This is a genomic window from Foetidibacter luteolus, assembly GCF_009650435.1.
In the GTDB taxonomy this organism is placed as follows: domain Bacteria; phylum Bacteroidota; class Bacteroidia; order Chitinophagales; family Chitinophagaceae; genus Foetidibacter; species Foetidibacter luteolus.
In genome coordinates, this window is sequence record NZ_VVIP01000043.1 from 115,344 (window position 1) to 173,014 (window position 57,671).

Below are 57,671 nucleotides of genomic sequence, written 5' to 3' on the forward strand. Positions count from 1 at the left end.
CCGGTTTTGCAAAATGGGCTTCCACCATTTTTGCAGCCCTGGCAATATGGGCATGCGGCGGTATATTAAAAAAGAAAGGTGTTATGCCTGCAATGGTTGCTTCCGCACTTAGTTTACCATCGTTTATTTTGTAGTCGTAATACCAGCCATCTGTATTGTTGTACAGGTATTTATTAATTGCTTTTTTACGCTTTTCCGCAAGCTGGTTATACAGGTTGGCCTGCAGCAGGTTGCCACCGGCCTTATAAGCTTTGGCCAAAGTAAGTTCAAGGTTATATAGCAGGCAGTTTAAATCAACAGGTATAAGATTGGTTACCTGTATGGTGCTGAGGCTTTTTCCATCGGCCAGCCATCGGCTGCTAAAGTCCCAGCCGGTTTCTGCACAGGAACGCAGGTTGCGGCAGATAAGTTGATACTTTACCAATGCTGCTCCATCCTTTTTGGTGCTTTCAGGTATATAGCCAGACCCTGCCGCTGCCGTTTCAACATCTTCATAATGGCTTTCCTGCCTGGGTGCAGTACTTTGGTCGTAGTACCTGTTAAGGGTACTGCCATCCGGCATTTTGACTACATGCTTTGTCTTACTGGTTTTATCCATCCAGTAATCGTACTCCAATTGTAGTGGCCGCTGGTATTGTGCAAATACGGCGGCGCCGTTTGTTTCAGCCAGCAGCCCAAGCATTAATGCAAAATAGGGTGGCTGGGAGCGGCTGAGGTAATAAGTACGGTTACCATTGGGTATATGCCCGTACTGGCTAATGAGGTAGGAGAAATTGTTTACCATGTTCTCCACCATTTCTGTTTGGCCACTTTCCTGTAAGCCCAGCATGGTAAAGTAAGAATCCCAGTAATAGATTTCCCTGAAGCGGCCGCCCGGCACGATGTAAGAGTTAGGCAACGGCAGTAAAGAACTTCCTGTTACAGCTTTATCGGGGTTACGCTTTAGCACCTGCCACAACTGGGTAATGTGCTCTTTAACATCAACATTTTTGTCACTCTTGTAATTGGAAGTCGTACCGGCCGGCAATTCAAAATTTTGCTCTACAAAAAGTTTTAGGGAAAAACGAACGGCAGGGTTGTTTTTTATTTTCAGGTAGTCCGCAACAATCTCTGCCGGTTTGCGCTTAGGCACACAGTCAACAAAAGTTTTGCCATCCGGAAAAATGCGGCTCATCTGCACATCTGCAAACAGTTCTCCATACAGCTTATCCGGCGTAGGTGGCGCCTGCGCCTTAACCGAATAAAAAGAAACCATACCGGCGATAAACAGCAGCGGAATTTTTTTCATGCAGGATATTTTCTTTGTTGACAGCTTAAAGGTAAAAAGAAAGAGAAAACATTAAAAGAGGGGCTGGTATGAGGCGAAATTCTCCATGTGCTCAATAAAATCGTATACCCTCCATATTCTGGAACCAATATAAAACGTACTGATAAAAATACCCGTGGTGATATTAAACAGCCAATTTTCATGATAAAAGCTAACGCTGTCAGGCTTTGCAATGAAAGCTATGCAATGGCTAATTCTTTCTTTGTATTCATTACACTTGCATTTCTCAAACGGGAGTTTTCAGGAACAATTAATTTGTAAGGCCGGTTAAACGCTTCCTGCGAAACTTTAAAGTAGGCAGCCAGCTTTCTGATCACTTCTTTGGAAAGTCCTTTTTTGTAATGCAGGATATCAGAAACATACCCCTTGCTGATTCCAAGTATTACTGCTACATCTTTAGCCTTCAGGTTATGTTCTTTAATAAACGAATGGATCAATTGTACAGGGTCTAAATCAGTAGATGAAATGTGCTCAGCATCCCACTTCTCAATCAGCAGGGTAAGCAATGCTATTTCGTCCTTAGTATTTCTGTCTTTAGAACCAGAAACTACAAGCTGCTCTAATAGATTGCAGTATTCTTTGTATTGACTTTTGCCCGTAATTACCTTGTATTTGAGTGTCTCCATGTTATAATATTTAATAATTGCTTACACTATATTGCTCACCTGCATTGCAAAGTTTGTTATACTCTGCATGTGTACCAATCCAGCAAACAAATAAGTGTACCTGTTTATCACCAAAAGCATATTTGCAAATCATTCTGTACTTATTTCCACCAATATCAAAGATTGCCCGGCCTGAACCCTTTCCAAACAAATCAGTAGGAGGGAAAGTAATCTTCATATCTGCGGGCACTTCCCAATCTGCATACTTCAATTTAATAAGCCATTCATCAAATGATACCCTGCTCTGCGCATTTTGTTCTGCAAATGCCTCAATAGTTTCTTTTCGGATTAAATGAACTTTCATGGCAAAGGTATATTTTTCAATTAAGTTCACAAAAAGTGAACTTGGTTCAGGGTTTAAAACCACCGCCTTATTGTAAAGCCGGATGCCGTACAATTATAAACTTAATTTCGTAAAAAAATACTGTGTTTTCCGGGATGCTAACACGCTGCCATTGCAAAGCTTGGCTGCCGCCTGCACCAACTAAACCACAGCCTGCCTGTAAAAACGCCGCTTGCAGCACCTGCGGGTGAGGGATTGAAGCGGTTACCCCGGTGAGGCCCATGCAGCAGGGCTTTGTGCCGGAGTAATAGCGGAAAGCCCGACCCCTTGCGCAGCTTGGGGGCACCCCCAAAAGCAAGTACGAAGTTTGAAGTACGAAGTGCCATTTTATGTAAGATGTTAGATGTGGGGTGTACGATGTAAATGTCTTGCCACTGCCTATTTGCGCTGATAATGTAAGATGCGGGGGTACTACTTCATCAACTCAGCCAGCCGCTTAAAAGTACGCTGGTTGTTACTGCTGTAAACAGCCGCCGCTATATCGGCTTTTTCGCTGGCCGTAAGGTGAAAACTAAGCGACGCCGCCGCGTCTTTTGTGGAAGGCACGTACTGAAAGCTGAGGCGGTGAAAGTTATTGCCAAAACTGGTTTGCATATATTCAAGCTGATCGCCCTGGTAATAATCCTGCAGCTTTTGCCAGTTATTCTGCAACAGCAAAAATGGTTTGGTAACAAAGCTGAGGATGCTGTTGCCATCATAAGGTTTTTCCCAATCTCCCAGGCGGCGGTCCCGTATTTGTATCAGCACAACTTTACGGGTGTTTTGCTTAAACCAATCTTCGAAAGCGCCGGTAAAACGCAGGGCTACTTCCTGGCCGTAATTATCCCGCAGGCCGGCATCCATCACGTCTATAACAGGCTCTGTGGGCAGCCAAACATTTGGCAATACGTAAGGGAAAGTGGCATTCATGCGCAAGGCAGACAGAACACTCAAGTTAGCTGCGTCCTGTTTGTCAAACAGGGAGGTAAAATCAACAGCGTCGGGGTCGTGGGGGTTTATGTTCAGGCTATCATGCGTAGGCCGCATTAAAAACCTGGCCGGGTGGGTGGCCACAATCATTTTACGTGCATCGCGGCTTATAACAGCGTTAAAGAACATAATAGGTATCAGTGCTTTTTGCTCCGCCGCGGCATAGTCAGCAATACGTTTGTTTAAAATGCCACCCGTATTTTCATTAAGGCGTTGCTCAAAAGCATAGGCCCGGTCTTTTACATATTCGTAACCGCCAAAGCTAAATTTTCGGGAAGGGCCCGTTAAATCCCTCGAAACAAAGGAACTGAAGAGCGGGTTAAGCAGGTCGCGGGAAATATTGTCAACATATTGCCGGTTGCGCAGGTTAATGTTACGGCCGTTTATTTTTTCGTTATACAGCTCTCTGAAGTAAGCGGCGCCAAACATACCGCCGGATGCCCCGCTTATTAATACTGTACGCTGCATAAGCGTGCCATTGGTAAGGCTATCAAGGTACTGCAAAACATTCATGGCAAATGCCGCGCTGCGGCTGCCGCCACCGCTTACGTTAATAATAAAGGCCACAGGTTTACCGGTATCCTGCCTGGCTTTCCAGTTTTCCAAAACCTGTAGATAATGCCCTCTGTCAGCAGCCACGTTACTGTCTGAAGCCAGTTGTAAAATATCATCCCTTTCGTATTTAGGCCGGTCTTTTTTGCCGGCATAGTTAAGCCCATAGGCTTTGTTGCGCAGGTCAATAACTTCGTTCTGGTACAGCCAGTTGAGCAGTACATACAATACAACCAGTACCGGAAAACTCCAGCTACGCAGGAATAGAGACACAGCACCAGCCACTGCTATCAGTATGGCAAAGAACACGGTAATGCTTGCCGCCGCAGGAAACTGGAAAAAAGGATTATCCCCAAAAAAGCCAATAGCTAAAAGTACCACAAAGGATAAAAAAATAGCTATTACCGCTGCCACATGGTGACGCTTAAAGATGGCCTCCAAAAAACCCTGGCTGTAGTGGCGCACATCCCTGGGTTTACGCAGGTTAAGCCTGGCGCTCAAAAACCAGTCAATGCGAACTTCATTATTATCCGTAGGCAGGGGGTTATCTTTAATGGCCAACGCATAATGTACATTGGCTGTATCAATTACACTTGCAAAACGGCGATAGATGGTTTTATCAGCTCCAAAAAAATAGCCGAATGCCACAAATATGCAGAGCAGGTAACCACCTAAGAAAGAAGCCGACAGCAAAATAATTTCTTTGGCGGAAAGCAGTTCCTGTGTATCCGCATATCCAACCGCTTTTGTAAAATAAAAAAGCAAAAAAGCTAAAGGTATAATGCCATTGTTAATGCAATACTTTAAAAATGGTTGTGAAGTAGTTGCCAGGAAAGTGATGTGCCGGCTATGCAAAATAAACGTGGTAATATTCCAGCTCATGATAAAAATACCTACCGTAAAGCCAACAATGGCAATGCTAAGCGGGCTTACCTTGCCAAGGTATTCGGGTGCCAGGTACAGGGAGTAAGCGCCGAATGTTTCCATAAAAGCACCCCCCACGGTAGCGAACAGTATATACCAGAAAACAAGCAATACCTGGTACCGCCTGAAATGCAGGAACAGCAACTGAATGGGCATAGAGTAAATAAATCCTACCAGGTATTTTCTCATATCTCTTGTTAATGAGCAGCATGTTTATCCAAACGCTGCATTATATCGTTCATAATGTCTATCTGTATCTGCTGTATTTCCAGTAAGCGCTCCTGCTGGTTTACAATCAAATGGTCTAGCTTTTCATGCAGCAGCCGTATTTCAAGTTCAGACTTAAGGTTAATCATATAATCATTCTTAGCTCTTTCCCTGTCTTTTTCTTCCTGCCTGTTCTGGCTCATCATAATAACCGGCGCCTGTAATGCCGCTATGCACGACAGAATAAGGTTCAGTAAAATAAAAGGGTAGGGGTCAAAACCTTTATTCATTAAAAACGCCACGTTCAGCAACATCCAGCAAAAAATAAAAACACTGAAGATGATGATGAACTTCCAGCTACCGCCAAATGTGGCAACTTTATCCGCCAGGCGCTGCCCGGCGGACAATGCTTCCGGTTTATTATCAACCAGTTTATCACTTAAAAGCTCATCGTTTTGCATGGCTTTCAGTACCTGCTGCTCCAGCTTGTTAAGCGTACCCAGCTCGCTAACCAGGCTGTTTTGTATATACCTGTTGCGAAAAATATTCAGCTCTGCTACAGATGCCTGGCTGTTATCATTAAACAGTGGGTATTCTTTCTTTATTTCATCCAGCACACATTGCCTTATATTTTTGCCGGTAATCCTTTCCCGCAGGGGAAAATGTTTTTGCGATATATCGCTCACAAAAGTTTGCATACAGCTTATTACAGGCAAAAGTTAGGTAAAATGAGCTTAGGAATATGCTAAAATAAAAACAGGCTGCAGGGGTGCCGCACAGCTACATCCGGTGTGGTTACCATATACCAGGTGTTTTGGGTAAAGCTGCTGAAGCTTGCAGATACTACCTCTTACATAAAAGAGTATTTCGCACCTTAATCTTCGTATTCGCTTTTTTTGGAGGCGCCCCAAGCTATTCCCAAGATATGGGCAGAACTACATTCGTAACCTTTTTCAAAACAACTTTTAGTTGCTTTCTCCCGCTTGTGCCTATACTCTGGTACAAGGCCCTGCTGCGATGGGCTCGCCGGGGTTACCATTGCAACCCCTTACCCAAAATGTAACACGCTGCTTTTTCTACAGGATTGTTGGAATGTACGTTCATAAAAATAGCCGCTGTGCAATACACAACGGCTATAAACTTGTAAAATTTAAGGCTTACTTGTTCATGGATTTCTCTCTTATCGCCCGGAATTCAGAGCCTTGCTTCCATTTTGGAAAAGCTTCTGCCGCATCCAGCCTGCGGGTTACTTTAAACAGCAACTGCAGATCATCAATAGCGCCTTCCAGGTTCCAGGTACTGGTATATTCGTCTGAGGGCTGGTGATAGTTTTTGTCGTTGTATTCTTCCTCCATTTTTTTACCATACGCCTTATCTTTTCCAATTACGTCAATTCCGCTATTAGCAAACATGGCTGGTACGCCTACCTTGGCAAAATTGAAGTGGTCGCTTCTGTAATAGTGGCCGGCTTCAGGGTGGGTTTCATAGGAAATATAGCGGCCTGTTTTTTCAGCCTCTTCTTTCAGTATATCTTCCAATTCACTCTGGCCTTCACCCACCACAATAACGTCTTTGGTTTTGCCATACCAGTTAAGCCCATCCATGTTAATATTCGCCAGTGTTTTATTTAAAGGGTACACCGGGTTTTCAGCATACCAGGCAGAGCCCCAAAGACCCTGTTCTTCTGCCGTTACGGAAAGAAATACGATGGTACGTTCCGGTTTTTCCGGCAGGCTTTTAAAGGCACGGGCCAATTCAAAAAGGCCGGCTGTGGCGCTGGCATTATCCAGGGCGCCGTTAAAGATTGAATCGCTGTTTTTATCCGGGCGGTCCACACCCAGATGATCCCAATGGGCGGTGTAAATAATGTATTCATCCGGGTGTTTGCTGCCGGTTATTTTGGCAAGCACATTGTGAGATTGATTGTATTCTGCTTTCACCTGCATGCTGGTAGTAAGTTTCAGGCCCAGCGGCATTGGTTTAAACCCAGGTTTATCAGCGGCGGCAAGCAAGCTGCTATCCTTACCGGCAGCAGCAAGTAGTTTTTTGGCCGCATCAGACGATACCCATCCAATCACATCGCTCAAATGTTCTGTTTTTCCGCGATTATCCAACCTTAGGCGAGAGGTATTCCAGTTATTCTGTACAACGCTAAAGGGATAGCTGGCCCCTTCTGTATTATGCACGATAAGGCAACCTGCGGCGCCCTGCCGGGCAGCTTCTTCAAACTTGTACGTCCAGCGGCCATAGTAGGTCATGGTGCGGCCTTTGAATAAGGCAGAGTCTCCTGCTGCAAAACCGGGGTCGTTTACCAGCACCAGCACCACTTTTCCTTTCACATCAAGGCCGGCATAATCATTCCAGTTGTATTCCGGCGCCACTACACCGTAACCAGCAAAAATCAATTCGGCATTGTTAAGTTTAATCAGCGAATCTGTTTTGTTGGTCCAGATAACATAATCATCAAAACCCTTTAGAGAAAAACCACCTTTTGCAGCGGTTACCTGCATGGCAGGTGCAGCATTGGTTGTAATGTTTACCATCGGCACATCCTGTGTATAGCTATTGCCATTGCCTGGTTCAAGCCCCATTTCTTTAAACTTGTTTTCCAAAAAATTAACAGTTCTTGTCTCTCCTTCCGTAAACGGTTTACGACCCAGAAAAGAGTCTGATGCCAGTATTTTTATATTGGCTGCCAGGCTATCTGCATTAAAAGCTGTAAGGCCATCCCCGTTGGTTGTACTGCCTTTGCAGGCAGCCAGTACAACCGGCAAGGCCCAGGCAAAACGTAGCAATTTATTCATGTGCTTTAAAATTAAGGTGCAAAAGTTAACGCAAATTGGAAAGAGGTGGAAAAGATTTTGGCGGGCCTTTTCCATAATAAAGCATGGAAAATGCTCAACTGCAATAGACGGTTAAAGGGTAATGCCAACCGGCACATAAGCGGCCTGCATAAAACAACAAAGCCACTGCAAAAACGCAATGGCTTTGTTGATTGTTAATCCTTTTACCAGGTATATTATTGCTGGGCCTCTTTAGCCGCGTCTGTTTTCATTTTTTCGTTGGCAGTAATCAGGAATTCCACACGCCTGTTGTTAGCGCGGCCTTCTTCAGTATTATTGTCATATTTAGGAGTTGATTCGCCAAAACCTTTTGTAGTTACCCTGCTTGGGGCAATATTGTGGCTTTTCAGGTAGGCAGCAACAGAACCGGCTCTTTTTTCACTCAATGTCATATTGTAAGCGTCTGCGCCGGTATTATCTGTATGGCCCTGTACTTCAATATTTGTATCAGGATACTTGTTCAGAATAGTTACAAGATCATTTAGAGATGCCTCTGAAGCAGAAGTTAAGGCAAAGCTGTTCAATGCGAATAATACCTTACTGTTAAACTCTACCACAATGCCTTCTTCCACTCTTTCTACCTTAGCGCCGGGAATTTCATTTTTAATTTCAGCGGCCTGCTTGTCCATTTTCTTACCAATCACAGCACCAGCAGCGCCACCCACGGTAGCACCAATGATTGCGCCAAGTGCAGTATTACCAGTCATTTTACCAATAACACCACCTACAACGGCGCCGCCGCCTGCACCAACTGCCGCTCCTTTCTGAGATTTGTTCCATGTGCTGCAGCTACTTATCATGAAAGCTATTGCGGTAATGCCTACTAAAAATCCTTTTTTCATAACGGTATTTTTTAAATTTTTTAAGTTCACCTGCTCTGTAAGCCAAAAGATATGCCAAATAAAATGGGTAACCGGGCAGGGTAACGCTGTTAAGTTTTAGGCTGCAAATCTCATGATTCTTACAATACAAACAAAATAGGAGTTTAGACAGCGGGCGGTAAATGCCGGGTGCAAAAGAAATGTAACTTCAAGTAAGAGTTATTAAGTACAAAGTACTTTATGCTACAGCCAGATACGCAATAAACGTGCGTTTTGGGCGCCCTACACACCTGTATTGAATAAAACTATTTTACTTTTTTGCCCCCGGAACAAGCCCGGGACAGGCTTGACACAAAAAAAGGAAAAAACGATATACAGCACGTTTCTTCCGTTCGCCCTGATTAAGCTTTTGTACTACTATGATTTAAGCAGCAGGATTTTCATAAACAAAAAGTTACTTCGCTTTTAAATACAGCCTTACTGCTAAGACAACTGCCTGTTAAACCTTTGGGTGAGGGATTGAAGCGGTTACCCCGGTGAAGGCCATTGCAGCAGGGCTTTTGTGCCGGAGTAATAGCGAAAAGCCCGACCCCTTGCGCAGCTCGGGGGCACCCCCAAGTACGAAAGTAGAAGTACGAAGTACTTTTATTTGCCTGCACCATGTTATATGCAAATGTGAGAAGTAGTGAAAATGCCTCTGGCGAAGGAAAGGCCTGTCAATTATCGTACTTAGTATAGCGTACCTAAATTGTTACTGAATGTAAGATGTAGTTACTGCTGTAAGGAAGCAATGTATTCCATTACTTCCTGCAAAGAAGTTTTGAGCTTTATACCGGCAGGTATGGAACTTTTTAGGGTTTTGGTTAACCTGCCGGAAACAATAATGGTGCTGGCCGGCAAACGGCTGGCAATACTTTGGGCAAACTTTTCGAAATTAAAGTTGCCCGAAACGGAGGTAAGGTGGGTATATAAATAGTCCGGCTGTTTTAAACGCGTTACGTATTCAATATCTTTTAACGGCGTATTGGCCCCGATGTACAAAACTTTGATGCCACGGGTTTTAAGCAGGTAATACATGTACAGCAAACCAATTTCATGATGCTCGCCTTCGGGCAGAAAAAGCAGTACGGTTTTGTTTACCTGCACCAGGCTTACGGTTTCTTCTATGCCAACAATAAGCTTTTGACGTATCAGGTTGCTTACCAGGTGTTCCTGTGCCGGGTTGATATTGTTGGTAAGCCAGAGTATGCCAATACGCTCCAGGAAAGGAAAGATTAGCTGGTTAATGGCTTTTTCTATGCCGTGTGCATAAATGTAATCGTCTATCCTGCTTTCAAATTCATCCATCTGCAGGTCTATCATTAACTGAATGAGTTCATTTATCACCCGCTCCTGCAGGGCTTGTGCATGGGATAATGTGCGGATTTTTTCTTTTATCTCCAGTTCCGTCATACGGTTGATATGCGATACTTTATAGCCGTAGCGGTTGAGCAGTGATATGTTGAGGATGGTTTTAAGCTCGTCGTTACTGTACAGCCTTATATTGGTATCTGTACGTTTTGGACGTAAGAAAGCATAGCGTTGCTCCCATATACGAAGGGTATGCGCTTTAATGCCCGAAAGGTTTTCTAAATCTCTTATGGTAAACGCATTCATAACAGTAATACAAACGGTTGCCGCAAAAAGTTCGTAGAAAATAAAATAAAAAGCCTGACCTTTTGCAGGGTCAGGCTTTTAAACAAAATTAAAGGTAATATCAGGCTTTTAGCCTTCTTAAATATTCTCCATAACCGCTTTTGGAATATAAATCTGCCAGTTTAAGTAATTGGCCATGATCAATAAACCCCATGCGATAAGCCACTTCTTCTATGCAGCCCACTTTTTGGGCCTGGCGTTTTTCTATAACCCTCACAAATTCGCAGGCATCGCTTAGCGAATCAAATGTACCGGTATCCAGCCAGGCAACGCCGCGGTTCATAACCCCAACTTTTAGTTTGCCTTGCTTAAGGTAAACAGCATTTACATCAGTTATTTCGTACTCGCCCCGCGGTGACGGGGGAATATTCCTGGCTATTTCCACCACGCTGTTGTCGTAAAAATAAAGGCCGGGAACAGCATAGTTTGATTTAGGTTGTTTTGGCTTTTCCTCTACGGAAAGTGCGTTGAAATCTTTATCAAATTCAACCACACCGTAACGCTCAGGATCGTTTACTTCGTAGGCAAAAATGGCAGCGCCATCCACATCGTTAAACGATTGAACAAGTTTGCTAAAGCCAGAACCATAGAAAATGTTGTCGCCAAGTATTAATGCCACTTTATCGTTGCCAATAAATTCTTCGCCAATTACAAATGCCTGGGCAAGGCCGTTGGGCTTTTCCTGCACAGCATATTGAAAAGTACAGCCTACGGCGGTACCATCGCCCAGCAGCCGTTGAAACTGTACGGAATCCTCGGGTGTGGTAATGATCAAAATATCTTTAATGCCCGCCAGCATAAGTATAGAAAGCGGGTAATAGATCATGGGTTTATCATATACCGGCATTAATTGCTTACTAACGCCCTTGGTAATGGGGTAAAGCCTTGTGCCGGAGCCGCCGGCTAAAATTATTCCTTTCATACTGCCAGGTTTGCTTTAAGGCCCATGCTAAAAGCAGGGTTGATGTTTTTCAATAATGGATTTTGTTTGTCTTTATCAGAAAGTATTAAAGTTTCTTCAGGTAACTGCCAGTTAATGCCCAATTCGGGGTCGTTATACATTAAGCCTCCTTCAGACGCCTTGTTATAATAGTTGTCGCATTTGTAAAAAAAAGTGGCTTTTTCACTCAGCACTACAAAACCGTGGGCAAACCCCCTGGGAATATACAACTGAGTACGAGATGTGGCTGACAATTCCAATGCAAAATGCTGGCCGTATGTAGGTGAGGCCTGCCGTATATCCACAGCTACATCCAGTACGCTGCCTTGTAAAACCCTTACCAGCTTGGCCTGGGCAAATTCGCCGGTTTGAAAATGAAGCCCACGCAATACGCCTTTTACAGAGGCTGATTGATTGTCTTGCACAAAATCGGCAGTAATACCGGTTTCTTTATAAAATTTCTCTTTGTTGAAGCTTTCAAAAAAATAGCCCCTGCTGTCTTCAAAAACTGTATCGTGAATAATGTAGCAGCCGCTAAGGGGTGTTTGTTCCAGTTTCATAAATTGTAATAATGCCACAAAAGTAGTGGCTTTGTTTTAGGTTAATGTTTAGGGTTATGCTTTGGTGGCCGGCGCCAGGAATGCTTATTGAGCATCGTTGCGTCGCACTACGTTTATCGTCCGGTTTTTTATGGCGGCAGAGAAACAGGGCTGATTGATCAGTAGTTTCATATTCAAAGTTTGCCAGCCGCCGGTTACAACCAGTAACACCAGGCTGCATAGCGGACAAGGCGTACAAGTGAGTGACACAAGTAAAGCCCAATAGTAGCAATACAGCTAAGTGCCAAAAAAATTACAGCTACCTTTCCGCGTACTGCTGCTCATAATATTTCTGGTAATCGCCGCTGGTTACATGCTCCAGCCATTGACTGTTTGCCAGGTACCAGTCTATTGTTTTGGCAAGGCCTTCTTCAAACGTTACGGAAGGAGACCAGCCCAATTCTTTGTTGATTTTAGTGGCGTCTATTGCATAGCGCAAATCGTGCCCGGGACGGTCTTTTACATACGAAATCAGTTGCTCGCTTGTACCGGGTTGGCGGCCCAATTTTTCGTCCATCAATTTGCAGAGTAGCTTAACCAGGTCAATGTTTTTCCATTCGTTAAAGCCGCCGATATTATAGGTTTCGTTGTTTTTACCATGGTGAAAAACGGTATCAATAGCGCGGGCATGGTCTATTACAAACAGCCAGTCACGGGTGTTTTCTCCCTTGCCGTAAACGGGCAATGGCTTGTTATTGATGATATTATTGATAAAAAGCGGTATCAGTTTTTCGGGAAAATGATTGGGGCCATAGTTATTGGAGCAGTTGGTAATTACGTACTGCATGTGGTAGGTTTCGCCATAGGCCCTCACAAAATGATCTGATGAAGCTTTGCTGGCGGAGTAGGGTGAATTTGGTGAATAGGCGGTTGTTTCGGTAAAGAAGCCGGTATCGCCAAGGGTGCCATACACTTCATCGGTAGAAACATGGTAAAACCTGTGGCCGGAAAGATTGGCTTTCCATTGTTCCTTGGCTACATTCAGCAAGTTTACCGTGCCAACAATATTGGTGTAAATAAAATCAAGCGGCGAAAGTATAGAACGGTCAACATGCGATTCCGCGGCAAGGTGAATAACATCGGTAATGCCGTACCTGCTGAAAACTTCGCTTAATTGATCAGGTTGCAGGATATTGGCTTTTTCGAAGAAATAGTTAGGTTCGTTTTCTATGTCTTCCAGGTTTTCGAGGTTGCCGGCGTAAGTAAGCGCATCAAGATTGATTATTTTATAGTGCGGGTACTTTTTTACAAAAAGCCGTACCACATGCGAGCCTATAAAGCCGGCGCCGCCGGTGATGAGAATGTTCCTGCTCATGATAGTGTTTTAGATTTAGCTGAGTTAAGGGTTAATGAATATGATAATAGGTTTTATACCAGTTCACAAATTGCTTTACCCCGTATTGTATACTGGTGGATGGTTTATAACCAATATCGTTAACAAGGTCAGAGATATCCGCATAGGTTTCGGGAACATCTCCGGCCTGAAGGGGCAGCATTTCTTTTATAGCGGTTAAATTTAACTCCTTTTCAATTGCCAGCACAAAATCCAGCAGGTTAACAGGGGCGTTATTGCCAATGTTATAGATTTTATATGGTGCGCTTGAAGCGGAAATATCTAACCCTTCGGTCTTCCATGCGGGGTTTTGTTGGGGAATATGGCTTAGAACCCTTACCACACCTTCAACAATATCATCCACATAAGTAAAATCACGCAGCATTTTACCGTGGTTATACAATTGAATGGGCTTGCCTTCTATTATGGCTTGCGTAAAAAGGAAAAGCGCCATATCAGGACGGCCCCAGGGGCCATAGGCTGTAAAAAACCTTAAGCCTGTGGTTGGAAGGTTAAAAAGATGACTATACGTATGCGCCATTAATTCATTGCTTTTTTTAGTGGCGCCGTAGAGTGAAATAGAATGGTCGGTATTATCGGTAGTTTTAAAAGGGTATTGCTCGTTAAGGCCGTAAACGCTGGAACTGCTGGCATATACCAGGTGTTGTATGCTGTGCTGCCGGCAGCATTCCAGTATATTGACAAAAGAAATTATGTTGCTTTCTATATAAGCATCAGGATTTATAAGGCTATACCTTACGCCTGCCTGGGCAGCGAGATGCACCACATAATCGAACTTTTCATCGGCAAAAAGCTTTTGCAACTGGTTTTTATCAGCGATGTGAAGTTGCTGGAAAGTGTAATTTTTATTTGTTTCACTTGTTATTTTAGCGTTTTGTACCAGTTTACGGGGCATAATACCCTGGTTGTTCAGCCTGTCGCATTTTAGCTGAACGTCGTAATAGTTGTTGAGGTTATCAATACCAACAACCTTGTGGCCATCCTGCAACAGCCTGTTAACTGTGTGAAAACCAATAAATCCGGCTGCGCCGGTTACGAGTACGTTCATATCAAAGGGCGCCTTTTTGCTTCAGGCAGTCATAATACAGTTGTTTGGTTTGCTCCACTTCCCGCTGCCGTGAAAATTTTTGCGTGGCAAAAATACGGCCTTTTTGGCCCATGGATTGCCTGAGTGAAGGGCTCTGTATTAATAAATTGAGTTTTTCAGCGAAATCTTCCGGGCTGAAGCTGTTAACCAGCAACCCGGTTTCTCCTTCGCTGATGGTATCTCTAACACCGCCAACATTGGTAGCCACGATGGGTTTGCTGCAAAGCTGGGCTTCAATGAGTGAAAGCGGGGTACCTTCGTTGAGTGAAGTAAGTGCCACAATATCAAGGCCATGAAGCACTTGAGTGATATCATCCACCCAGGAAGTAAAGATAACCGGGGCTGCGGGATTGTTACCTTGTTCTGCCCAGACAATGCCTGCCTGGCTAAGTTGTCGCTGTAGAACAGGCTTTAATTCGCCATCGCCAACCAAGAAGAAGCGAAGGTTTGGGCTACCATTTTTCATCATTAAAGCCACCACTTCAACAAACAATGCCTGGTTTTTTACAGGCACCATGCGACCAATGATGCCGATGGCAATCTCATTCTCTGAGAGATTGTACTGTTTTCGGAAAGAAGCCCGGTGGATCTCTGAATCCTGGATATAGTTAGCCGGATCGGAGCCAAGCGGGATTACATGAATTTTTTGCGGAGGCGCTATTTTGTATACTCCGGTCAGCTCATTTTTTTGAAAAGGGCTAATTGCGACAATCGCCGTACTGATACTGCCGAGAAATTGCTCAGCTTTTTTTACCAGTAAAGAGACAAAGGAGTTATAGTACGAGTGAAAAATATGCCCGTGAAAAGTATGCGCAATTACTTTTACCCCGGCCATCCGCGCCGCTAACCGGCCTATTAAGCCTGATTTGGCGCCGTGGGTATGCACAATATCTGGCTTTATTTTTTTGATCAGGCGATAAATTTCAATAAAGGCAAGCACGTCTTTTAAAGGGTTAACTGTACGTTTTAAATGCTTTATTTTCTGAACGTTATGGATTGGAAACTTCTTAAGAAGAAAAAGGGCATCTTCTTCATCGGGTTGCTTATCGCCATATACGACGTTAACGGTAAAGTTTTTTTTAGCCAGATAATGCGCCAGTGGTATGGTGTCTAAGGATTGGCCGCCGATAACGAGCCGGTTAAGGAGGAAGAGGAGTGTCAAAGAGAATAAAAAGTTGGTAAATTTATGAAGTGACTATAGACGGCGGAATTGTCATTTTTCGTCTTTAAGAATTAGTTGGTACAGCTGATGCCAGGACTGAACGAATGGCTGATTGGGTTCCTTAAACATCGGCTTATGAAAATCCAAGTTGCCTTTTATAGCTTTTAACATAAGGGCAGAGAGTGAGTTTACATCTGTAGTGTCGAAAAAGCAGGCTTTTTCGTAAGTATTAACTGTTTCATAGGCATAGCGGCAATCGGCTACAAGAATAGGTAAATCAAAAAATTTGGCTTCTGTTATGGGAAGTCCCCAGGTTTCCATTTTAGATGGAAACACCAGGCAATTACTTTTTCGATATAAAGCCCAAACGTTTTCTCTTTCCTGCACACCTATAAAGCAGATACACGGAAGGTCGCTATATTCTTGTTTCAATCGGGTTGCATACAAATTTTCAGTACCGTCAAAAGTTACAATCAGCTCAAATTTGTAGCTCTTCCGGTACAATATTCTTGCTGCATCAAATAATAACTCAAAATTTTTTGAAGTGCGTGGTAAAGCGGGATATAAAAAACGGAAAGGTTGAACTGCCTCCTTTGTTTCTTCCTTAAAATCTGGAACAATAACATTGGGATATGCTACCACAACATTGGACAACTTGAAAGCTTTTTCAAATTCAGTTCGCATCCATTGTTGCTGTACAAAAACATACCTGTTTGAATGAATGTTTATCCTGTAAAAGAGTTTATAAAGAAAGTGAAAGAAAAACAACTTCTTGCGCCAGGTAACATCTTTTTCCAACTTATAAAATGGCGCGGGATTGTGGCAGTAAACAACTTTCTTTTTTGCTCTTGCATTTGGTGTGAGATCGTTTATAGAAATCCATACATCCGTATGCAGTTTTATTGAAATGAACCAGCAGTGTACATACTCAAACCATATACGTAGTAACCACGATTTTTTGGGATAGGCAAATTGCCTTATTTCCACGTTCTTTAAATGAGCAATCTCTGTAAACTGAATTTTATTGTTAACAAACAGTATCAGCCTGTAATCTTCAATGTAATCTCTCACAAACGCATTTACAGCATCTTTCAAAATACTTAACGGGCCTCCGATAGTAAGATTTACAGCAGAGATGAGAACAATTGGCTTTTGCAAGTTGAGCATCTTAACAAATTGATAATGCCTTAAAGAAAAATTATCGGATACGCTAAAGGATAATTCGTAGTAAAAAATAACCGCATGCTGTTGGGGGAATCAAGAATCGGACAATTCACTCTGCCGGATCAGTTATCAGTTAATGATAATCTCGTCGCAACGCATAGCAGGCTGCCTGTTTGTATTTGAATAGTTCGACTTGCCAATCATTTTAATTGCAACTTTAATGTAGCGGGCTTTTAAGGCATTTACAGCATTAAAGGTAAATGGCTTTACTTCCTTTTTAACACCGAGACCCTGATAAATATTCTTAGCCACACCTATGTTATTGAAATGCTTATTATCATCGGAAATATCGAATGTAATTGTTTCGGGAAGCAGCGATTGAAAGGATGGATCGTGAAGAAAATTTATTTTTATTGAACTAAAATTGATTTCCTTTTTTAAATCTATGATCAATTCAACATACGGTTGCTCAAAAGCAACCCATTTTTTGTCAGTTGCCTTACTGGCAAGCATGCCATCAAAAAGTACAGCAAGACTGTTTTTCGGTATGTAACCCTGTGGCTTTGTAATTATGGCAGTGGCATTTAGCGCCAGGCTATTGACGAACTTTTGCCTCAGGTAAACGCTTTGTTCCGTATAATACTCATTGAAGTTCATCGTTCCTTCATTTATGAGCGTAGCGTTCTCTTCTGCTGCAACATTTTTGAAAGTATCCAACAATTGCATATAGTAAGCTGTATTCCCCCTGTCTGTTTTTCCTTTTACTTCAAGTATTGCATATCGTAGGGCCTGCGCGGCGTTCATGATTCTTTTACGATACACCAGGGCCGCTTTTTTAAGCGCATCTGAAGCCAAGCTAAACTGACGCTGATAAATGCTGATTTGCTTGGGCGACAGAAAATCATTTACATGATCCAGGGGCGCATCATTATTAAAAAGCGTAACGCCCTTATTCTCCCGGACGCTTTTGTTCAAAGCATTGATATAATTATTGACATACACGCCCCCTGCACCATAAAAATAGTCTGTGAACTCCTTAATGGCTTCGGAAACATTAATGTCGGGGTTCCATAAAAGTTTGGCTATAATATAGCACCTTAATTCACTGAATTCGCCCTCGGAAAAGGCCCATCCCTGCTGAAACGTATAGGATACATTGTTGCGTGAAAGAAATTGGATATTTGGTTGCAGGATTCCAAGGTTAGGAAAAGGCATATAGAGATGCTGAAAATTTATCACATAATCCCAAAAGAAAATATTATCAGTTTTTTGTTTCCATTCTTTCAAATCCGAATAAACAGATCCCGGGCTTCTATCTTGTTCAAAAGAAATTGCTCTGTTTACACCTGTGGCGCAAAAATATACCGCTACATTTTTAATGGCTTTAAGCGTTGCAGGCGCCTTTCTACTATAATTGTATGCAAGGGTAACTATGGTTTTATCTGGAAACTGTGCGGCCACTTTATTCACAAAATCTATGATTGGCCCACTTTGACTGTTTTGCTCCTTTACCAATCTTTCACAATTTTCACATTGGCAAAAGCCATCATTATCCATTTGACTCACAGAAAAATAAGTATCATCTGCGTGTAATTTTATAATGTCTGCCAGGGTAGAAGTTGCAATCTCTACTACCTCCGGGTTGGTGAGATCAAGTTGTGTTTTTACTCTTTTTCCATCCCGTAATGCGAAATACTCCGGATGATTTGCATAATATTTTTCAGGAGGCACCAGCTTAAACAGCGAATGTACCGGCAGCCCCCACCCGGGCATTTTAACCGTGTTAGGATTACCTGAAATATTGGCAAGCTTGTTCCATGCAGCATAACTTCCCTTAAAGGCTTCGCTATAATTTATATATCTGTACTTGATACGTGGTGTATATGTGTAATTCAGGGAAAAGGGTATGCTCAGTTTTTCCCTCCTGGGAAGTAGCACTGCATCACTTGCAAAATACCTGCAGCCCAAAAACTTTTCCAGAAATTCATAAACAACATTTTGCACGCCAGTCCCTCCCCCACCTGCCAGTAAAAGTTCGTTTTTATAAACACGCATGTATACACCATCTAGCCCAAGCGTAGATGGAGCATCGGAAAAAATCTTCCTGGCATTTTCAAGACTTAATACAAGAATCTGTCTATCTGCTTTTTGGCTTGTAATTTCAAACTTAGTACCGCATATCTTTTGGAGATAGCTTTGTAAAATTTCTGCAGCATTCGTTTCCTGCTCGTTGCCCGCAGTAACGAAGATAGAATAGTTGGTTTTACCTGAGTTACTTAATACCAGGGATTGCTGCGCATCAGAATGGGCGGAATAAATCAGCAGTAGCGGCATAAGCCAAATAAAAATATGTATACGTGCTAACATTCGCTGCAAGATTTTCTGATTGTTTGCATTTCTAAAGATGCGTCAGGACACACTTAATTATCCATCCCTTCTATTTGACGAAGAACCTTTTTATTAAGCTCATCACGCTCCTTATCAACGAACCATCCCCATTTATTAAAATATTTTATAGCAGATGCAACGTGATATCTTAACAGTTTAAAGCTCGCATAAGAACCTTTAGCAAATCCGTGAACTACAACTACCTCTGGATAAAAAACAGTTCTTGAAATCTGGTTAATTCTTCTTGTAAGATCAACATCTTCCAAATACATAAAAAATTGCGGATCGAAGCCATTTACAGCCTTGAATATTGATGTCTTTATAAACATAAAACAACCGGAAAGGTTCGGCGTATCTAATATTTTGTCATAACCAAAATGACTCAATTCATATAAGCTGTTTTTTCTTTTTATATTGTCAAGAAATAAAAGGAACCGCCTGCCAATGAGGTCCGTAGGCGTTGGAAGCAATTTACATAGGCGTTGTATTGTGCCGTCATTGTAAAACACTTTGGGCATAAGTTGTCCAATTTTTTCATTCTTTTCCATAAAAGAAAATATATGCTCAACCACATCTTCTGAAAAACTGATGTCCGGGTTTACAATCAGGTGGTACTTGCTTTTTCCCTGAGAAAGCCGCAAAGAAATGTTATGCGCTTTGCCGTAACCTATGTTTCCGTTATTGAAAACATACTCCACAGATGGATATAAGGTCTTAAGTTCTTTTAGCCTGTCCGTGGGCGAATTATCAATCAAATACATTTTGTATTTCAGCCTTATTTTATTAACACATGCCAATAAATTCCGAATTTGATCCGGAGGATTTTTATACAAAACAAGAGAAATCGTTAAGTCTAAATCGGTCACGGTCACTTAGTAAATAAAATTATGTTCATAGTAAAAATTATCTCTTGCATCCCACAAAATGCTAGCGAAAATTATATGGGGCTGTCGCCTGTAGTAGCTTAATGTCGCTGGAGTTCCGGCTTTTCACTGCAACTCGGCCACAGGCAGCGCTACATCTCCCTTTCAGGAAAGCCAAAGAGGTGGCGGGGTTTCCGTTTCAATCCGGCAGCCAGTCAGGCAGTAAACCGTTACCGAGCTTGTGCATAAGGTATTTATAAAGCAGTGTGCGGTTTCAAATAAACCCTAGCTTTAAGCATTTTTGCACCACCCCAAAATCTATATCAATTCAGCCACATCTGTAAAACTATTCAAAAAGCTGTTGAACGCGTTCTGAATTTCTTTTTTATCAAAAGAATTTCTTATGCAATGGTTGATCTGGGTTACAAATTCGTTTGGAACATTCGCGAAAAGCATGGCGTTGTGAGAACAAACTGTAATCCCCTCAAAAGATATAGGCGTACCTATCACTCTACAGCCATTCGACAAAGCATCCAACACTTTAAATTTTATTCCTGCGCCAAGAAACAAGGGAGAAATAAGTGCGGATGCACATTGCAGGTATGGCGCAAAATCATCAACGAAACCAAGGTATTTAAAAGATGCTGGTAACGCGTTTTGCGTTTCTGCCGACATGTTGCCGCCAATAATAATGAATTCGACATCCTCCCCAAGCAATGGATGTACATTTTCGATAAACCATAAGAGCCCCTGAATGTTCTCCTGCCTGTTCCATGACCCTAAAAAAGCGAATAACTTTAAATCTCTTCTACCGTCATAGTCTCTTACACTATTGAACCGGCTTTTGGGTATTATTGCCACTCCGTTTACTCCATAAATTTTTTTAGCTATACACTTGTCCTTGTGTGATGGAAAAAAGATGTTTCCTGATCGTTTAAAGAAGAACTTTTCGGAATAAAAGATGTAAGCCTGCACATACCGCTTATACCACTGTCCTTCTGTAGCGCGGGAAAATCTCTGAAGTATAAGATCATGACACATGATAAATAGCTTTCGCTTATTGCATATAAACAAGCTATAAATGAACATCTGGCTATAATCCAGGTAGATAACATCGTATTGTGATTGTTTGGAAATTAAGTAGCCACATACCCTTGATGAAAACCTTATGGTATAAAATGGAAAAAGAGGTATAAAAACTGCGGCATAGAAATATTTAATCAATCTATTGTTTTCTATCAGCCTGATATTACGGCAACGCTCTGGCCTGTCTACACTATGCCCTGGATAAGTGAATGCAATTACATCAACAATATAATGCTTTTTAGATAAGTCATCAATAACTGTGTTGGTGATACTTTGCCCTGCCGTAATTTTGTTTGGCGGAAAAGGAGTGATAATCAGGACTTTTTTAATATCCAATGATGAGATGCGTTTTTTGGGTATTATGATTTAATGATTTGATTCGGACAACAGCGGTCTCTGCTTTTAGCATATCTCTATCCATTTTCAATTTGCAAAGTTTGGTCCGGTAGCGTCGCTCTCAGAGATTCTCCTAATTTAAAGCTGAGTTAATAAACTATTTGAAAAACTACCCGGTTTTGCTACTACATAACTGTGCGACATTTCCGCTCTGCAAAACTGCCTGCTTCTGAATTTACCGGGGGAGAAAAGCAAAAGCTAAAAAGAATAGTAAGAAAGAAAAAATCGGTAAAGCCTTTTACGTTTAGTATAAGACAACAAATGAAACTTAGTAAGAGAAATTTTTTAAGTGGCTTATTACCTGGATTTTTTGAGATAGCAGATTCTATCCCAGCGAATTGCAGTATAAAATAGCAAACCATACCGAAGATACCGAAGTAATAAGTAAGCCGTAAATAACCTACGTCTGTACCCATGTAATACGAGCTGCCCGGGTCACCAGCAACCTGGTAATACCGGCCGTCTCCGATAAGGTAGGTTTTCATGTTATCTGGAAAAATAAACATCGTTTGCAAAACAGAAGTTGATTTAGAGGAAAACTCGCCTTGTTCCGAATAATTGATAAACATTTCAAACCCAAAAGCAGCTGCACTACTCAGTGTGTCTTGTAATTTTGGAGATACTAAAAACAAAAGATATAAGCCTGCTATAGGCAAAAGGATAAGATTTAATAAAAATAAGAGTTTGTTTTTAATTATTCGCCTGTTGGCTTTCAATGATGGAGTAAGAAGATATATCGCTGCCATTCCCAAACCTATAATTGTTGTCCGAGCCATCATCATTCCGAGCACAAAAACCATTATAAAGGAAAGCGTGAGAAAAAAAATTCTTCTGTTGGAGTTTCCGGGATTACTTAATAAAACCGCCACTATTAACAGCGCATAACTATTAACAATTCCGGCACCGAAAAAAGTTGCGCCGAAACCCGTTAGCCTAAACTCTGCTGTTTCCTCAAGCTTTGAAATGTCAAACTCAGAAATCGACTGTATTCTGTTTAAAATGTCTGCAAAAGGTGGAAATAGAAAAGATAGCAGAGCCAACATTACCTGAATAAGAACAGCAACCAGTATATATTTCATTATTGTTTCATAAGAAATATTTCGGTACGTTTTTTTAGCTATAAAATGTATAAAGTAGGCCGCCAGGATAATAAGCACCAAAGACACCGGATACTTAACAAACTCATAATCCCTTGTATTGTTTAATATTAGGCTTAAAACAGACACAAGGATTATTAAACCAAATAGAAAAAAATAAGTCAGAAGCTCTTTTTTTATCAATATTTGCTTAAACGTCTTCACCTGCTTGTCAATTGTAAACACTAGTATGGCAAATCCACTCATTGCCAATAATATTCTTGACCCAAACGGAATGCCCGTTAACTGCACCGAGTAGATGTAAAAAAAAATGCATAGTTGCAGAAAGCCTTTTTTGAATAATCTAATAAATCCTTCTACTTTCATAAAACTCCTCATGCTGGACAATCATAGACGCTAAGCTATATTGCTGCACTTCATTAAAAATTTTGCTACCTAAGCTTTCTCTCAACGCGGCATCTTCCATAAGTGTAATTAATCTTTCCGAGAGGGCATCATGATCTTTCGGTTTAAACAAAAGTCCCGAATAGCCATCTTTTATTATGGTTGTTACGATTGGAATCTCAGAGGCTATTATAGGAGTTCTCATAAAGGCCTTCTCAAGCAGCGCTACCGGAAATCCCTCAAACAAAGATGCAAAGACGCCGATATCTGTAATTGCAAGTATTTTCTGAACCTCCCGGATATTTCCTAAAAAACGTACAGAATCCAACATCTTGTTTTCGGCAACAAACAACTCAAGCTCTGCCCGTAGTTCGCCATCGCCTACAAGACATAATTTAACGTTAGAGCGTTTTTGCACTTTTTGCCATGCTTTCAACAACGTAATATGATTTTTGCCTTTATCCATTCTCGCCACATAGGTAACAATTAACTCACCCTGCTTAAAGCCAAAAGCAGATTTGCTTATACTTTGCCGAAGCTGGTAGTCGAAAATTTTTTCATCAACACCGTTGCAAATGCATCTTATGCTTGCGGCGTTATTATTAAAATACTTTATGCACTTATGATATACTGGTTCAGAAATGGCAATTATATAGGGATTCGTTAGCCTGGTGGCTACTTTTTCAACAAGCAGCCGGAACGCATTAACTATTCCCTTTTCGGAGTAGTATAAGCCCTGTGTATGTACCGTATGGAAATGTTGAATACCTGCCCGTTGAAGCTTTATGGCCGATGATACAAAGAGAAGCTGTTGAAAAAAGGTATGGGAATGAACAATATCGGGGTTAATCTTTTTTAGGATAGCTTTTATTGCCCGAAGCCCCTTGAACCAAAAATAAATTGCTTTAAAACCCTCAAGGCAATTGTAGTTAATGGGTAGTGTAAACACCTTAACATTGTCTTTTAGCTGTTCTAACTGTTTATTGTGATCCTTTGAAAACAGTACAATAAAAACTTCATATTTTTTTGGGGATAAACCATTAGCGAGTTCCACAACTATTTTTTCGCGACCACCAAAAGAAAGGCTCCCAATTACAAGGACTATTCTGATTCGCCGGCTGTCTGCCATCTATATCCTTTCTTTGATAGTTTCCAGGGTTAATCTCCAGTCTATTCCTAACAAGGCTCTGAAAGATTGTAGCTTTACTTTAAAAGAATTCTCCCTGCTTTTGATTATGGAAAACAATGCTAAGGCCATATTTTTATCAAAAACCTTTTCTAGTATTTTTGCATTGAATAACTGCAGTTTATCATTCTTCGCCAACAGCTCGTTTTTCCAAAGCGAAAAAGCGCTTATTTCCCTGATCGTTGATTGTCTATCCCATTTTCCCTCTAAAAACCGCAAATGCCACCCCAAAAATGATTCTGCAAAAAGGTAAGGTTTCGCATACATGTCAATGATTTTCTTAAACGCATCTGCTTTTTTGTCCTTTTGCTTTATACTTATATTATCGCCATGCCATCTGTATTTAAGAAGGACAGTTGGCAGGTTGGCTACAGCATATTTCTGTGCTATTGCCAGCCAAAGCTCGTAATCTTCCGCAGGCACTAATCCTTCTTTGTATTGAGGTAAAACGCTTTTCCGAATCATTACCGCCGGGTGGGCAAAGGGGTTACTGAATAATAATTGTATTTTCAACTCCTCGTTGCCGGTTGGGAAATGTACTTTTTTAATCGGCTTATTTCGATCGTCAATTACTATGTAATTTGTACCACATAATGCAGTTTGAGGATTCTTTTCCAAGAAAGCTACCTGAGACTCAATTCTGTCCGGCATTGAAATATCATCTGCATCCATTCTCGCAATGTATTTTCCCTTTGCTATTGATAGGCCAAGGTTTAAATTTTGGACGAGTTGTAAATTATACTCATTATTCACAATCTTAATCCTTTCATCTGCTTTCGCAAGGATGGTTAGAATTGACAAAGTATTGTCTTTAGACGCATCGTTTATAGTGATTATTTCCAGCGATTTATATGTTTGTATCATAATAGACCTTACAGCGGCTTCAACAAACTTTTCCGCATTATAGCAAGGCATTACTACCGATACCAACGGTTTAATTTTCATTTTGTAAACTATACACTCAACAGCATTAAATTAAGCTATCGCTTGCTTTATAAATTTTATGGTAACGTCAAAATCTGATGTTGTATTCAGGTAATCATCCAGGCAACTTGCATCGCCTTCGGCAACAACATTATTTTCGCTAAGGAGATCCAGCAGTTGATGGAAATCATAGGCAATCATGCTTCCCTTGGTTATTTCGTCATAACTAAAATAAAATTCTCTGCTGGCATCAAGGTATTCATTAAGATCGTAAGGATAAAAAATTATGCGGCGCTTTAACAGTGCGTAGTCAAAAAAGATGGAAGAATAATCGGTTATTAATATTTGCGTAAAAGGTAAAAGAGGATACATGTCTATATTTCGGTCAACAAGTTCTATGTTGGAATACATACTTACATCCTCATTAAATACGGTGTTTATATGAGTTTTTAAAAGAAATAGCATGTTGTTTTGCGCACAAACCTTATTCAATAGTTCAAAACGCGGTAACGCTTGCGCCAAAAATTCAGGATTCGAATCTCGCCAGGTTGGCATATAAACACAAACTTTGTCATAAGATCTGAAACGAACAAGCAAATTTTCCAGAGCCTTGGTTTCAAACTCATGAATATGTTTGATCAAATCGTTCCTGTTCCAATAAAATGGCATTAGCCTTGGATGCTGGCCTATAACAACATTTTCTCTTTTAAGACGAAACGCACTGCAAAAAATCGGTTTTAGCTTTTCTGACGCTGCTATAGCGGCGTGATGCTTTTTTGTTAGCGGTGGGGAGTAAATAAAACGCTTAACTTTTTCACAAAAACTGGTTGGATAGTACAAATAGCGAATAGGCCCTTTAGTAATGTCATATTCTATTTTTTTTAATGGAGTACCATGCCACAAATTAAAACGAAAAACACCGCCAGAATATGCGGGATTACAAATATCAACGCTATAGGAGCTATATACTTGAACAGAAGCCCGAAGCGACAAAAAAATGGCTTTCGCGGATTTTTTATGATAACACTCGTATCCACGTTCTCTTAAGTAATTAATTACCTCATCACTTTCACAAATCCATACATGCCTTATTTCCGGGTTACTTTTATTGGCATAAATAAACAAGTATTTTGCATTATCAACAAACTTTCCGGCCAGGCTGCTATAAAGCCACAAGCGCTTACTCCTCGGAATAAGGCAGGAAATATAATGGCAGCAATAAATAATACACCATTTAATTATGTTGAGAAAAGTTTTCATGAAGTAACCCTCTGTGCCGGTGTTGTAAAATGATTCTCGAGATTAAACAACTTATATTTGCGAACGGCATAAACGCGGAGGAGAAAAACAACAGATTCGGTTATCAATACCATATAGGAAACAGTCACCAAACTCAAAGATCCCGATACAACCAAAAAACCTAACCCCAACAAATGCAAAACCGAAGACATAATTACGGATCTATTTGCAGCTTTTGTATAACCCAACGTACCCAGTAATGGATATCCAAGCAAAATACTGGGAACAATAATAATGCACGCTACTAACAAGATCCTCAGCGCGTCAGCAGACGGGGTTTCGGTTGTTTTATATATAAGGCGCAATACCTCTTCTGTTTGAAACAAGAGTATAAGAATCCCTGCTGAGTTTAGAACAGTAATCCCCCAAAATATTTTCTTAAAAAGAGTAACGTTTTTGGTTTTGGCCATATACGGATAAATTGAATTATTTACTGGCACATAGGCACTTTGCAATGCAGTAAACAATTTTTCCGCGGCGGCATAGTAACCAACAATTGTATTGGATCCGAATAATCCTAATGTAAATGAATTACTAATGGTATATAATGATACTGATACCCTGGAAACAAAATATTGCGAACTGTCTTTCAAAGACTCTGTTATTTCTTTGAAAGATGGCAAATAGAAGGAGATTTTAAATATTCTTTTCGCAATAACCAGGCCGGCTATACCGGAAATTACGGCTCCTGTTGAATTAATGACGGGAACAAGGAGATAATCATTTGACGTTGTCACGAATAAAAAGATGGGAGCGACTGAAAGCACCCTTGTAACTATGGTTATCGCAGTTATAAACTTCATTTTTTCCATTCCCATGAAAAACCATACGGGAAATAACGTGTTACCTACCACCATCCCAAAAGAAAAGATATACACCAGCTTATCTGAGCCAAACTTATCTGAAACAGTTATAATGATTAACAAAAAAATGATTCCTACCAGTAACAGCAGTAATTTAGAAGCCATTATCCGGCTGAATATCCGTGATCGCATCGCTTCGTCATCCTTTGCTTCAGCAATTAATTTTGTTGCAGAAAGGTTATAACCGAAGTCTGTAAACACAATAAAATATTGAATGAAGGCTGCTGAAAAATTTATAAGACCATACTTTTCAACATTAAGGGTTCTAAACAAATATGGCACGGTAACCAACGGTAAAACATAGTTAACCCCCTGCAATAACAGCAACGATATAAAGTTACCAACAAGGGGGTGGTTTATTTTTTTAAGCATCAACGCCGACTTAAGAAGAAAGTAATGTTTTGATTAGCGTCGTGGATATCTCATCTGTCCGTGGCAGGTATATTACTTCACAATACGGTTTCAAAAAATCAAATTTTCCGCCCCAATCATTTCCCATTACAAAGAAATCAGCCTTATATCGTTTTACATCGCTTATTTTTTGTTCCCAGCTATACTCTTCAAATATTTCGTCTACATATCTTATACTACTCAGTAATTCTTTTCTTTTATCGAAAGAAAACACGCATCGCTTTCCTTTAACTTCATTAAACTTATCTGTTGATAAACCAACAACCAATCTACCCCCGTAGGTTTTGGCACGCCTTAATAATTCAATATGTCCATAGTGAAACAAATCAAAAGTACCGTAAGTAAGTACCACCTTCATATATTAGCCATTTTAAAAATTCGTGAACTCAAGCTTTAATTTTAAGCGATCATATCTTAAATACAGACAGCTGCAGATTTATTTTGCTTCCTTGATATCTAGGTTGGACAAAATTTTTCTGATGATCAAAAACCCACAAATTAAGAACCCACCTAAAAATCCTCCCGCGATTAAACTAAGCAGTTTACCTGGTTTTTTTACAAGCAACGGAAGGGTTGGTTCATCTATAATCTGGTATAAAGGAGTTTCTTTTTGCAGTGTTATTTTAGCCAGCTCCAGGTTTTTTATTACTTCTCCGTATGCTAACCCCAATGCCTGTGTATGCAATTGTCCTTCCGCAACTCCTGACCGGCGTACCTGGTATGCAGGGTTAAGGTTAAATGTTTTATCGGTTTCCGCAGCAGCAGAAGCAATAGTACCGCCAAGCAGTACTCTTATACTGTCTGCTTCGTGTTGTATCAATGATAGATTTCTTTTGGCGTTACTCGTCTTTGTATCAATATAAAATTGTGAAGTCTCATCAACCAGGTACCGTGTAAAATAATAAGAAAAAGTTTCGTTTTTTGAAGTTGTTACCACCTTGTATACGGAAAGCTTATTATCAGGTCTTGAAACGTCAAGCATATTTTCTGCAACCTTAAAATAGATGTCCCGGAATAAGCTATCCTGCACCATACTCATTTTTGATGCAATCTCTGGAAAGGGATAAGCATTTGCTAATCGCGGAAGCTCTTTCCAGTCTTTATCAAGCTTAAAATCCTCCACGTAAATGTTTACAAGCGTTTTTGTTTGGCCATCCGGTTTTCTAAGCAAGGCCTTTTGTATCATGCGCCTCGACTTCATGAGCGAAATAATATTGTTACCCGCAAAGACGTCATCACTGCCGCCACTTAGATCGATCCCGAATTGGCTTGCTAGGCCAAGAACCCCTTTATAGGAAGAGGAACTGTTGGACAACACAAAATTTATGGAGGCGGCATAAGTTGGCTTTGATTTATAAGCGTACAGCAGTCCCAAACCCGCGGTTATGATAGCAACAACAATAATTGTTACCCATTTTGATAAAAGGTATCGTGTCCACTCAACCAGCTGTGCAATAATGTCCTTCAACGAAATCTCATCTTGTTTCAACTCTGGCATCTTCAATCTTTTTACTTCGATAAATTCAATATCGCTATCACTACCCCCGCCAGCGATGCCAGCGCACTGGCCAGGCCTATCGCTTCACCGGGCCGTATACCCTGCCGCTCGGCTTTTTTGGGTACAATTATTTCTGAGCCGGGCATTACCCTGGGGTAGGTTTTAAAGAATAAGAAGTTTCTTACCGAAGCAGCTTTGCCATTGGCATATAAAATATAAGACTTTCGTTTCCGCCCATTATCAGCCACACCTCCGGCAGAAGAAAGGTAATCCTTAAAACTGTATTTTTCATTGTAGGGTATCTGTGTAGGAAACAGCACACTGCCGTTGATTCTTACCTGTGCATTAAACTTTGGCACGTGAAACTCATCTCCAGCCTGTAATACTACATCTTCAAGAGAGCCCGGGTTGGCCATAATTTTAGCTATATCCAGGGGTATCTGGTCAAATTCCCTTACCAGGTCTTCCTCCACATCGTCAGTAGAATCTTTCAGTCCTTCCTGTATTTTTTCTGCCTGTAACCTTTTTAGCTTTTTTCGCTCCTCGTCCCTGTCATATCTTTTCAGGTAAGCCCCTTCTTTAAAGGCTTCAGGCGAAAAACCTCCTGCCCGGGCAATCAGGTCGCTTACACGTTCTTCCCGTTTGGCCAATACGTATGGCCCGGGATATTGCAATTCGCCGGTTACCCTAACAGATTGCAAAGTAAGATACCCTGGTTTTCGTCTTACACTAACAACATCAAACGGCTGCAATTGCAAATTTTTCTGTGGGGATGATAAATCCTCCATTCCACTAATCTCAATAATATCGCTGGCACGTATATCCTGCCTTGTAAGAGAGTCTCTCCTTATCAGCCTGGCTACTTCTATCCGTTGCGGGTATGCAGCATCGGTAAGCCCGCCAGCCTGCACAAGCGCATCCTTAAGGCTAAGGTTTTGAGAATATTCGTAAGTGCCCGGACTTCTAATCTCGCCCTGCACAGATACAAAATATTCGTCCTTTAAATCAAAAATTGATTTAATAATAATAGAATCTTCCCGCCTTAACGGAATAACATTTGCACCTGTAACAGTTGTACGGGCATCAAAAGAAACAATCTCTTTTGACAGGTCGTCCCGCAATCTTATAATCTGCCCCCTTGCGGTATAAGCATCTTCCTTAAGTCCGTCCGCTTTTCTAATCAGCTCTCCCACGGTAAGCCCCTGGGTAAGCTCGTAAGTTCCCGGCCTGAAAACCGCGCCGGTAATGTTTACCCTGTTGGCAAACCGGTTTAATATCTTATCTACCTCGTACTGGTCGCCGGCCTGGGGCTGGTAACCGGCAAAATCGTTGCTGCTGATATCTTTTACCTTCAATTCCCTGTCTGTAAACTGTGTAACTTTTACTGATGCACGGTATGCGCTATCCGCAAAACCTGATGAATACTCCAGCAGGTTTTTAAAAGTTTCCCCGTGCAATATTTCAAAAATACCCGGCCTTTTTACATAACCCTTAATTTCCACCCTGGTTTTGTAAGAAGGTATCCTTATCACATCGTTATCCCTTAAGCCTACATTATCCGTTTGGTCTCCGTTTACCAAAAAACGGTAAAGGTCAATTTTTTTGTAGAGTTTGTTGTTCCTTATCAGTTCAATTTCCCTGAAAGAGCCAACCGGGGAAGGCCCGCCACAAACAAACAAAGCGTTAAATACTGTGGAGAGAGAAGAAATAGTATAATTACCAGGCTTATTGCTACCGATTACTGTTATCCTTATGCTTCTTATGCCGGCAAGATTTACTGAAGCCTTTGAGCCGCCGCTTCTTAAAGATGGGTAAACAGTATTACCCATCCTGTTTTTTATTACCTGCGTGGCAGCCTCAATGGTTAAACCGGCCACTCTAACCTGTCCTACGTTAGGCACATAAATAAATCCTTCGTTGCTTACCCTTAAATTATGGTTTACTTCCTGTATGCCGTAAACCGCAACCTCCAGTTCATCGCCAGGGCCCACTTCGTAATTAAGGGGTGTAGCTATTTTAAGGTTGGGCTCAAATGTAAGAGATGCGTTGTTAAACAGTTCCGATCCAAAAATCCTTGGGTCAATCAATGGATTACGCGGTAGGTCTGCCTTTACAGAATCCGTAGAATCAGTATCCAGCCCCATACCGGCTGTATCACCACTTTGCCTGCTGCTTCCGGTTCTCGCAGCAGTTCCGCCCATCATGCTCAAGCGCTGCCTCAGTTTTTCCGCCTCTCTTGCCGGCAATCCTCTTGATACAGCCAGTTGAATAGCCTGCTCTGCGGTTAAACCGGAAGATTTAAGCCTTTGCTGATACTTTAAAAAATCAGCGTCGCTTATCTGGTCTATTTTAATCTGGCTAAGGTTTGCATTCCTCATCAGGTCCTGCCCAAACCCGCACTGGCAAACAACAAAAAATGCGGAAAATACAAACGCAACTTTTAAAAAGCTATGCATTCTGGTAGGTTAATTTGTGGGATGTTGGTATGAAAATAATTGTTTTAATTAAGACTTTGCACAGCTCCGCCACCTGAATCACAGCCCCGAAAAAAAAAGTACCGGCAAATCAATACCGATACCATCATATTTTATACGTTAAAACAAGTATTCCGGGACAACAGGATTCATACAAAATCTACTCACTGCAAATCTTTTTCAATACGGCGGCAAATATAGGGATATAGCTTTAAGTTTCATACTGCTTACATGGGCGTTAACACTTTAACCTGTTATTTACACTATCTTCATCCCTACCAATTTGTATGAACCAACGTTACTACTCCCTTGATGTTTTTCGTGGCGCCACTGTGGCTTTCATGATACTGGTAAATAACCAGGCCGGCGCATCTTATGCCCCGCTGGATCATGCTGTATGGCATGGCTGCACCCCAACTGATCTTGTTTTTCCTTTCTTTCTTTTTGCCGTGGGCAATGCCATGGCCTTTGTAATGCCACGATTACAGCAGGGTTCAACCGGCGTGTTTCTGCAAAAAGTATTTAAACGTGCGGCCCTTATTTTTTTAATAGGCCTGTTTCTTAACTGGAGCCCCTTTTTTCGGTGGAATGGCGATTCGTTGGTAGTAAAAGGTTGGACATGGGTTAACCCCGTCAGTGGAGCCGTTACCGGCATACGCATACTGGGCGTGCTGCAGCGCATAGCGCTATGCTACCTGTTCGCTTCCTTATTGCTGTATTTTTTTAAGCCACGTATGGCCTACGTTATAAGTGCGGTTATTTTATTGCTTTACTGGGTTTTATGTTTTACGCTTGGTTCGTCCGCGGACCCCTACAGTATTACCGGTTATTTTGGAACGGCCATAGACATAAAAATTCTTGGAGAACCGCACATGTACCACGGAGAAGGTATGGCTTTTGACCCTGAAGGAATAACCAGTACGCTTCCAGCCATTGTACAGGTTGTTGCCGGATATTTTGCCGGCAGGTATATACAGCAAAACGGTAAAAGCTGGCAAATGGTTTCGCATCTTTTTATAGCAGGTTGCATATTAGTTTTCGCAGGTTTCTGCTGGGATTTGTCTTTTCCCATTAACAAAAAAATATGGACAAGCAGTTACGTACTTTATACTTCCGGGCTCGGTATTTTAACTCTTGCCATGTGTATTTATTGTATTGAGTTTAAAGAATGGCGTGGCGCCTGGAGCAGGTTTTTTGATGTATTTGGCAAAAACCCGCTTTTTATATTTGTGCTAAGCGGCTTTTTACCCCGTGTATTAGCTTTACTGCGCATACCTAACGGGTTAAACAGTACAGGTAATGCCGTTTATACTTCACCTTTCGGGTGGTTTTACCTGCACATTTGTAAGCCGGCCTTCAATAATCCCAAAAACGCATCATTGCTGTATGCGATAAGCCTTGTGCTTTTATATTGGTCTATCGGGTATATTATGCACAAAAGAAAAATATATATAAGGGTATAAAGAAAACATGCAGGGGGTGCCCCCAAGCTATCGCAAGGGGTCGGGCAGAACTGCGTTCGCAACCTTCGTCAAAGCAACATTTAGTTGCTTTTCCTTGGTTGTGCTATTACTCCGGCACAAGGCCCCGCTGCGATGGCCTCACCGGGGTAACCGCTTCAATCCCTCACCCGAAAGCCGGTTACCGGATACAAGTTGCCGGTCTGTTTACGTAATTGGTTGAGATTTTTTAAGGCGATAAAGCGCAAGTCCGCATAGCGGCAGAGCCGCTAACATTAAACGTTGAACAAAAGAACATTGAACAGCCAAAGCCTCGCAGAGGCGGGATGTTTAGTAGCTAACGAAAGAAAGATTACCCGGAAAGCGCCGTAGGTGCGATATGTTAAGCTGGATAATATGTAGCGGCATGACTGATGAGCACCTGGCCCTGAAAAGGTGTTGTCATCCTGAGTTCCGAAGCTTCGGAATCGAAGGCGGATGCTCAAAAAGCAACGGACATAAAACGGTTTCGACAAGCTCAACCTGGCATTGTTTTCTTAACTAAACAACACTGATTCATTATTCCTTGTTCCTTGCTCAATATTCATTCCGTGAATCGGGACCAGCCATAACATTTAAACGCTTATCACATACCGCTCCTGCGAAGCTTTACAAATACGGCCCACTCCTCCTTTTCAATTGTAAAACCTGCCTGCAAAAGCAGCGGCGTGTTGCACCTGAGGGTGAGGGATTGCAGCGGATACCCCGCTGAAGCCTTCGCAGCTCAGGCGCTGTGGCGGAGTAATAGCGAAAAGCCCGGCCCGAGGCACGAGGGACACCCCAAAAAAAATTTTATCACAGAATGGCCAAACAGAAAAGAGAAAATTATTTTGCGTATTTATTACGCAAAATTTGGTAGTTTAAATTTTGCTATTAATATTTGCGTACAAATTACGCAAAATGAAAACAACTGCTGTTATTGTAGCCCGCTTTCAAAGCCCTTACCTGCATGCCGGCCACAAATACCTGGTAAACGAAATTTCCGCAAAACACCATAAAGTTATTATTGTACTGGGCACCAGCCCCGTAAAAGGAAGCACCCGCAACCCTTTTGATTTTTATACAAGGGAACGCATGCTTAAACAATTTCAACCCTCCCTTATTATACTGCCCCTGAAAGATGAACGCTCTGATGAATTGTGGAGCCGTAACCTTGACGGCTTGCTCCGCACTACTTTTCCGATGGAATCTTTTACCCTTTATGGCAGCAGGGATTGCTTCAAGCCTTATTACAGCGGGGCTTTTGAAGTAAAAGAACTGCCGGATGCGGGCAATTACTCCGCAACGGCCATCCGTGAAGACAATGCTGATAAAGTAATGGATTCAGAAGACTTCAGGATGGGCATTAATTATGCTTATCATAACACGTATGCCAAAGTTTACCCAACTGTAGATATTGCCTTGCTTAACAGCAGCGGCACGCAGGTGTTGCTTGGCCGCAAACATGGGGCAGCGGAATGGCGATTTCCCGGCGGGTTTGCCGATGTTACCGACGACAGCTACGAAATGGCTGCCGCACGGGAATTAAGGGAAGAATGTGGCAATGTTGAAGTAACCAACTTAACGTACATTGGCTCAGCTAAAATTGATGACTGGCGTTACCGCAAAGAAAAAGATAAGATAGTTACCATGCTCTTTAAAACAACACTGGTTTTCGGGCAACCAAAAGCAGCCGATGACCTTGCAGAAGTGAAATGGTTTGCCATAAATAACCTGCAGCAAATGGCCGATGATGGAATGTTAACTACCGAACATACTGTACTGGCCGCTATGCTGCTAAAAAACTTACAATAACCTTATAATATAACCCACTACTAAATTTTTCAAAAAAATGAAAGCACAGCAACACAATCTTGTATTACTGGCAGACGCGTACAAATACTCACACCACAAGCTATATTATCCCGGTACCAACCTTATTTATTCTTACCTGGAAAGCCGTGGCGGCGAGTTTAATGAAACCGTATTCTTTGGCTTACAATACCTGCTTAAAAAATACCTGGAAGGAACGGTGATAACCAAAGAAAAAATTGACGAAGCTGAAACCCAATTGATGCAGGTGTTTGGCCGCAACGATGTTTTTGATAGAAAAAGGTTTGATTATATAGTCGAAAAGCACCATGGCAGGCTGCCCGTACGCATTAAAGCGGTTAAGGAAGGCACCGCCGTTCCTGTAAGTAATGTGCTGATGACCATAGAAAGCACAGACCCAGAATGTTTCTGGCTCTCCAATTTCCTGGAAACACTGCTGATGCAGGTGTGGTACCCCAACACCGTAGCCACAGTATCCAGGGAAATACGCAAAATAGTAACACGCTATTTTAAAGAAACTGCTGACGAATCTTCACAGGGCAGCATTGATTTTATACTGAACGATTTTGGTTTTCGTGGCGCCAGTTCTGTAGAAACAGCCGCATTGGGCGGCGCCGCACACCTGGTAAACTTTAATGGCAGCGATACCATTGCCGGCAGCCTGTTGGCACAGCAATACTATGCGGCTGGCAAAATGTATGGAATGTCAGTACCTGCCACTGAACATTCCGTCTGTACACTATTGGGCGAAGAAGGCGAGCTGGAAATTTTTAAGCATGTGCTCAACACTTTCCCTACAGGCATCGTGGCCTGCGTATCTGACTCATTTGACATTTTCAGGGCATGCAGCGACTACTGGGGCGGGGAACTGAGGGAGGTTATTTTAAACAGGCAGGGCACACTGGTTATCAGGCCAGACAGTGGCGACCCCGTACTCACCCTGCTACGGGTGTTCGACATACTTTTTCAAAAATTCGGTTATACCATTAATCAAAAAGGTTGCAAGGTATTACCGCCGCAGGTAAGGGTATTGCAGGGCGATGGCATTAACATCAGCAGCATACGCACCATTTACGCTGCAATGAAAGTAAACGGCATCGGGGCGGAAAACCTGCTGCTGGGCATGGGTGGCGCATTGCTGCAAAAGGTTGACAGGGATACACAAAAATTCGCTTTTAAATGTTCTTATGCAGAAATTAATGGCGAAGGGGTTGATGTGCAAAAAAGCCCGCTTGAGATAGATGCCCACGGCCGGTTGGTCAGGTCATTTAAGCGCTCTAAAGCAGGCAGGCTAAAACTTATCAAAACACCGGAAGGCTATGCTACGGTAAACCAGCACGAACACCCTGAGCTGCCTGATGAGTTGGTTACCGTTTTTGAAAACGGTACGGTACTGAATGAAACCAGCTTTGAAGAAGTAAGGGAAAGGGCGGCCATTGAAGAAAAGGCCTTTAGCATTTGAGAAATGAATGAAAATGAGGTAGGGCTTAACGCAAGCTATCGGAAGAGGCCGGACGGAACTTCGTTCGCTTCAATCCCTCACGCAATATCCAAATACGATAATCTTAAAATCCAATTTATGCAAATCAATCACAAACTAATAGCAGAAGATACCCTGAAAATAATAGACACCGGGTATTACATAAACCATAAGAATGAAAAGGTCGAAATAAAACAACTGACGGATAATGCCGTAAATGGCACCCAGCTCTATACCCCGGCGCAACTGGAGGAACTGACAGAAAAGTGGCATCCCGCAAAAACATTCACTACACAATTTGAAGTTACGGCAGAAACAACGTTGAATGCGGTTAGAAAGTTGGCAACAGAAACCAAAGATATCCTGTGCCTTAATTTTGCTTCAGCCAAAAACCCGGGAGGGGGTTTTCTTGGTGGCGCCGTAGCGCAGGAAGAGAGCATTGCCAGGGCTTCAGCTCTATACCCATGCCTGCTAACTGCCCCAGGTTATTATCAATTCCACAGGTCACAACGCACCTGCCTGTATTCTGACCACATGATTTACTCACCTGCAGTGCCCGTTTTTAAACATGAGAATGGCAGTTTGATGCATGAAGCTGTACTAACTTCCATTATAACTTCACCGGCTGTAAATGCAGGCGTTGTAAGAAGAAATGAGCCAGGCAACTCCGATAAAATTTTGCCTGCAATGAAAAATCGAATGGAAAAGATGCTTAGCCTCTGTGCATCGCGTAAGCATACTAACCTGGTGTTGGGTGCCTGGGGCTGTGGTGTATTTCAGAATGAACCGGAAGAAATTGCGGAACTTTTTGAATATTTCCTGAAGGGCAAATTCGCAGGTGCATTTCAACGGGTAACATTCGCAGTTAAATCTAACAACGAAAAATTCATAAACCCGTTCAGAAAAAGGTTTCTTTAAAACCAAACCCATCAACTCAAAAGCAGCAATATGAACCTCGTTAAACTATACAGGCCTGTTGGTGAAAAAGAACTTGGGCTTATCAGGAAATCCGGCTTTGCCAAATTTCCCCCAAGGCTTGAATGGCAGCCCATTTTTTACCCTGTTTTAAATGAAGCATACGCCAGCCAGATAGCATTGGAATGGAATACCAGGGATGCATTTTCCGGTTTTGCAGGCCATGTACTTTGCTTTCAGGTACCTGAAGATTATTTCCTGCAATTTCCCATACAAAATGTGGGTGGCAATATTCACGAAGAATTATGGATACCGGTTGAAGAACTGGAAAATTTTAATAACCATATCGTTGGAAAAATAGAAATTATTACGTCTTATTATGGAGAGGAATATGAGAAGTAACATTTCTGTTTACGACAGGGTTAGGGGAGCTTTATTTGGATTAGCTATTGGTGATGCATTGGGTGTTCCTGCAGAATTTCAAACAAGGCAATTTTTAAAGAGTAATCCTATTAAAGATTTGGAAGGATACAAAAGTCATAATCAGCCGCCGGGAACTTTTTCAGATGATACATCTTTAGCTTTCTGTCTTGCAGAATCTATTTGCAATGGATATAACATTAATGATGTAGCTCAACGCTTCACCTGGTGGTACCGTGAGGCATACTGGACTGCTAATGGAGATGTATTTGATATAGGCATCACAACAAGCAACTCTATCCGAAAACTTGAACAAGGTTATAAACCCCACGAATCGGGAGAATGCAGGGAAGGAAGTAACGGAAATGGTTCATTAATGCGCATATTACCCCTTGTATTTTATGTGCAAAATATGCCTGCTATAAACCGCTATAATCTTGTTAAGGAAGTATCCTCAATAACACATGCACACATACGGTCTGTTATTGCCTGTTTTTACTATGTTGAGTTTGCCCTGCTATTACTCAACGAACAAAATAAGGAAGCAGCTTTAGAGCAAGCGGCAACCCGCGTACGAGAATTTTTACATGCTCAAAGTATAGAAAATGCGGAAACAGATCTTTATAGTCCTTTATTTCATAACGAAATCCCTGTTTGGCCAGAAGATAAAATCCACTCATCAGGTTATGTGTTGCATACGCTTACTGCGGCTGTCTGGTGCTTTATGAATAACAACTCGTACCGGGATACTGTTATCAACGCTGTAAATTTGGGCAACGATTCTGATACAACAGCTTGTGTAGCGGGAGGATTAGCAGGTCTATATTACGGTTATAACGCAATTCCTCAAACCTGGGTAACCGCAATAAAAAGAACTAACGATATTGAAGATTTGTGCCAAAGGTTTTATCAAGCAACAAACTGAAAGTTTAAGCTTGCATTTCCCAGATAAGACAGGGCTGTCTCAATACTTTTGAGACAGCCCCCTTTAAACTATCCTATCCCTTACAAAAAAATTAAACTTATCTCAAAACAGGCTGCACCTTGCTGAGTAGAATTACCGAACGTACAAGTGAGTGACACAACCAAAGCCTCATAGCAGCAATGCAGCTAAGGCCAAAAAAAATCGGGACCACAATTGAAAATGAGTGTAACATGCCTCAAGTCATTTATTTACTCCAATTTACCTTGCCCGACTTTACATCCCTTGAATTAGTACCAATATGAACAATAAACTCACCGGCCTCCCAATCGTATTTCAAATTGCTGTTGTAAAATTTTAGCTGCTCCGGCGTTATGCTGAAGCTCACTTCTTTGCTTTCACCAGGCTGCAACATGATTTTCTGAAAGCCCTTTAAATCCTTTACCGCCCTGGTAACACTCGCAACAGGATCTGTAATGTATAGCTGCACCACTTCCTGGCCTGCGTACTGCCCGCTGTTGGTAAGGGTAACAGAAGCTGTGAGTGTTTCATTTCCTTTCAAATTTTGCTTGCTTAGTTTTAAATCACTGTAACTAAATGCAGTATAGCTTAAGCCATAACCGAAGGGATATAACGGCGAGTTGGGCACATCCAGGTAATCGCTGCGAAATTTTTGAAATGCTTCACCTTCCAGGGGCCTGCCCGTATTTTTGTGGTTGTAATAAATGGGTACCTGGCCTACGTTGCGTGGAAAAGTAGCTGTAATCTTTCCTGCGGGGTTGTAGTTGCCAAACAGCACATCTGCTATGGCGTTGCCAGCTTCAGAACCCGGAAACCAAACATCCAGTATGGCGGAAGCATTGGCATCTTCCCAACTGATGGTAAGCGGCCTTCCGTTAAACAATACCAGCACCAGCGGCTTGCCGGTTTTTACCAACGCCTTCAGCAGGTTTTGCTGGCTCTCCGGTAAGTCCAGGTTGCTGCGGCTGGCGGCTTCCCCACTCATTTCAGAGGCTTCGCCTACTACCGCCACCACTACATCAGCTTTACCGGCAGCTTCTACAGCTTCTTTTATCATTTCTTCGGGGGAACGGCCATCAAACTCTGCCCGGGGGCCAAATACATTTACATTCTTAGCCATGCTGCTGTCATCAGTAAGGTTGGCCCCTTTGGCGTAGATGATGTTAACGGCATTACCGGTTACATTCTTTATACCATCCAGTACCGGTACAGATAGTTGCGGGTCGCCCGATACCGCCCATGTGCCCAGCATATTGTTCTTATTGTTGGCCAGCGGACCCACCAGGGCGATAGTACCAGACTTTTTCAGCGGTAATACCTGGCCGGCATTTTTCAGCAGCACAAATGAATGTGCGGCTATCTCTCTTGCAGCAGCCCTGTTTTCGGCAGACAGTAATTCTTTGGCTGCCCTGTCTTCATTAATGTAACGGTAGGGATCCTCAAACAAGCCCAGTTGATATTTCGCTTCCAGGATGCGGCGGCAGGCAGCATCAATTTGCTTTTGCGTAACCTTACCTTGCTGCAAAGATTTTTTAAGTGTAGTTAAGAAACCCTCGCCCACCATGTCCATATCAAGGCCAGCATTTAAAGCCAATGCCGAAACTGCCTGCAGGTCGCCCATGCCATGGGCTGTCATCTCGTTTACAGAAGTATAATCACTTACCACCAATCCCTTAAAGCCCCATTGCTTCCGCAGCAAATCTGTAAGCAGCCATTTGTTGCCCGTAGCCGGCACTCCATCTATTTCATTGAAAGAACTCATCACACTGCCCACGCCTGCATCAACAGCAGCTTTGTAAGGAGGCAAATAATATTCATACATCTTTATCCTGCTCATGTCAACCGTGTTGTAATCACGGCCGGCTTCAGCGGCTCCATACAGTGCAAAATGTTTTACGCAGGCCATTAAGTTTTTGCCGGAGCTATAACCTGCTCCCTGGTAGCCCTTAACCATTGCTTTCGCAATTTGTGAGCCCAGAAACTGGTCTTCACCTGAGCCTTCCGAAATACGGCCCCAGCGTGGGTCGCGGGCAATATCCACCATTGGCGAAAAAGCCCAGCTTAAACCATCGGCCGTTGCTTCTGATGCCGCTATGCGGGCACTGCGCTCAATAAGGTTCATATCCCAACAGGTGGATAATCCCAACGGTATCGGAAAAATGGTACGGTGCCCATGTATCACATCCAGCCCGAAAATAATGGGTATGTGCAGCCGGGAGTTTTTAACGGCAATGTCCTGTATCTTCCTTATTTTATCCGGGCCGGTAATGCCAAAAAGCCCTCCCACGTTTCCTTTGCGGATATTATCATCAACGCCCTGGCTAACCACGCTGCCGGTAACTGAGCCACCGCCGGGCACTACCAGGTTAAGCTGCCCAATCTTTTCTTCCAGCGTCATCTTGCTCATCAGGTTGTTTATGTAGGCATTCATTTTAGCATTGGCCTGTTGCGCATGCAGGTTTGTGCAGAATACGGCATAGAGTAAAGCCACGCAGATAATCTTTTTCATGACAAACAATTTTGGTCTTTAAAATTAGTACGGTAAAATGTAATTAGTGCTAAAGGTGAGTGAGTAATCTTGATTTTTTGCCTGATGTTTAAATTATTTTTCAGGGTACCAGCGACAGTATTTCATGGTATCGTCCCTTGCGTCGCAATCCGTTCATCTGCAAATCATTGGGCGGCTTTTAAGCGGGTATTTGCATTGGGCTTTGTATTAAGCAATAGTGCCAGCTATTCAGCAAAGGACTATCCAGGTTTTTCCGGGTGGGGTTCCTGGTTAACAATGAATCATCGGCCGTTCGCAAAGGGCATCCGTTATTCGGAATATTAATGAACAACTATATAACCACTGCACAATAATGGTGCACAATGGGAAATAGGCGGTAAGTTATTTGCCTGAGCCGATTAACTTCTGTAATCGGCTCATTTTCTTTCTATATTTGAGCCGAATATAAGATGTAATCGGCTCATGAAGATTTACAACTGGCAACAGGCGGACTGGCCGCATTTTTCTTTTTCGCCCAAAAATGTGGAAGGCGATCTGCTTTTGTTTGCCGAGAAAGCGGGCCGGGTTTCCGGCATCTTGCAGGCATTGCCAAAAGATACCAGGCAAGAAGCCATTATTGATATTATCCTTTCCGAAGCAATCAAAACATCAGAAATCGAAGGCGAATACCCTAGCAGAAAAGATGTCTTGTCGTCCATCAAGAGAAACTTAGGCCTCATAGAGAGCCTGCCGCCTGTGAAAGACAAGTCTGCTATCGGACTCGGCGAACTCATGATTGACATACGGAAAACATATAATGACCCACTCACGGCAGACAAACTTTTTGCCTGGCACAGGATGCTGCTGCAAGAAAACAAAAGAGTAAATAGTGGCGCCTGGAGAACGCACGAAGAACCCATGCAGGTTATCTCCGGCGCGATGGGAAAAGAAAAAGTACATTATGAAGCACCGCCTTCATCACATGTTCCGGACGAAATGAACAGGTTTATTGCCTGGTTCAATGAAACAGCGCCTGGTGGCAAAAATGAGATCAAAAGCGCACCTATCCGTTCCGCCATCGCCCATCTTTATTTTGAAAGTATTCACCCTTTTGAAGACGGAAATGGCCGCATAGGACGTGCCATTGCCGAAAAGGCATTGTCCCAGACCATTGGGCGCCCCATTATCTTGAGCTTATCAAAAACGATAGAAGCGCATAAAACAGATTATTATAATTCGCTGGAACTGGCACAGCGCTCTAATAAAATCACTCCATGGATTGAATATTTCGTAAGAACCGTGCTTGCTGCCCAAACGGAAGCCGAAATACAGATTGCTTTTATCCTGAAAAAGACGCGTTTTTTTGACCGGTTTAAAGACAAACTGAATGATCGTCAACTTACCGTTATCAAGCGGATGCTGGAGGAGGGGGCTGGCGGCTTTGAAGGTGGCATGAATGCCCGGAAATATATCAGCATCGCCAAAACATCCAAAGCTACAGCCACCAGGGACATGCAGCACCTGCTTGAGATTGGAGCGTTTGCCCTCACTGGTACCGGCGGCGGGCGAAGTACGAGTTACCAGGTGAATATTTAAAAATCATAATCTGTGCACACTACCGGCGGACAATGTTTCATTGCCGGCGTTAGCAATCACATTTAATGTTGGAGAGCTTTACCAATAAGCCTGTACATACATTGCCAAACGCATTGTTATGGAAACTGCAGCCGCCCAATGAAACAAACGATGAAGTGCTTGATTATTAAATGTTCTTTCACTGAAAGACCATTTAATAACAAAATCATATTTGCAACGAAGCTCCCATGAAAACCCATAGCTGGTATCCAACAACTAATCTTTTAAATAGGGCTCAAATATTTTTTGCCAGATGGCATATCCCTTTTCATTCATGTGCAGCCTGTCTTCTACGAATATATCTTCCATCACTTTTCCGTCGGCGTTAAACATAGCGTTGTAGACATCAATGAATTTTGCTTTCTTTTCGGTTTCCAGAAAAGCTTTAATCTGGCCGTTGGCTTCTTCAAATTTCGGCCATAAATGCTGGCGGCTGGGGCTGGGCTTCATGGAAACAAAATCAACACGCACCTTCTTCCAGTGGCTACGTATATCGTTAAACAATGTTTTAAAGCGGCCTACAACAGTAGCAACAGACACAGTATCAGAAGCGGCAAAATCATTTTCTCCGCAATAGATTATTATTTGCCTCGGCTTATACGGAAATATCACATCGTTTTCATAATGGATAAGGTCCGGCAGGCTGGAGCCGCCAAAGCCTCGGTTGATAATGGTATGAGACGGAAAGTATTGTTGCACGTCCGTCCACTTGGTAAACGAAGAACTGCCGACGAGCAAAATGGCTTTTCCGGGTGGAAAATTAAGGCTATCCTGCTGTTTAAATTTTTGGATGTCGTTGTAGAAAGGTGGTTGTTGGGCGTGGGTTTTACCTATAAGCAACATTACAAACGCAATAAACAGCGTTGCTTTTCCTGCAGACAATCTTAAGCTTGAAATATTTACCATAAACAAAATTGGCTTTTAATACAAGACGTTACAACTTATTAAACTGAAAATATTCGTTCCTGTGAAAGTTAAAGATATCATTAGCTAATTGTAGCAGATGGCTGCTTTTTGCCAGGCAAAAAGGAAGCTATAAATTAACTTTAAGCATGGAAAAATTTGTAGCTGTTATAGAAAAGGCTCCTCAAAATTACTCCGCTTATTTACCGGACGTTCCAGGCTGTATAAGTACCGGCAGCACGCTTGATGAAACCCTTCACAACATAAGGGAAGCCCTTGAATTTCACCTGGAAACACTGGCCGATGAAGGCGCTGTTATGCCGGTGGCTTTTACCCTGGAATCGCATTTATCCAATGGCGATATTATACTTGAGGAGGATGTTGTTATCGCATATGTTACCGTTGATATTCGCAGCGAATCCGCTACGCATAGTTAAGTAAAGCGACTGTAAAAGAGCTACTGTTTACTCACCGGCTTTTCGTTTGCCAGCTTCCTCAAAGCCTCCTGTACTTCCGGCGCACTCATAAATAGATTCCATACCAGGCCCGAGCGATAGTTTTCTATCATCACCGTTACCGGCGCCTGGTTAAGGCCCATGAATATTTCTGAGCACCAGTTATTATCCAGGCTAAAAGCATCTTTAAAGCCATAATTACCCCATAAAAACTTACCATAGTTACGGTAATAATTTTTTAGCGCCACCATAGATTCGGCAGGCGTATAAGGAAACGAGGCCAATGCACCGGTAGCGGTAAGTTTGCCTTTATCCGCATGCGGTACGGGTTCATCCGCGGCATAATTGTGCGGGCCATCACTGGCCGTTAAACCCCATGCTTCCGGGCCATAACCGTTATGATTTTGCGGGTTAGCCACACAGTACCTGTAGTTGATTAAAGCGATGTTTTTATTGTTCCCGAAATAGTTGGTATAAGCATCTGAAAACGTATGCGGGTTAAGCCCCATAAAGGAATAGTGCACAAAGAAGAGCGGCCCGCCGTTAGATACGCCCACCTTTAACGGAATACCAAAATAAGTGTTGCCATTGGTATAGTGAGAGCCATCTTCTGTTTGCCCCCATGCACTGCGGTATTGCTGTGCTTTTTCTTCCTGGCTGGCCCAGCCTGTGTAATACATAGAAGCAGGTACGCCATGTGTTGAAGAGGCAATGGCAAGAAAATAGGTTATCAACGTTTCATTCCATCCAATGAGGTTGTGGTTGATGATCCATTCCTTATCCGGCGACCAGTGCCAGAACAAATATTTACTGTCTTTTTCCTTACGGTACCAATCCCATTCAACGCCGTTCCATACTTTATTAATACGTTGCCTGATGGTGGCTTCTGCCTTTGTATTGCGGTTGAAATATTGCCGGGCCACCAGCAAACCCTGCATTAAAAAAGAAGTTTCCACCAGGTCGCCGCCATTGTCGTTATCGCCGAAAAACGGAACTACTTTGCCGGTATTGCCGTCTATAAAATGCGGAAAAGCGCCATGAAATTTTTCCGCTTTTTCCAGGAAGAGGGTAATCCTGTCAAACCGGTTTATCAACTGCTCACGTGTAATAAATTTCCTTTCCGCCCCTGCAATCAATGCCATCATGCCAAACCCTGAAGCGCCTGCGGCTATCATGTTACTGCGGCCGGGGATATCTTCCAATGCAAGGCCACTGTTGGGTTCCGCGCCATCCCAATAGTAACGGAAGTTGGCTTCCTGCACCATACTGAGTAGTGCGGAATCTGACATGGGGTGCGTGCTGGCAGAAACCATGTTGGATAAAGCTGATTCATGATAATTCTCATCCAGCAGGCTTATGCGGTAGAAAAATTTTTTGCCGGTAGTATCTGTGTAATCCGCGTAGCTGTTAAAATAAGTTGGTTGCACTGCTACAGGATAAAAAATTTTTCCGTTGCCAGAGCGGTATAGTTTAACATACTTTGCACCATTTTGGACAACGGGTTTCCAGGCAATATCCACATGCTTTTCATAAGCTTTAGCCTGTACAATTACAGGTACCGGTAAAACTTTTGCAATAGCATCTGCCGGTAAAAGCTCTACCTGGTCTATGTATATTTTATGCTCTTGCCCATCATTACCGGCCTGCCTGAAAATAATTTGCTGAATGGCCCTGGCATCCGCACTAAGTTCTGCCAGCGGTATTTTTACAGCCCGCCATTTGCCGGCTTGAGCAGATGCGACAAAATCTCCCAATGCAAGGAAGGATGAACTGTCTTTTTCATTTTGCACCACCGCTATTTGTGGCAACCCGGTTTTACCTGTTTGCGGTGTTGCTATGTATAGCCAGAAAACCAGTTGTGTTGCATCAGTAAAATTATCAACGCCCCTTAACTCTCTATATTGTAAGGCTGCCTGCCAGTTGCCATCCGTGGCGGAAACGTAATGCAACTCCAATGCATTGCCGGGGGTAAAGTATTGCCCGGTTGACACCGGCAGTTTTTGCCGCACATTTTTTATCCATGACTTACCGCTGTAACCTGCCGAACTGTAATAATAGCTGCCGGCCATGGGGCTGTTTACAAAGAATGCTTTATCGTACCGGCGCTCCTGCGCATGCAGAAGCGTGTATGTTAAAAGGAAAGCAAGCAATAGTTTGTTCTTCATGGTTATTTTATTTATTAAACTTCTTTGGGTTTAATTTTAATAAAGTCAGAGACTTGATGCATAAGGCTGCGAAGTCTGGAGACTTCGCAGAGCGCTTCTTATGTAAGTGTTTATGATACCAACTGAATAGCCTTGTGGCATCTTCGTTGCGTCGCAATCCGTTCATCGGTTGGTTCTTTGGGCGGCTTTTCAGACCCGGATAGCGCTGGTGCGTGGAGACACGCACCAGGGAAACGGGAGACACGTACCTGGGATTGGAGCAGTTTCTGCCGCCTCCGGCGCCAGAAACGTTGCCGGCAACGGGTTAGAACGCTATTGAGGCTTAGAATTGTAATATTCCAAAACATGGAATTTTGAATAGAAAAACATTGATATGCTGGTGCGTGAAGACACGCACCAGGGGTTGGTTTCCCAATTGCTTTTACATTGAACTTTGAACACAAGAACATTGAACAATCAAAGCCTGTTACCCAATGCCGCGTAGAGAACAGAACGTACAAGTGAGTGACACAACGGAAGCCTCATAGTAGTTCCTGCTGCCGGGCCCTTAAGAAAATTCATTGGTCAACAAGACAGAAAGTCAAAGAGCAAAAAATAAGTAACCGGGTAATATTAGAATGCCGCTCTGCATTTACTGTTTGTAATACTTGCTTTCAAAGCCCAGGCGTTTAAGGCCGTTCTGTATATCGGGTATGCTCATAAAAAGCTTCCATAACAAGCCTGTACGATAGTTTTCCATCATCACAATGATAGGCCCCTGGTCTATGGCCAGGTGTGATTTGGCGTACCAGTTCTGCGACTCGTTGAAACCATCCACAAAGCCGTATTCGCTCCATATCTTATCTCCCAGATCATCGTAAAAATGGCGGAGGGCCTTCATGGAATATTCCGGTGTATATGGAAAGGCAGACAGCGCCGCGGTTGGTGCAATAGTACCGCCGTCGTTATCGGGCGAATAGGCGTTGTAGCCGTTGTATGTATCGCCTGCGGTTAGTCCCCAGCAGTTTTCGCCATAACCTTTATAATGATTGGGATTGGCCACACAATGTTTGTAATTAATGAGTGTGTGGTTATAATTCTGCTGCCAGTAATCGGCGTAACGGTCTTTTAATCCGTTCGGGTCAAGCCCCAGGAAAGAGTAATGCGTGAAGAACAGCGGCCCGCCATAATCGAAACCCAAGGGTAGCTTAACACCATAAAACTCCTTGCCATTTTTAAAGTGGCTGCTTTCTGCCCAGCACTGGTGGTACACCCTCGGATTAATAGGGTAGCGCGGCGCAGATGCGGCCAGTATGTAAGTGATGAGTGTTTCGTTCCAGCCACGCAATTCAAAGTTCATGGCCCAATCGTAGTTGGGGCTCCAGTGCCAGTAAAGCAAGTCCATATTGCCGCGGGTATGCCAGTTGAAATCAGCCTCTTCCCATAGCCAACCGATGCGGTTGCGCAGCTCCCGCTCTACGGGGTTATCCGCGGTAAAGTATTGCCTTACGCAAAGAAGGCCCTGGAAGAGGAAAGAGCTTTCCACCAGGTCGGCAGCATCATCCCTGCGGCTGAAAGGGATGGTTTTGCCTGTGGCGCCATCCATCCAATGCGGAAATATACCATGATAAGCCTGCGCCTTTAGCAGGAAATTGACCATTTTAAGCAACCTTGCCGACACGGAATCACGTGGTACCCATTTGCGTTCGGCAGCAACAATCATGGCCATTACGCCAAAGCCGGTGCCGCCGGTAGTTACCACTTCATCGCCATAATCGTAAGACCGGTTGCTGCGCTCACGGGCCATACCACTTACGGGGTGTCCAAACTCCCAGAAATAGCGAAAGGTTTGTTTTTGCACCAGCTCCATCAGGGCGGTGTCGGAAAGATTTTTGGGACGGTTGAGGGGGTTGAAGGGGGAGGTATTTTGGGCTTGCACATGGAAATTTATTGACGCAATGCAGCACAGACACAAAAGAAAACTCCGTTTCATTAAATAAGTTTTTACGGTTAACCAAATACAAACTAAAGAGGCATGAGCTATTGTTTCGCCGGGGCATAAAACAAAAGCGGCTCATTGTTACGGGCGACAAGTAAAATGTTCCCTTTGCCTTTATGCAGCCATTTTATATCCCGCACCTGGCCTTTAACAGATAAGAGATCAGGCTGCCTTATATAAGTGACCTTATTGCTTAAAAATTTAAAGAGTGCCAGAGGCTGGGCATCATAGCGGCCTTCATATGGTATTACATCGAAAAAATTACCACCGGCTAAGTAAGCTTCTCCACTACCAGTTAAAGGCAGTTTTTGAAAAGAAAATACCGGAGCAAGCTGAAGGTGCGCTGGTAAATCATTGATTGCAAACCCGCCTTTTCCATCACCATAACAAACAGCAGAGCCGAGTCTTTCTGCTATCATGGGCTTAATGGTATCTATCCATCCATAAAATACATCCTTCATTGGCACACCAGCATACTCGGCATATAAGAGATAATGCTTTTTCAATTGAGGCAAGGGGCGTTCCACCTCGTCTTTCGCCAAAAAAGGATATTCCTTTCCATCAATTGTATATGCCACTAATTGATCTGCCATCCCATTTTTGTTGTAATCGGAAACATACATTTTCAATGGGCCGTTTTTGCCGCTCCAAAATTTATTGTTGTGCCCCCAGTTTCCGGCGAGAATGTCTGGCTTTCCATCTTTATTTACATCGTCAACAAAAACAGATTGCCAAAGACCTGTTGAATTGGGAATTTCTTGTTTTGTAAAAGCAGACTTATTGTTAATAAAAATTGTCAGGGGCATCCATTCACCTGTTACTACTAAATCCTGCCAGCCATCATTGTTTATATCCGCAAAGGCTGAAGCAGTAACCATACCAATTTCCCTGAGATTTATCTTACCTGGACCGGCCAAACTGAACTTTCCTTGCCCGTTATTCAGAAACAAAAATGAAGTTTGTGGATAGCCATAAGCCACAGGGTCGGCAAGGGTGCCAATAAACAAATCATTGTCGCCATCTTTATCAACATCAGCAGCAGATACACAGGATTTACTAGCGTACATAGCAGGTAAAGCTTCCATACTGCGTTTAAAGTGTCCTTTACCATCATTTAAGTACAGCCTGTCTAATAAACCTGGGTTGTTGCCCTTTAGTTCATTACCACCACTTACAACATATAAGTCTTTGTAATTGTCCCCGTTAGCATCAAAAAAAAGAGCATCCACATCTTCGCACCCCGCGTCCGGATTGAAAATGGCTGTATCTGAAGCAAGAAAGTTTCCGGATAGCTGCTGAACCATTAAGGCGCCGGCCTGGCCTTTTGCGCCGCAGGCATAAAAATCGTCCAGCCCGTCTCCATTAATGTCCGCGACAGCTATTTTTGGGCCACGTGTTGACTGTGCATGGGGTATGAGGTATTGTACATTAAAGTCGTCAAAGCCATCTTCTTTGTGCCGCCAGTTACAGGTGATTGAATCTGTTTTGTCAAGAACAAGCGGCAGTTGTTCCTTAAACCAACTACTGTAAACAAATATGCCGGCTGCATTTTTCTGCGACACCTGTAACAATTGATTGGCTTTTACATTCCTGATAGTCTCACAGCGCTGATTTGGCCACACGATAAGTACGCTGTCCAGCATACCCGCAGAATCAAGGCCAAAGTGAAGGCGTGTATCGCAGGAGGATTGAAACCCCCTTGTAAGCATTAGCTGCTGGTATTGCATTTTATCGCCGGAAAACAGATAGGCTTTTGCACCGATACTGTTTGTATTGAGCCCATCGCCCTTAAAAAGGATAGAGAGATAATTTTTTTGGGGAGCATTATTTTTCAATACAACGGCAGGGGCATCAATACAATTGATAACAAGGTCTAATCTGCCATCATTATCAAGGTCTGCATAAGCTGCTCCGTTATAATAACCCTTCATTTTACCTGTTCCCCAGGCATCACTTACATCTTTGAAAGATAAATTGCCATCGCCTTTAAACAGGAATGGGTGCGAACTTCCATCGGGCATTTTTTCAAGTGCCTGGTCATCAAACTTATCAGTTTGATTTAATGCCTGGTGAACCGCGATATTTGAAACAAAACGGATATAGTCCAAATCAACAGGCCGCTTTACGATGCCGCTGGAAATAAATAAATCTTTGTTGCCATCATTATCAAAATCAGCAAACAATGGAGCCCAACTCCAGTCAGTGGCAGATACGCCGCTTAGCAACGCCGTTTCGCTAAAACTATTTCCGCTACCATTATTTTGCTGTAAACAGTTTTTTGAGTACTGGTACTGGTAACCATTATTTACCAGCTTTACACGGTATATGTCCGGATTTTCATCACTTCCGTATGTCTTCAATGTTTTTTCATCAGGAGGAAGCATGTCTACCGTAACAATATCCAACTGTCCGTCATTATTATAATCAGCGGCATCATTGCCCATACTAAACCTGCTGTAATGGTTAAAATGTTTGGCTCCACTTTCGGTAAAAGTACCATTGCCGTTATTGAGGTAATAGTAATCATTCTCATGAAAATCATTCCCTACATATACATCTTCCCATCCATCGTTGTTAAAGTCAGCTATTGATAAGCCAAGACCATAACCGAGGCTGCTTTGGTAAAGACCAGCAAAAGAAGAAACGTCCGAAAACTTTTTCTCAGCCGTATTCATATCATTTCTGAAAAGTCTGTCGCCGGCATTAGGATCATATTTACGACGCATGCCTGTATCAGGAATATTTTCGTTACGGGCGTGAGATTGGTTAAGCAGGTAACAGTCTAAATCTCCGTCATGATCATAATCAAAGAAGGCGGCTTGTGTACTGAAACCTGAAAAATCAAGCCCGTAGGTTGCTGCACTTTCTGTAAACGTGCCATTTTTATTGTTTATGTATAACTGATTTTTTCCCTTAAGACCAAAGCTGTTGCTTACAGCACAAACATAAATGTCAAGATATCCATCACCGTTTACATCTGCCATGGTAACACCGCTGCACCAATCTGCAATTCCCTTTACACCAGCTTTTTCAGTAATATCCTCAAACTTAAAATCTCCCTTATTTAGATAAAGTTTATTAGCGCCATTGCTATTGGCTGAAAAATATATATCGGTTAAACCATCGTTATTGATATCTCCAATGGCAACACCACCGCCATTGTAGTAATAGAGGTAATACAGTATGCCGAAAACCTTGTGCTTTTCAAGCTTGTTCGCAAACTGAATGTTTGTATGGGATGAGGGCAGTATTTCAAAAACCGTATCCTCGCTTCTGCAAGACAAAAAGCCGATGATTACCAGGATAAGATACGTTCTATACGATTTCATTGTAAATTAATTGTTTTCCATTTCAAGTTAGGCAATACCGAAGTGGAACCATTTTATTGTTTTTGAAACTCCTGAATCCTGCAAAGAAGATGCTGTATTAGTTTCCAGCTAACGATAACGATCTAACCAATACAAAGGGCTGCGCTTGCGGCAGCCCTTTGTAAATTGATTGATTAATAACACTATCAATAATCCGGGTTTTGAATCAATACACCGCTGGATGCGTCTACTTGTCCTTGCGGCAACGGGTAGTACCTGTTTTTGTGTACATATCCACGTGATTTTAAAACAGAATCTGCAATACCCCAGCGAACCAGGTCGAAAAACCGTTCGCCTTCCATAGCTAATTCTACGTGACGCTCTTTCTGAATAATAGCCCTCATATCAGCCTGGCTACCAGCGGTAACATCCGGTAATACGCTACTGTTACCGCCATTGCTTTTTCTTGCCCTGTCCCTGATAACGTTAATCCATTTAACGGCTGTAGCAACATCGCCTAATTCGTTTGAAGCTTCCGCCGCCATTAATAACACATCTGCATATCTCAATATCCTGTGGTTTACCCAACCACCAGATTGATCCCCCGTAGCTTCACGCATCGTCGGGTTAGTATATATCTTCTTGTTCCAGTATGGCTGGGGAAAGTCGTTTGCATTGTATGCTGGTAAAGTTTTGCCGTAAATTCCATCAGACTGTCCACTAAACAAAACAGTGGCATTTTTCCTGGGATCGCCGGTTTCGTAAGAGTTAACCAACTCTTCTGTAGGCGCATTCCAGCCCCAACCTAAATTCCACTCTCCAGATCCCCTGGTTCCCTGGCTGCCTGCAAAATTCCAAAGAGCGCCAACGCCGCCATCGCCAGCGGCCAAGGTAGCCTGAATTTCAAAAATGGATTCATTTCCGTTTTCTCCATTTTCACTGAAAATGTAAAAATAATCGGTTTCCAACCCATACTTACCCGAGTTGATTACGGCGTTACAAAGCGCTAAAGCATCCGCCCATCTTTGCCTGTATAGTAATGATTTGGCATGTAATGTCATAGCTGCATACTTCGTAAGACGGCCAGGATATTTATTGCCCCAGTCATCCGGAAGCTTTTGTTCAGCTTCAGTTAAATCCGCATCAATTTGCGTATAAATCTGCTCTTGAGTAGATTTTGGAATGTTAGACTGCGAGGCGCTATAAGACCGGAAATTAATTAAAGGCACCTGTCCGTAAGTTCTTACCAGGTCAAAGAATACATATGCCCGGAAAAACTTTGCTTCGCCCATATTAATAACTGATCTTTCATCGTTTTGCTGAAGCGAGTCGCCAATCTGGATCATTTTGTTTACATCTCCGAGAAAACCAAAATGATCCGCCCAATACTGGTCATTTGACCAGTGGCTTTTGGTGTAATTGAAATCATCAAAGATAGATCCCCAATCAGAGCCATCACCGCTACTACTACCCTTACGGGAGTCATCATCCCTGAAGCTGTGAAATGCAAGCCAGGGGATGGTATTAAAACCATTACTATAGGTGCCCCGCAAGCCTGAATAGAGGCCCAATGCCTGGCCTTCCAGGCCGCCGCCCGGTATATCGTCAAGCGTTGCATCTAATGGTTTTCTATCCAGGAATTTATTGCATCCTGAAAAAACCAGCAGTAATGCCAATGCAAAACCGGCAAAACTCATTTTCTTAATGCTATTCATAATAATAACCTTTTAAATTTTAAAACGTAACATTAATACCAGCGGTGTAAATAGCTGGAACAGGCCCATTACCATTATCAATTCCAAAAGAAGTGGCGTTACCACCAAAATCTGGAGTATAACCATAGTTCTTTTTAAAAGTTTTCAGGTTTTGTGCACTGATAAAAATCCTGAGACTTTTTATGTGAGCCTTTTGCAACATAGCCCTGTCGAAATTGTATCCCAGCTGTACATTTCTAATCCTTACATAACTACCGCTTTCTATGCCAAAGGTGGATAAGCCTTTGCTATTTATGTTGTGATTATTGTTTACCTGCGGAACCCAATTGGATGTGCCCTCACCGTGCCAACGGTTCATCTTCCATTGTGGATAGTTGAAAGGAGCGAATGTAAGCTCCGATGTTCCCCAGTACCTATAAATTTCGTTTCCGGCCACACCCTGCAGATCAATGCCTAAATCAAAGCCTTTATAATTTAATGTTACAGAGGCCCCGTAAGTAAAATCAGGCGTAGGGTTACCAATCATCGTTCTGTCTTTGCTGTCAATTATCCCGTCAGGCTTGCCATCAGGGCCACTAATATCTTTAAACTTAAGATCGCCCGGACCATATTCGCCAAAACCGTTAACTGTTGGAGAATTGTCCACTTCGGCTTGATTTTGGTAAACACCTTCAACTATGTAACCAAAGAAGAAACCAATAGGCCTGCCAACTGCAGTTCTGTTGGGATATTGCTCATTAGCACCAGTGATACCATCAGGATCATTGGAATACAACGAAACAACGTTATTCTTGAAAGTTGTAAGATTGGTATTAACAGAAAAAGAGAAATCATTAGAAATCTGCTGTGTCCATCCAGCAGTAAATTCTAACCCTTTATTTGAAATACTGCCAATGTTGCTTAACCGGGCCGGGAAACCAAGCAATCCTGGCTGAATGGCCAACAGGTCTTTTGTAAGTTTATTATAGTAAGCAGCCTCAACATGCAGACGGTTCTTTAAAGCTGTAAACTCTACACCAATCTCTTTTGCATGCACGGTTTCCCAACGCAGATTTTCATCAGGAACATAAGAGGCCGCGTAAGCTGGGTAAATTGTGTTTCCAAAAACCGCACTGCTTGCCTGAAGCGGTGCATAAGAAGGATAGGGGTTACTTGTACCATCATTATATGTTGTACTCTGGTTACCCAATACGCCCATTGATGCTTTTAACTTCAGGAAATCGAAGAAATGTTGGCTTTGCATGAAATTTTCCTTAGTTAACTCCCATGCTGCGCCAACAGCCCAAAAGTTTTGCCTCGGATTGTTTTTAAAGCCGCTTGTACCGTCATTCCTGAATGAAGCGTTCAGCAGGTATTTGCCTTTGTAGTTGTATAACATACGGGCCAGCCACGATGCCGTAGTTCTTTCAAATTGTGTTGATGACGCCCTTACAGTACTTTGATCAACAAGTGCATTATTGATATACCACATCCTTTTTTCATTAGGGATTGGGTCGCCAGTGCTGCTTTGTTTTCCCGTTGCTGTTAATGTGTATTGGGACTCGTAATATATGGTAGTACCACCCGTAAGTGTTAACCCATGATCGCCAAAATCTTTCCTGTAGGTAAGGATGTTATCCTGCTGCCATTTGTAGGTGCGGTAATCCCCAATATTAAGGCTGGTTAAATTATAGTTGGGGTTTATAGTAATTGAATCATTTAATGTTGGCAAATAATACCTGAGGATGGGCGAGTAGCTTGTTTTGTTACCATTCGTAATATCGCCATAGCCTGTAGCCCTGAATGTAAAGCTCTTTAAAAAGTTTACCTCGGCAAATACACTGGCCACTGTCCTGAATTCTTTCTGGAAATTCTTATCATAAGTACTTTCCAGCAGCATCAGAGGATTGGTGATTTGTGCACTTTGGAAACCAGGCAATATAGAATAAACGCCATTTATAGTAGCTGTTGAGGCAACAGGAGATACACGGCGTGCATCTGTTAGCAAATTACTGTAGGAATTTGTTGGGGTTAAATAAGGTATATCCTGCCAGATACCATTTACATTAAAACCAACTTTAAAAGCCTTGCTAACTTTATACTCATCACTTAATGTAAGCAATATCTTCTTCAGGCGTTCGTGCCTTACCATGCCCTGGTCATTTATATAACCAGCATTCATGTAAAACCTGTTTTTTTCAGAGCTTGCTGTTACACTGATGTTATTTGTATTAAAAACCCCTTTCTGAGATAATGCCTCAATCCAATCTGTATTACCGTTCCAGTCGGAGAAATCAAATGGTACATCTCCCTGGTTTTGCAATTGCTCGTTATAGAGTAGTTTAAACTCTTCTGCATTAGTAAGCTTTATCTTATCAACCAGCCTCTTGGTACCGTAAGTTGAGTTAAAGTTCACCAGCATTTGCCCTGCTTTTGCTTTTTTAGTGGTAATTACTATTGCACCTGCAGCGCCTCTTACGCCAAATATGGCCAGCGAGGATGGGTCTTTAAGAATCTCAATGGATTCTATATCGTTGGGGTTGATGAAATCTATATTATCATTTAATATACCATCCACTACATACACAGGCCTTACAGAGCCGATACTGATGGTACCCCTTATGCGTATGTCAGGCTGGGCGCCGGGCGTTCCGCTATTTACTACCGATACACCGGCTACCTTACCCTGTAAAGAAGCCACAGGGTTAGGATTGGGTTTATCAGCGATATCTTTACCGGCAACCCTTGCAATAGATCCCGTCAAATCTCTCTTATTGGCTGTACCATACCCTATTACTACTACATCTGTTAGGGTGGCATTGGCATCCTTAAGGCTTACATTTATCTGCGTTTGGCTGCCTACCCTTATTTCCTGTGTTTCAAAGCCCACATAGGAAATAACCAGCACATCATCGCTCTCTGCATTGATAGAAAACTTTCCTTCATTATTGGTGGTGGTTCCGCGGGAAGTACCTTTTACCTGTACAGAAACACCCGCCATTGCGGAGCCATTTTCACCGGTAACCGTTCCCGTTACCACGGCCTTTACCGATTCCGGCGAGCCGTACACCTGGCCTTCTCCTTTTATTACTATCAGGTTATTGTCCATAAACTGGTAGGAAAGGCTGGTATTTTGAAACAGCGTTTGCAGTACCTGGCTTATTTCGGCATCCGCTACACTTAAAGAAGTTTTTTGTTTGAGTGCAGTTAAGTCGTTGTTGTAGAGAAACCGGTAGCCGGATTTTTTCTCAATAGCGGAAAGTATATTGGATATTTCCGCATTGCTCATGTTAATCGTAATCTTTTTCTGGCCACGCTCTTTGGCTGATACGTTTAAAGTAAACAGCAGCAGAAAAATGGCCGTCAGTTTCATAACAAGCAGTTTGTAAGAAAACGATTTTTTAAAAACCGTTTGAAAACATTTCATACTATAGAAATTGTGGGTTATAAAATCCAACCTTTCAGGCTGGCTTGTTTTAGTTTGTTATAGTGCGCAATTGCTGAACAGGGCCGTACGTAATGCCTGGCGAATAGAACTACTGCAGTACAAGAGTGCGACGCAAGGGACGCTTCATAGTAATTACTGCCGCCGGGCCCATACATATTCCTCCGTTTAGCTTGCGGGTATAACCTTCCGTTTACCCCGGAGAATAATACCCTGTTTTATTTAGGGTGCAGTTTACTTTGGTGAACTAATAAATACTTCATGGGCATGTATTTTAAAATTGAAGGGCACAGCCGCTTTTAACGCCGTAAAAGCCTGCTCCACGGTTTCGTTTTCAAAAGAGCCATTAAAATTTAACTGGCGCACTTTACTGTCTTCAAAAACAATTTTTATGTTGTACCAGCGCTCCAGCTTTTGTGCAAGCGCCTCAAAATTTTCTCCCCTGAATGCCAGCCTGTTATACAGCCATGCTGTTTCAATAAGGTCTGTGCCGCTAAGGGTGGTATCTAAATGTGTAACCTGGTAAGGGGGCAAAGGCTGTTTTGCCGTTGCCTGGGCCGGCAGGTTTTGCTCAACGCCCACTGATTTTTCAACAACCAGTTTTTCGTTGGGGTGCAGAAAAATGGGCGCCCGGCCAGGGTCGTTCTGCCGGGTAACCTGTACAAGGCCGTGAATAAGCGTTGTTTCCACCGTTTTATCGGCAGGGTACGCCTTAACGTTAAAAGCGGTGCCCAGCACTTTTATGCTGATGCCGCCGGTGTGGACAATAAAGGGCTTGGCAGGGTTTTTAACTACATCAAAATAGGCCTCACCTTCCAGCTTTACCTCCCGCAGCGGCCCGGAAAAATCGCCTGTAAAGGTTACCGACGAGCCGGCATTAACCCAAACGGTGGAGCCATCCGGCAATATGCTGCGGGTACGGCTGCCGTTTTGTACCGCTATTTTCTGGGGGGCTGTTTCTGCGGCAGCCAATGGTTGGCGGGTACCTGCTTTCCAGTAAAAAACAAACG

At 42.6% G+C, this 57,671-nt stretch carries 41 protein-coding genes (2 of these 41 cut by a window edge); 8 read left to right on the plus strand and 33 right to left on the minus strand.

All coding sequences use genetic code 11. From position 1 onward, the window contains the following. From treF to F0364_RS13210, 25 genes are all read right to left on the minus strand, one after another. Positions 1–1,288: the 5' portion of an alpha,alpha-trehalase TreF gene (gene treF, locus F0364_RS13090; protein WP_153798234.1), read on the minus strand. Its footprint begins 317 nt before the window's first position; the window shows 1,288 of its 1,605 coding nt (coding positions 1–1,288); it begins with the start codon at positions 1,286–1,288; its stop codon lies off the left edge, out of view. Positions 1,289–1,506: 218 nt separating this feature from the next. After that, entirely contained in the window at positions 1,507–1,953 is a 447-nt protein-coding gene (locus F0364_RS13095; protein ID WP_153798235.1) for a helix-turn-helix domain-containing protein, read from the minus strand. Positions 1,954–1,963: 10 nt separating this feature from the next. Beyond that, complete coding sequence (locus F0364_RS13100; RefSeq protein WP_235921090.1) at positions 1,964–2,326, minus strand: type II toxin-antitoxin system HigB family toxin; 363 nt, start codon at positions 2,324–2,326, stop codon at positions 1,964–1,966. Between the two features lie 420 nt (positions 2,327–2,746). Beyond that, positions 2,747–4,969 carry a patatin-like phospholipase family protein gene (locus F0364_RS13105; protein ID WP_153798236.1) on the minus strand — a complete coding sequence of 741 codons (2,223 nt, stop codon included), beginning with the start codon at positions 4,967–4,969 and terminating at the stop codon, positions 2,747–2,749. An 8-nt stretch (positions 4,970–4,977) separates the two neighbouring features. Further along, positions 4,978–5,685: a DUF1003 domain-containing protein gene (locus F0364_RS13110; RefSeq protein WP_153798237.1), complete on the minus strand. Its 708-nt coding sequence runs from the start codon at positions 5,683–5,685 to the stop codon at positions 4,978–4,980. Positions 5,686–6,144: 459 nt separating this feature from the next. Continuing rightward, positions 6,145–7,791, minus strand: a complete 1,647-nt coding sequence (locus tag F0364_RS13115; protein WP_153798238.1) for a M28 family metallopeptidase — start codon at positions 7,789–7,791, stop codon at positions 6,145–6,147. A gap of 215 nt (positions 7,792–8,006) precedes the next feature. Continuing rightward, positions 8,007–8,672, minus strand: coding sequence for a YiaD family glycine zipper/OmpA-like lipoprotein (locus F0364_RS13120; protein ID WP_153798239.1), 666 nt, complete (start codon positions 8,670–8,672; stop codon positions 8,007–8,009). Between the two features lie 750 nt (positions 8,673–9,422). After that, complete coding sequence (locus F0364_RS13125; protein WP_153798240.1) at positions 9,423–10,307, minus strand: MerR family transcriptional regulator; 885 nt, start codon at positions 10,305–10,307, stop codon at positions 9,423–9,425. A 100-nt stretch (positions 10,308–10,407) separates the two neighbouring features. Continuing rightward, a complete protein-coding gene (gene rfbA, locus F0364_RS13130) occupies positions 10,408–11,268 on the minus strand; it encodes a glucose-1-phosphate thymidylyltransferase RfbA (protein ID WP_153798241.1) in 861 nt (286 codons plus the stop codon). Further along, positions 11,265–11,846: a dTDP-4-dehydrorhamnose 3,5-epimerase gene (gene rfbC / locus F0364_RS13135; RefSeq protein WP_153798242.1), complete on the minus strand. Its 582-nt coding sequence runs from the start codon at positions 11,844–11,846 to the stop codon at positions 11,265–11,267. Before rfbC ends, rfbA begins: the two co-directional genes overlap by 4 nt. Positions 11,847–12,144: 298 nt before the next feature. Then, positions 12,145–13,200 (minus strand): dTDP-glucose 4,6-dehydratase, encoded by a 1,056-nt coding sequence (rfbB, locus tag F0364_RS13140; RefSeq protein WP_153798243.1) that lies wholly within the window; start codon positions 13,198–13,200, stop codon positions 12,145–12,147. Between the two features lie 31 nt (positions 13,201–13,231). Next, positions 13,232–14,287, minus strand: coding sequence for an NAD-dependent epimerase (locus tag F0364_RS13145; RefSeq protein WP_153798244.1), 1,056 nt, complete (start codon positions 14,285–14,287; stop codon positions 13,232–13,234). A 1-nt stretch (position 14,288) separates the two neighbouring features. After that, on the minus strand, positions 14,289–15,488 hold the full coding sequence (locus tag F0364_RS13150) for a glycosyltransferase family 4 protein (protein ID WP_153798245.1): 1,200 nt from the start codon (positions 15,486–15,488) through the stop codon (positions 14,289–14,291). A 51-nt stretch (positions 15,489–15,539) separates the two neighbouring features. Next, complete coding sequence (locus F0364_RS28930; protein ID WP_207632657.1) at positions 15,540–16,172, minus strand: glycosyltransferase; 633 nt, start codon at positions 16,170–16,172, stop codon at positions 15,540–15,542. Positions 16,173–16,781: 609 nt separating this feature from the next. Then, positions 16,782–18,986, minus strand: a complete 2,205-nt coding sequence (locus F0364_RS13160; RefSeq protein WP_207632658.1) for a DUF4838 domain-containing protein — start codon at positions 18,984–18,986, stop codon at positions 16,782–16,784. Positions 18,987–19,072: 86 nt separating this feature from the next. Next, positions 19,073–19,906 carry a glycosyltransferase family 2 protein gene (locus F0364_RS13165; protein ID WP_207632659.1) on the minus strand — a complete coding sequence of 278 codons (834 nt, stop codon included), beginning with the start codon at positions 19,904–19,906 and terminating at the stop codon, positions 19,073–19,075. Positions 19,907–20,221: 315 nt separating this feature from the next. Continuing rightward, the gene (locus F0364_RS13170) at positions 20,222–21,325 is read right to left on the minus strand and encodes a glycosyltransferase (protein WP_153798249.1); all 1,104 of its coding nucleotides are present in this window, start codon (positions 21,323–21,325) and stop codon (positions 20,222–20,224) included. Between the two features lie 185 nt (positions 21,326–21,510). Further along, on the minus strand, positions 21,511–22,848 hold the full coding sequence (locus tag F0364_RS13175; protein ID WP_153798250.1) for a hypothetical protein: 1,338 nt from the start codon (positions 22,846–22,848) through the stop codon (positions 21,511–21,513). Next, positions 22,826–23,995 carry a glycosyltransferase family 4 protein gene (locus F0364_RS13180; RefSeq protein ID WP_153798251.1) on the minus strand — a complete coding sequence of 390 codons (1,170 nt, stop codon included), beginning with the start codon at positions 23,993–23,995 and terminating at the stop codon, positions 22,826–22,828. Before F0364_RS13180 ends, F0364_RS13175 begins: the two co-directional genes overlap by 23 nt. Next, positions 23,996–24,997, minus strand: coding sequence for a glycosyltransferase family 2 protein (locus F0364_RS13185; protein WP_153798252.1), 1,002 nt, complete (start codon positions 24,995–24,997; stop codon positions 23,996–23,998). It lies immediately after the preceding gene. Positions 24,998–25,027: 30 nt separating this feature from the next. Then, entirely contained in the window at positions 25,028–26,236 is a 1,209-nt protein-coding gene (locus tag F0364_RS13190; RefSeq protein WP_153798253.1) for a CDP-glycerol glycerophosphotransferase family protein, read from the minus strand. After that, positions 26,233–27,510 (minus strand): oligosaccharide flippase family protein, encoded by a 1,278-nt coding sequence (rfbX, locus tag F0364_RS13195; protein ID WP_153798254.1) that lies wholly within the window; start codon positions 27,508–27,510, stop codon positions 26,233–26,235. The genes F0364_RS13190 and rfbX overlap by 4 nt, the downstream gene beginning before the upstream one ends. Positions 27,511–27,520: 10 nt before the next feature. Continuing rightward, positions 27,521–27,907: a glycerol-3-phosphate cytidylyltransferase gene (gene tagD, locus F0364_RS13200; protein WP_153798255.1), complete on the minus strand. Its 387-nt coding sequence runs from the start codon at positions 27,905–27,907 to the stop codon at positions 27,521–27,523. Positions 27,908–27,985: 78 nt separating this feature from the next. Continuing rightward, the gene (locus tag F0364_RS13205; RefSeq protein ID WP_153798256.1) at positions 27,986–29,047 is read right to left on the minus strand and encodes a Wzz/FepE/Etk N-terminal domain-containing protein; all 1,062 of its coding nucleotides are present in this window, start codon (positions 29,045–29,047) and stop codon (positions 27,986–27,988) included. A gap of 11 nt (positions 29,048–29,058) precedes the next feature. Beyond that, positions 29,059–31,503 carry an SLBB domain-containing protein gene (locus F0364_RS13210; protein WP_153798257.1) on the minus strand — a complete coding sequence of 815 codons (2,445 nt, stop codon included), beginning with the start codon at positions 31,501–31,503 and terminating at the stop codon, positions 29,059–29,061. Positions 31,504–31,808: 305 nt separating this feature from the next. On the opposite strand from F0364_RS13210, the gene F0364_RS13215 reads away from it, so the two are divergent. The 6 genes from F0364_RS13215 (at position 31,809) to F0364_RS13240 (ending at position 38,572) form a co-directional block, all read left to right on the plus strand. Then, positions 31,809–32,984, plus strand: a complete 1,176-nt coding sequence (locus tag F0364_RS13215; RefSeq protein WP_153798258.1) for an acyltransferase family protein — start codon at positions 31,809–31,811, stop codon at positions 32,982–32,984. A 936-nt stretch (positions 32,985–33,920) separates the two neighbouring features. Beyond that, on the plus strand, positions 33,921–34,814 hold the full coding sequence (locus tag F0364_RS13220; RefSeq protein ID WP_153798259.1) for an NUDIX domain-containing protein: 894 nt from the start codon (positions 33,921–33,923) through the stop codon (positions 34,812–34,814). Positions 34,815–34,851: 37 nt separating this feature from the next. Beyond that, positions 34,852–36,294 carry a nicotinate phosphoribosyltransferase gene (locus F0364_RS13225; protein WP_153798260.1) on the plus strand — a complete coding sequence of 481 codons (1,443 nt, stop codon included), beginning with the start codon at positions 34,852–34,854 and terminating at the stop codon, positions 36,292–36,294. Positions 36,295–36,411: 117 nt separating this feature from the next. Further along, on the plus strand, positions 36,412–37,230 hold the full coding sequence (locus F0364_RS13230; protein ID WP_153798261.1) for a TIGR02452 family protein: 819 nt from the start codon (positions 36,412–36,414) through the stop codon (positions 37,228–37,230). A gap of 30 nt (positions 37,231–37,260) precedes the next feature. Next, on the plus strand, positions 37,261–37,629 hold the full coding sequence (locus tag F0364_RS13235; protein ID WP_153798262.1) for an ADP-ribosylation/crystallin J1: 369 nt from the start codon (positions 37,261–37,263) through the stop codon (positions 37,627–37,629). Further along, positions 37,619–38,572: an ADP-ribosylglycohydrolase family protein gene (locus F0364_RS13240; RefSeq protein ID WP_153798263.1), complete on the plus strand. Its 954-nt coding sequence runs from the start codon at positions 37,619–37,621 to the stop codon at positions 38,570–38,572. The genes F0364_RS13235 and F0364_RS13240 overlap by 11 nt, the downstream gene beginning before the upstream one ends. A gap of 244 nt (positions 38,573–38,816) precedes the next feature. Here the strand turns inward: F0364_RS13240 and bglX are convergent, their stop codons facing one another. Beyond that, positions 38,817–41,099, minus strand: a complete 2,283-nt coding sequence (bglX, locus tag F0364_RS13245) for a beta-glucosidase BglX (RefSeq protein WP_153798264.1) — start codon at positions 41,097–41,099, stop codon at positions 38,817–38,819. A 462-nt stretch (positions 41,100–41,561) separates the two neighbouring features. Here bglX and F0364_RS13250 point away from each other — a divergent pair, with 462 nt between their 5' ends. After that, positions 41,562–42,674 (plus strand): Fic family protein, encoded by a 1,113-nt coding sequence (locus tag F0364_RS13250; RefSeq protein ID WP_153798265.1) that lies wholly within the window; start codon positions 41,562–41,564, stop codon positions 42,672–42,674. 255 nt (positions 42,675–42,929) lie between these two features. On the opposite strand, the gene F0364_RS13255 is transcribed toward F0364_RS13250, so the two are convergent. After that, on the minus strand, positions 42,930–43,619 hold the full coding sequence (locus tag F0364_RS13255; RefSeq protein ID WP_235921097.1) for a GDSL-type esterase/lipase family protein: 690 nt from the start codon (positions 43,617–43,619) through the stop codon (positions 42,930–42,932). A gap of 146 nt (positions 43,620–43,765) precedes the next feature. On the opposite strand from F0364_RS13255, the gene F0364_RS13260 reads away from it, so the two are divergent. After that, on the plus strand, positions 43,766–44,053 hold the full coding sequence (locus tag F0364_RS13260) for a type II toxin-antitoxin system HicB family antitoxin (RefSeq protein WP_153798266.1): 288 nt from the start codon (positions 43,766–43,768) through the stop codon (positions 44,051–44,053). A gap of 20 nt (positions 44,054–44,073) precedes the next feature. Here F0364_RS13260 and F0364_RS13265 read toward each other — a convergent pair whose 3' ends face one another. The 6 genes from F0364_RS13265 to F0364_RS13290 all read right to left on the minus strand — a co-directional run. Continuing rightward, a complete protein-coding gene (locus tag F0364_RS13265; protein WP_153798267.1) occupies positions 44,074–46,236 on the minus strand; it encodes a glucoamylase family protein in 2,163 nt (720 codons plus the stop codon). A 631-nt stretch (positions 46,237–46,867) separates the two neighbouring features. Beyond that, positions 46,868–48,154: a glucoamylase family protein gene (locus F0364_RS13270; protein ID WP_235921098.1), complete on the minus strand. Its 1,287-nt coding sequence runs from the start codon at positions 48,152–48,154 to the stop codon at positions 46,868–46,870. 101 nt (positions 48,155–48,255) lie between these two features. Then, positions 48,256–51,543, minus strand: coding sequence for a VCBS repeat-containing protein (locus F0364_RS13275; RefSeq protein ID WP_153798269.1), 3,288 nt, complete (start codon positions 51,541–51,543; stop codon positions 48,256–48,258). Between the two features lie 185 nt (positions 51,544–51,728). Next, complete coding sequence (locus F0364_RS13280) at positions 51,729–53,237, minus strand: RagB/SusD family nutrient uptake outer membrane protein (RefSeq protein ID WP_153798270.1); 1,509 nt, start codon at positions 53,235–53,237, stop codon at positions 51,729–51,731. A gap of 19 nt (positions 53,238–53,256) precedes the next feature. Then, a complete protein-coding gene (locus tag F0364_RS13285; RefSeq protein ID WP_207632660.1) occupies positions 53,257–56,589 on the minus strand; it encodes a TonB-dependent receptor in 3,333 nt (1,110 codons plus the stop codon). Positions 56,590–56,895: 306 nt separating this feature from the next. After that, positions 56,896–57,671, minus strand: partial view of a FecR family protein gene (locus F0364_RS13290; protein ID WP_153798271.1) — the 3' portion only. It continues 343 nt past the right edge of the window; 776 of the gene's 1,119 nt are visible here — the last part of the coding sequence; the start codon falls outside the window, past its right edge; its stop codon occupies positions 56,896–56,898.

What these genes read in the sequence shown, in the direction of transcription:
- F0364_RS13185 (WP_153798252.1), bottom strand. Translation starts at nt 24,997, where the DNA reads ATGAAAATTAAACCGTTGGTATCGGTAGTAATGCCTTGCTATAATGCG.
- F0364_RS13205 (WP_153798256.1), bottom strand. Translation starts at nt 29,047, where the DNA reads ATGCCAGAGTTGAAACAAGATGAGATTTCGTTGAAGGACATTATTGCA.
- F0364_RS13250 (WP_153798265.1), top strand. Translation starts at nt 41,562, where the DNA reads ATGAAGATTTACAACTGGCAACAGGCGGACTGGCCGCATTTTTCTTTT.
- F0364_RS13175 (WP_153798250.1), bottom strand. Translation starts at nt 22,848, where the DNA reads ATGAAAGTAGAAGGATTTATTAGATTATTCAAAAAAGGCTTTCTGCAA.
- F0364_RS13160 (WP_207632658.1), bottom strand. Translation starts at nt 18,986, where the DNA reads ATGCCGCTACTGCTGATTTATTCCGCCCATTCTGATGCGCAGCAATCC.
- rfbB (WP_153798243.1), bottom strand. Translation starts at nt 13,200, where the DNA reads ATGAGCAGGAACATTCTCATCACCGGCGGCGCCGGCTTTATAGGCTCG.
- F0364_RS28930 (WP_207632657.1), bottom strand. Translation starts at nt 16,172, where the DNA reads ATGCGAACTGAATTTGAAAAAGCTTTCAAGTTGTCCAATGTTGTGGTA.
- F0364_RS13110 (WP_153798237.1), bottom strand. Translation starts at nt 5,685, where the DNA reads ATGCAAACTTTTGTGAGCGATATATCGCAAAAACATTTTCCCCTGCGG.
- F0364_RS13280 (WP_153798270.1), bottom strand. Translation starts at nt 53,237, where the DNA reads ATGAATAGCATTAAGAAAATGAGTTTTGCCGGTTTTGCATTGGCATTA.
- F0364_RS13125 (WP_153798240.1), bottom strand. Translation starts at nt 10,307, where the DNA reads ATGAATGCGTTTACCATAAGAGATTTAGAAAACCTTTCGGGCATTAAA.
- bglX (WP_153798264.1), bottom strand. Translation starts at nt 41,099, where the DNA reads ATGAAAAAGATTATCTGCGTGGCTTTACTCTATGCCGTATTCTGCACA.
- F0364_RS13145 (WP_153798244.1), bottom strand. Translation starts at nt 14,287, where the DNA reads ATGAACGTACTCGTAACCGGCGCAGCCGGATTTATTGGTTTTCACACA.
- F0364_RS13215 (WP_153798258.1), top strand. Translation starts at nt 31,809, where the DNA reads ATGAACCAACGTTACTACTCCCTTGATGTTTTTCGTGGCGCCACTGTG.
- F0364_RS13105 (WP_153798236.1), bottom strand. Translation starts at nt 4,969, where the DNA reads ATGAGAAAATACCTGGTAGGATTTATTTACTCTATGCCCATTCAGTTG.
- F0364_RS13255 (WP_235921097.1), bottom strand. Translation starts at nt 43,619, where the DNA reads ATGGTAAATATTTCAAGCTTAAGATTGTCTGCAGGAAAAGCAACGCTG.
- F0364_RS13225 (WP_153798260.1), top strand. Translation starts at nt 34,852, where the DNA reads ATGAAAGCACAGCAACACAATCTTGTATTACTGGCAGACGCGTACAAA.
- F0364_RS13120 (WP_153798239.1), bottom strand. Translation starts at nt 8,672, where the DNA reads ATGAAAAAAGGATTTTTAGTAGGCATTACCGCAATAGCTTTCATGATA.
- F0364_RS13240 (WP_153798263.1), top strand. Translation starts at nt 37,619, where the DNA reads ATGAGAAGTAACATTTCTGTTTACGACAGGGTTAGGGGAGCTTTATTT.
- F0364_RS13275 (WP_153798269.1), bottom strand. Translation starts at nt 51,543, where the DNA reads ATGAAATCGTATAGAACGTATCTTATCCTGGTAATCATCGGCTTTTTG.
- F0364_RS13230 (WP_153798261.1), top strand. Translation starts at nt 36,412, where the DNA reads ATGCAAATCAATCACAAACTAATAGCAGAAGATACCCTGAAAATAATA.
- F0364_RS13220 (WP_153798259.1), top strand. Translation starts at nt 33,921, where the DNA reads ATGAAAACAACTGCTGTTATTGTAGCCCGCTTTCAAAGCCCTTACCTG.
- F0364_RS13265 (WP_153798267.1), bottom strand. Translation starts at nt 46,236, where the DNA reads ATGAAGAACAAACTATTGCTTGCTTTCCTTTTAACATACACGCTTCTG.
- F0364_RS13180 (WP_153798251.1), bottom strand. Translation starts at nt 23,995, where the DNA reads ATGGCAGACAGCCGGCGAATCAGAATAGTCCTTGTAATTGGGAGCCTT.
- tagD (WP_153798255.1), bottom strand. Translation starts at nt 27,907, where the DNA reads ATGAAGGTGGTACTTACTTACGGTACTTTTGATTTGTTTCACTATGGA.
- F0364_RS13190 (WP_153798253.1), bottom strand. Translation starts at nt 26,236, where the DNA reads ATGAAAACTTTTCTCAACATAATTAAATGGTGTATTATTTATTGCTGC.
- rfbX (WP_153798254.1), bottom strand. Translation starts at nt 27,510, where the DNA reads ATGCTTAAAAAAATAAACCACCCCCTTGTTGGTAACTTTATATCGTTG.
- F0364_RS13285 (WP_207632660.1), bottom strand. Translation starts at nt 56,589, where the DNA reads ATGAAACTGACGGCCATTTTTCTGCTGCTGTTTACTTTAAACGTATCA.
- rfbC (WP_153798242.1), bottom strand. Translation starts at nt 11,846, where the DNA reads ATGAAACTGGAACAAACACCCCTTAGCGGCTGCTACATTATTCACGAT.
- rfbA (WP_153798241.1), bottom strand. Translation starts at nt 11,268, where the DNA reads ATGAAAGGAATAATTTTAGCCGGCGGCTCCGGCACAAGGCTTTACCCC.
- F0364_RS13260 (WP_153798266.1), top strand. Translation starts at nt 43,766, where the DNA reads ATGGAAAAATTTGTAGCTGTTATAGAAAAGGCTCCTCAAAATTACTCC.
- F0364_RS13095 (WP_153798235.1), bottom strand. Translation starts at nt 1,953, where the DNA reads ATGGAGACACTCAAATACAAGGTAATTACGGGCAAAAGTCAATACAAA.
- F0364_RS13115 (WP_153798238.1), bottom strand. Translation starts at nt 7,791, where the DNA reads ATGAATAAATTGCTACGTTTTGCCTGGGCCTTGCCGGTTGTACTGGCT.
- F0364_RS13210 (WP_153798257.1), bottom strand. Translation starts at nt 31,503, where the DNA reads ATGCATAGCTTTTTAAAAGTTGCGTTTGTATTTTCCGCATTTTTTGTT.
- F0364_RS13235 (WP_153798262.1), top strand. Translation starts at nt 37,261, where the DNA reads ATGAACCTCGTTAAACTATACAGGCCTGTTGGTGAAAAAGAACTTGGG.